We start from the raw sequence: 56974 nt of genomic DNA on the forward strand, positions 1-56974 counted from the left end.
CGGGGCGGCTGGTCGACTACTGGACGATGTTGCGCTCGCCCGATCCGGCGGACCACATCCTCGACTGAGCCGGCGTGGGGCGGCGCGGCTCGCGTGCCGCGCCGCCCCGGCCCTCGTCAGAGGATGCCCACATCCGTCTCTCCGGCGGTCGACTCGCGGACGACCAGATGTGTCTCAGGCTCGTAGCGCATCGGTGAGATCGGCCGGTCCTCCGCCTCGCGCAGGGCCAGCTCGGCCAGGAACCGGCCGGCCTGCACCGCGTCCATCCGCACGCTCGACAGTGACGGCACGAACAGCGCGGCCAGCGGGCTGTCGTCGTGTCCGATCACTGCCAGGTCGCCGGGGACGCGCAGCCCGGCCCGCACCGCGGCACCCACCACAGCCGCCGCGACGTCGTCGTTGTACGCGACGACTCCGGTGACGCCGGCGGCACGCCAGTCGCGCACCGCCTCCGCCGCCGACCCGTCCGCGTGGGCCACGGCTCGCACGTCGACCAGGTCGACGCCGCGGACACCGGCCTGCCGCTCCGCGGCGGAGGCCCGGGCCTGGACCAGGTCCCCGATCCGAGGGTCGGCCGCCGCCGCGAACGCGAGTCGGCGGTGCCCCAGGTCGCACAGATGGTCCACCTGCAACCGGGCCCCTTCGGCGACCCCGGGCGCCTCGTCGAGCGGGACCTGCACGTCCGGGCGCGGCACGATGCGGGTGATCCCGGCGGCCCGCATGGAGGCGACGTCGTCATCGTCGAATCGGGCCCACCCGATGACGACGTCGGGGTTCAGCGCTTCCCAGAGCGGCCGGGCGACGCGCGCGGCCGAGTGCGTCTGGGTCACGAGCGAATACCCGGCCTCGTCCAGTGCCCGGGACGCCTCCTCCAGGTACGTCCGCACGCTGAAGTCGGCGGGCCAGTCGGGCAGCATCAGCAGGACGATCCGGCTGCGGCCGCCGGCGAGCGCCGTGGCGGCCTTGTTGGGCCGGTAGCCCAGCCGGGCGGCCGCCTCCATGACCCGCGCGCGGGTGCCCTCGGAGATGGTCTGGCCCGGCGTGTTGTTCAGGACGAACCCGACCGTCGCGCGGGAGACGCCGACGGTCCTGGCGATGTCCGCCGCCGTGACCCGGCGCGGCGGTGCCGATTCGGGCACGGATCCCCCTTGCTCCTCAGGGCCGCTTGCGCGTGCTAGCTCGGCAGCATAACGTACCCGACATCGGCGACTAGCGCGCGCTAGCTACCACCTCGCGGCACCATCCATCCGGCGTCGAGGCGCAGCCCCGGCCCTCTCCTCGCGCCGCCACGAGGGGGACGCGCGGTCCACGCCGCCCCGCCCCCGAAAGGACTCCCCGGTGCCCGACGTCACCCCCGACTCCCTCAGCCTCGACGAGAAGGCCTCGCTGCTCACCGGGCGGGACTTCAGCACGACCAACCCCGTGGAAACCGCAGGCGTCCCGTCGATCGTGCTGGTCGACGGGCCGCACGGCGTCCGGCCGCCCGACGCCGCCGCAGACCATCTGGGCATCAACGCGAGCCTTCCGGCGACCTGCTTCCCCCCGGCCGTCGCCGTGGGCTCCAGCTGGGACCCCGACGTCGCGGCGCGCGTCGGTGCCGCCGTCGCCCACGAAGCACGGTCGTACGGAATCCACGTGGTGCTCGGACCTGGCGTCAACATCAAGCGCTCTCCCCTGTGCGGCCGCAACTTCGAGTACTACTCGGAGGACCCGCTGCTGTCCGGCGTGCTGGCCACCGCGCACGTGCAGGCGATGCAGAGCGAAAGCGTCGGCGCCTCCGTCAAGCACTTCGCGGCCAACAACCAAGAGCACGAGCGCATGCGCATCAGCGCGGATGTCGACGAGCGGGCCCTGCGGGAGATCTACCTGCCCGCCTTCGAGCGGGTGGTCACCGAAGCACAGCCGGCGACGGTGATGTGCTCCTACAACCGGATCAACGGCGTTCCCGCCTCGGAGAACCACTGGCTGCTGACCGAAGTCCTGCGCGAGGAATGGGGCTTCGACGGCCTGGTCGTCTCCGACTGGGGCGCGGTCGGCGACCGCGTCGCCGCCCTGGCCGCGGGCCTGGACCTCGCGATGCCGGCAGACGACGGCACGGGCACGGTGAAGATCGTCGAGGCCGTCCGCAGCGGAGAACTGGGCGAGGATGTCGTCGACCGCAGCGTGGCCCGGGTGCTCGCGCTGAGCGGCCTGGTCGCCGACGCGACCAACGGCCTCAAGGACAAGGAAGAGGAACACCACGCCCTGGCCCGCGAACTCGCCGCGGAGTGCGTGGTCCTGCTGCGGAACGAAGGCGGCGCGCTGCCCCTCTCGCCCGACGCCCGGATCGCGGTGATCGGCGAGTTCGCCGCCGCGCCGCGGTTCCAGGGCGGCGGCAGCTCGCACATCAACACGACGCGGACCACCGCCGCCGTGGACGCGATCCGCGCGCTCGCTGCCGACGAGGGGAACGCGGTCTCCTATGCCCGCGGATACGCCCTGGACGCGTCGGCGGACGCGCAGGCACTGCTCGCCGAGGCGGCCTCCGCAGCCCGTGCGGCCGACGTCGCGGTGGTCTTCGCGGGCCTCGACGAACGCGACGAGTCGGAGGGATATGACCGCGAGACGCTGGACCTGCCCGCGGCGCAGGTGGAGGTCATCCGCGCCGTAGCCGCCGCTGCCGCCCGTACCGTGGTGGTGCTCTCGAACGGCGGCGTCGTCTCCCTTGAGGGCTGGCACGACGAGGTCGACGCGATCGTCGAGGGCTGGCTGCTCGGGCAGGCCGGGGGCGGCGCGATCGCCGACGTCCTGTTCGGCGCGGCCAACCCGTCGGGGCACCTCGCCGAGACCATCCCGATGCGGCTCCAGGACAATCCGAGCTACCTGAACTTCCCCGGCGAGAACGGCCATGTCCGCTACGGCGAGGGCGTCATGGTCGGTTACCGCCACTACAACAGCGTCGAGTTGCCGGTCCGGTACCCGTTCGGCCACGGCCTGAGCTACACCACGTTCGAGACCCGCGAGGTCACCGCCACGCTCACCGGCGACGACACCGCGACGGCGTCGGTCACTGTGGCCAACACCGGCAGCCGCGCGGGCAAGCACGTCGTCCAGGTGTACGTCGCGACCACCGCCGGACCTGTGCGCAGGCCCACCCGGGAGCTGCGCGCCTTCACCAAGGTCGCCTTGGCGCCGGGCGAGTCCCGCACGGTGGAACTCGCGCTGGACCGGCGGGCGTTCGCCTACTACGACATCGTCCAGGGCGGCTGGACGGTCGCCGGCGGCGACTACCGCATCCAGGTCGGCCGGAACGCGGTGGACATCGCGGCGGAGACGTCGCTGACCCTCGCGGGCGACGCGATCGTCCGACCGCTGTCGCTGGACTCCACAGTGAACGACTGGTTCAGCCACCCTGTCGTCGGCCCCGAGCTCATGGGCCGACTCGCCCAGGGCATGCCCGAGCAGAGCCCCGAGGAGGCTGAGGAAAACGCGCGCATGATGCGCATGGTCGACTCGATGCCCATGCGCCAGTTCGTCGGCTTCATCGCTCACATCGTCACCACGGAGCATCTCGAGGCACTCATCGGCCTGTCTCACGAGGGCTGACGCTCCCAGCCCGATGCCCGACGGTCCCGCGAAGGCGAGGGGCCGCCGGGCATCGGGCTTTTCCGCACCGCCGGGCAGTGCCGCCTCTAGAAAATGTGTATTGCTTACGTTAAATATGTCGTCACCTCGTGGTCGCGACCCACGGCACCGCCGTCGAGGCGTCCCCTCCGGCTGCTTCGACCCCGTCATCAGGAGACACGCGTGGCATCGAGACCGACCGCACACCCGCCGACCCACCGACGCTCCCCCGGCCGCCTCGCGGCCGTGGCGGGCCTGCTCACCCTGGCCCTGGCCGCCAGCGCGTGCGGAGGAGACGGCAGCGGCAAAGCAGGCGGCGGCAACACCGCCCCCGCCAAATCGGGCGGCACGCTGACCATGCTGGCCGTCCAGGACTCCGCGTCGCTCGACCCCTTCCGGGTGTCCAACGTCGCGCTGGCGGACGAGCCGCGTATGGCCGCGCTGTACGACCCGCTGTTCGTCATCGACCCGAAGACCAGGAGCGTCACGCCGCACCTGGGCGAGTCGCTGACCACCGCCGACAACGGCGCCACCTGGACGATGAAGCTGCGTCCCGGAGTCGTGTTCAGCGACGGGACCCCGTTCGACGCCGCGGCGGTCAAGCTCAACTACGACACACACGCCAACCCCGCGACGCGTTCGGTGCACATCGCCGTCGCCATCGGCATGAAGACCGAGGTCGTGGACGGCCTCACCCTCAAGCTGACCCCGCTGGGCGCCCCGAACCCCAACCTGGACCGCGCGATCGCCTCCGAACTGACCTACATCATGGCGCCGTCGGCGATCGCCAAGGGGCCTGACACGTACGGCGCCGAACCGATCGGCGCGGGCCCGTTCGTCCTCAAGGCCTGGACGCGCGCTTCCGAACAGGACTTCGACCGGAACCCCACCTACTGGCAGAAGGACAAGGGCCTGCCCAAGCTGGACCGGCTCGTCATCAAGAACGTGCCCGACATCAAGCAGCAGTTCAACACGGTCAAGGCCGGCCAGGCCGACCTTTTCCTCAGCTCCGACGGACGCGTCCTCGACCAGGCCCGCAAGGACCTGAACCTCGCCGAGTTCAAGACCGACGGCGGGCAGATCGTGCAGTTCAACCTGCGCAAGCCGCCGTTCGACGACCTGCGCGCCCGCAAGGCACTCACCCTGGCGCTGGACCCGGCGGACATCCCGAAGACCCTCAACAACGGGTACGTGCCCGCCAAGAGCGTCTTCACCGCCGCGGGGCCGTTCGCCGACCCGGCGGTCGTCCAGCCGGCGCAGAACAAGGCCGAGGCGCAGCGCCTGCTCGACGAACTCGCCGCCGAGGGCAAGAAGGTCGACTTCGCCTACCTGGTGCCGCAGAACCCGTCGTCCATCGCGGTCGCGGAATTCATGCAGAGCCGCCTCAAGGAGTTCCAGAACATCTCGATGCGTATCGAGCCGCTGGAGATCGGCCAGTACATCGTCAAGTACGCCGTGCAACGCGACTACCAGGCCACCCTGACCCAGATCTGGGCCGTGGACCCGGAGCCGATGCTGTACAGCTACTGGCAGTCGCAGAGCCTGTTCAACCTGAGCGGCTGGAACAACCCGCAGGCCGACGCCGCCCTCGCCGCCGGGCGGGCGAGCACCGACCCGGCGGTCCGCAAGCAGGCCTACGCGGAGCTGCAGAAGGCGATCGTCGCGGACGTCCCGCTGTGGGCGTACGCCGAATCCGACACCGGCGTCGTGTACGGCTCGAAGGTGACGGGCATCGAGCACTACAACGCCGGCGTGTTCTTCATGGACCGGCTCGGCCTCAAGGCGTAGCGCGGGCCCGCGGCTTCCTCGGCGACGGCCGCGCCCCTCCGACGGAGGGGCGCGGCCTCAGCTGTGCCGGGCGGCACCGCTAGCGGCGGAAACCGACCCGGTCGAACAGGAGCACGCCGTCGCCGAGGACCTCGACGCCCGTCACCCGCGGCCCGAACACCACGTCGTTCACCGCCTCTTGGTAGACCCAGAACGGCAGGTCCTTGTTGAGCTGCACCTGGGCCCGCAGATAGGCGTCGTAGCGCTGATCGGTCTGCGTGGTCAGGCGGGCCGCGTTCATCGCCTCGGTGACGACGGGGTTCGTGTAGCCGGTCAGGTTGGCGGGACTGCCCGGACGCAGGAAGTCGAACAGGTTCGGCTCGGGGTCGTTCATCCACAACGCCGACAGCGCCATGTCGAAGTCGCCGGCGATCAGCCGTCGGGTCAGCGTCGCCACGTCGACGCTCTCGGCGCGCATCGTGACGCCCGGGAATCGCTGGACCTGCTGCTGCATGTACAGCGTCTCCTCCTCGAGCGTTCCGGGCGTGCTCCCCGTCGTCATGAACGAAAAGACGAAGGGCCGCGTCCCCCCGGAGGTCAACCGGTCGAACGCCGCGCGCGCCTTCTCCGGGTCGTTCTCGCGCGGCGCGAGCTGGATGTTCGCCAGTGGGGACGTGGAGTCGAAGATCCCGTGGGCCGGCGTGCCGGCGCCCTGGTGGAACCGGTCGTTGATCTCGTTCGCGCTCATGCTGTCCACCACCGCCTGGCGGGCGGCGGGGTCGTTGAACGGGGCCTTGCGGGTGTTGAACACCACCATGAGCCCACCGTTGAGGTTGAGGCTGACCAGTCCGAGACCCGCCTTCTTGGCCGCCTTCTCGACGGCGGGGTCCGTGACCTCACCGAGGTCGGCGTCGCCCGCGTCGATCGCGTCCGGGACGGTCCGCCCGGGGAGCTGGACCTGTGCGTCGATCTCGTCGAGGTAGGGCCGCCCGGGCTGCCAGTACCGGGGGTTCCGCCGCAGGGTCAGGCTCTTGCCGGGGTCGCGTCCCGCGAGGACGAAGGGACCGGCGCCGACCGGGTGGGTGCGCAGCGCGGTCAGGTCGCCGAGTGCTCGCGGCGAGGCGATGTAGTTCAGACCGCTGGCGACGGCACGATCGAAGTTCGCGTTCGGGGAAGGTAGTTCGATGACGAGGTGCAGTGCGTCGGAGACGGTGAGCTTGAGGCCGACCGCACCGGCGGCGTAGGCCGATCCTGTCTTCGGGTCGGCGTGCAGCTCCCAGTTCGCCTTGACGGCCGCGGCGTCGAACGGCGCGCCGTCCGAGAACTCCACGCCCGGCCGCAGGGTCAGTGTCCACACGCGCGCCGTGTTGTCCGGCGTGAGGCTCTCGGCGAGATGCGGGCGCACAGCGCCGGTGGTGGGGTCGGACCAGACCAACGGGTCGTAGATCGCCGAGAGCAGGTTGCCCCAGGCGACGGCGAAGTTCGAAGCGGTGAACGGATCGAGCGCCGGAGGGTCGGCGATCAGCGCGAGACGCAGCGCACCGCCGGACGTCGGTGTGCCGAAGGCGTTCGGGGTGCCGGTGTCTCCGGACCCGCAGGCCGCGACCGAGACCAGCACGGCCGCCGACACCAGGGCCCTGCCGCGCGGGAGCCTCCTGCGGCCCGCGCGGGTGACGCCGTTCAGGTGTCGCGTACCAAAGCGTGAGAACACGTGACTGAGACCATTCGATACGGCGGCGACACGCGCGTGCCGCCGCTCCGGGCGCGGCCGGAACGGCCGAGCTGTGGCTGTCGTGGGCGAGCCGCGGCGCGGATGAAACCTGTTCCACTACGGTTTTCTCGTGCCGAACACCGAACCCGCCGCCAAGGCGCCCGGACCCCGCCGCCGCTATCCCAAGGGCGAGGCCCGGCGCGCGCAGATCCTGCGCACCGCGCTGGAGGTGTTCGCGGTCGAGGGCGACCGCAAAGCGTCGCTACGCCAGATCGCCGACCGTGTGGGTCTGACCGCGACCGGGCTGACGCATTACTTCGGGACGCGCGAAGAACTGTTCCTCGCCGTGATCGACGAGCGGGACCGTGAGTCCACGGAGGCCGCCGAAGGGGTGTCCGACTCTCTGGAGGCGGTCGTCCGCACCGTCGAGCACAACATGGGGGTCCCCGGCCTGGTGCGGCTGTACGTGGCGATGACCGCCGCGGCCGCGGATCCGGGGCATCGGGCCGGCCCGTACTTCGCCCGCCGCTACGCGGGCCTGCACGAGGCGCTGAGCCGCGGCCTCGAGGCGATGCAGGCGGACGGCCGGGCTCGCGCCGACATCGGCGCGGACGAGCTTTCACGGCTGGTCATCGCTGCGATAGACGGCCTCCAGATGCAGTGGCTGGTCGACCCGAGCGTGGACATGCTCCGGGTCGTGGACGGGCTGGTCACGATGATCACGAGCCCCGGCTCAGGCTGACGCCGGCACCACAAGGCGGCACCGATGTGCCACACGCCTGACTGGAACGATTCATTCCGCGGCTCGGACGCGCAGCTTAGATGCAAAAGCAGAAGAGCGCCAGGTTTCTTCGCCAGGCCGCCAATCGAGGGGACCACGCCTTGCCCAAGGCAGGATTTTCGCCTACCGTCACGCCAATCGAAACGTTTCAATCTCGTTTCCTGACACTCGCACGACGACCGCACGCGCCGCATCGCCCGATGCCGAGGAGCACTACATGACGGAATCGCCCACGCCGACGCTCGCCGTCGCCCCCGTGACGTTCGAGCACACGGGCGAGGCCCTGGGCATCGGCCTGCCGCGGCCCCGGCTGTCCTGGGTCTCCGACACAGGCACACCGGACTGGCGGCAGCACGCCTACGAGCTCCAGCTCATCGCCGCCGACGGCACGCCCGGAGAGTCGGTCGTCCAGCGATCGGACGCGTCGGTTCTGGTGCCGTGGCCGTTCGCGGACCTCGTCTCCCGTCAGCGGGTCGGCGTGCGCGTGCGGGTCGCCGGGGCGGACGCGCACCAAGCCTGGTCACCGTGGAGCGACACTGCCTGGGCCGAGGCCGGCCTGCTCGAAGAAGCCGACTGGAGCGCGCGGTTCGTCACGCCGGACTGGACCGAGGACACCTCGCGCGACAACCCGTGCCCGGTCCTGAAGCGCCGCTTCGATGTCGACGGCCCGGTGCGATCCGCTCGCCTCTACGCCACGGCACTCGGCCTTTACGAGGCCGAGCTCAACGGCGTGCGGGTAGGCGACACCGTACTGGCGCCGGGATGGACCCCGTACGGCCAGCGCCTGCGCTACCAGACCTACGACGTCACTGATCTGCTGCGCACTGGCCCGAACGAGCTGACCGTCACCCTCGCCGACGGCTGGTACCGCGGCCGACTCGGCTTCGAGGGCAAGCGCGCGCTGTACGGCGAACGGCTCGCCCTGCTCGCCCAGCTGGAGATCACCCACGAGGACGGCACCGTCGTGGTCGTCGTCACCGGCGAGGACGGCAGCTGGCAGGCCGCGCACGGCCCCGTCCGCCGCGCGAGCCTGTACGACGGCGAGACCTACGACGCGCGGGTCAGCCCGGACTCCTGGCGGGGCGTCCGGGCTGAGGCGTACGACCTGGCCCGGCTGTCCGCCCCGGTGGGCCCGCCGGTCCGCCCCACCGAAGAGCTCGCGCCGGTAGTGGTGACCACCTCCCCGTCCGGCAAGACCATCGTCGACTTCGGCCAGAACCTCGTGGGGTGGCTGGGGGTGACCGTCGACGGCGAGGCCGGCCAGGAGCTCGTGCTGCGCCACGCCGAGGTGCTCCAGGACGGCGAGCTGGCCACCGAACCGTTGCGCACCGCCGAGGCCACCGACCGGTACATCCTGCGCGGCGGAGGCGCGGAGACCTGGGAGCCGCGCTTCACCTTCCACGGCTTCCGTTACGCCGAAATCACCGGCTGGCCGGGCGACTTCGACCCGGCCCACGTGCGTGCCGTCGTGGTCCACTCGGACATGGCCCGCACAGGCCGGTTCACCTGCTCGGACGACCTGGTCAACCGCCTCCACGAAAACGCCGTGTGGAGCATGCGCGGCAACTTCGTCGACGTGCCCACGGACTGCCCGCAGCGCGACGAGCGCCTGGGGTGGACCGGCGACATCCAGGCCTTCGCCCCCACCGCCTGCCAGTTGTACGACAGCGCCGGGTTCCTCGCGTCGTGGCTCGCCGACCTCGCCGTGGAGCAGGGCGCGGACGGCACCGTCCCGTTCATCGTCCCCAAAGCCGCGGCGTCCGGCTCGGACCTGCCCACCGCGGCGTGGGGCGACGCGGCCACGATCGTGCCGTGGACGCTCTACCTCCGGTACGGCGACGCGGGCGTGCTCGACGCCCAGTTCGACAGCATGCGCGCCTGGGTCGACAAGGTCGCGGAGCTGGCCGGGCCGGACCTGCTGTGGAACTCCGGCTTCCAGTTCGGCGACTGGCTCGACCCGACCGCACCCCCGGAGCAGCCGCAGGCCGGCAAGACCCCGCCGGACGTCGTCGCCACCGCGTACTTCGCGCGCTCGGCTCAGATCGTCGCCGACGCCGCGGAAATCCTCGGCAGGGAGAAGGAGGCGGCGCACTACGCCGACCTGGCCGCCCGGGTCCGTGCCGCGTTCCAGGCCGAGTACACGACCGCCAACGGGCGGGTGATCCCCGACGCGCAGACCGCCTACGCGCTCGCCCTGCAGTTCGGTCTGCTCCCCCGCGAGGAACAGCGCGTCCGCGCCGCCGATCGGCTCGCCGCCCTGCTCCGCGAGAACGGCTACCGCATCGGCACCGGGTTCGTGGGCACGCCGCTGATGTGCGACGCGCTGGCGGACCACGGGCACCTGGACGCCGCGTACCGCCTGCTGCTCCAGCAGGAATGCCCGTCCTGGCTCTACACCGTCGTCCAGGGCGGCACGACCATCTGGGAGCGCTGGGACAGCCTGCGTCCCGACGGGACCCTCAACTCCAGCGGCATGACCTCGTTCAACCACTACGCCCTCGGCGCGGTCGTCGACTGGCTCTACCGCACCGTCGCGGGCCTGGACGCGGCCGAACCCGGTTACCGACGCCTCCGGATCGCCCCGCGGCCCGGTGGCGGCCTCACCCACGCGAGCGCCGAACTGCGCACCCCCTATGGACCCGCGTCGGTGGCGTGGCGCCGCGACGGGGACTCTGTGACCGTCGAAGCCGACGTTCCGCCGAACACCACGGCCGACGTCCAACTCCCCGACGGCCAGCCGATGGTCACCGTGGGATCCGGGCAGCACACCTGGACGGTCGCCCTGCCCGAATACGCCGCTCGAGCGCCGCTCACCGTGGACACCCCGATGTCCGAAATGCTCGACCACCCGCAAGCCATGGAGATCCTGCGCGAGACCCTGACCCGCCACTGGCCGGAGGCTGCTGCCCACATGGACACCGAGTCCACCGGCGGCGCCGGGTACGCCGAGGTCAGCCCCCGACAACTCGCCGGGTTCTTCGCCGAAGGCGACGCCTGGCTCGCGGAACTCGAACAGCGGCTGGCCGAGATCTGAGCGAGGCAACCCAACCGGACCCGGTACAGGACCGGGAGCCGGCGCGCTGTGTGCGCCGCGCTCCCGGCCCATATCCCCCACCGGAGCACAGCACGCCACAGGCAAGCCGACTGTCGAAGGAGGACCGCTGGACCCCCGATACCGCCACATCGCGGCGCTGGGCAGTTCGTTCGCGGCAGGCCCGGGCATCGAGCCGACCGCCAACAAGGCGGCAGCGCGTTCCGCAGGGAACTACCCGCGCCTGCTCGCCCGGCGGTTGGGCGCACGGCTGACAGACCTCACAGTGTCCGGAGCCACTACGGCGACGGTCCCCGAGGACGCCGATCTCGTCACCATCACGGTCGGCGGCAACGATCTGAACTACGCAAGCGCCATGTTCGCCGCCGGCTTCGCCGGGCGTCTGTCCACCCGCCGCTGGACGAGGCCGTTGCGCGCGGTGCTGCCCACGGCAACCGTGCCCGAACCCACGGAGGAGGACCTCGACCGAGCTGCGGCGGCCCTCGTCCGCGTCGTCATCGGGGCCCGGGATCGCGCTCCTGGAGCCCGCGTCCTTCTCGTCGACTACCTCACGGTTCTCGGGCCGGACACCCGCCCCGGCCCGAATGTGCCCCTGCCCCAGGAGTCCCTCGCGAAGCTGCGCGCCCTCGGGCACCAGGTCGACCGTCTCTTCGCCCTCGCCGCCGAACGCACGGCAGCGGAGCTGGTTCCGATCAGCTCGCTCAGCCGGGACCACACGCTGGGGTCGTCCGAACCGTGGGTCACAGGCTTCCCTCCCCGGCTCCGCGATCTCCGAAGGATCGCGCCGTTCCACCCGAACGCCCATGGCATGCACGCTGTCGCCGACGCCATCGTGCGGCACCTGGACACGCCCCGCAGCGCACCTGGCCAGCTGTAAGTCCCCCGGAGCCTGCTCGCTCCCGGCTGGCGGAGTCGAGCGCTACGAAGTCACCTATTTCGACAAGCCACGTGCGCGCACCGACGCCTCTGGCGCCCGGTACACCTTCGACTACGACACCGAACTGCGCCTGTCCTCGGTTCGCGCGCCGGACGGCAGCACCTGGACGTACACGTACGACGCGGTCGGGCGCCTGATCGGCGAGTGCGACTTCAACGGCCGTGCTCAGCACTACGTCCTGGACGCCGCGGGACAGCTTGCCTCCCGGTTCGACGCGGCCGGCGGCCGACTCGACTTCGAGCGCGACCCCATAGGCCGCCTCATCCGCGAAACCGACGTGTCGACCGGGCAGTCCACGATGTTCACCTACGACGTCTCGGGGCGGCTCACGGCCGCCTCCAACCCGGACGCCGAGCTGGCCTTCGAACACGATGCACGCGGTCGAGTCACCGCCGAGATCGTCAACGGCCGCCGCGTTGACACGCGTTACGACGCCGCGGGCCGCCGCGTGCGCCGGGAGAACCCGTCCGGCCATATCAGCACCTGGGACTACGACGCCTGCGGCCGGGTACGCGAACTCGTCGGATCCGGACACGCGGTCCGATTCGGATACGACGCGCTGGGACGAGAGACATCCCGGAAGTTCGGCGACGGCGTGGTACTCGCGCAGGAATGGGACACGGCGGGGCGGCTGAGCGCACAGATACTGCGCCGCGACGCACCGATGGACCCGGTCACCGCCGCTTTGAGCCCAGAGGCCGGCGCGCGGGAACTCCACCGCCGCACCTTCACCTACCGGGAGGACGGTATCCCGGTCGTGGTCGACGACTCCGAACTCGGGCGCGCGACTTTCGCCCTCGATCCGGTGGGCCGGGTCACGGGAGTGGACGGCCGGTCATGGCGTGAACGCTACGCGTACGACGCGCTCGGCAACCTCACGCACGCCGAAGCCACCGGTGACGGCGCCGAACTCGACGAGTCGCTCAGTGGCGCACGGCAGTTCCGCGGCACTCTGCCGCGCCGCGCCGGCCGCACCGTCTATGAGCACGACGCCCAAGGGCGCTTGGTGCGTCGGTCCTCCAAGACACTGTCCGGGAAGACCCGGACCTGGACGTTCACCTGGAGCGCGAGCGATCGGCTGACCTCGGCGGTCGACGACCGCGGACGGGTCTGGACCTACCAGTACGACCCGTTGGGACGCCGGATCGCCAAGCAGTGCCACACACCCGACGGCGAGGCGCTGGACCGCATCGACTTCGTGTGGGACGGGGTCCACCTCATCGAGCAGATCACAGCGGACGGCAGGGCGCTGAGCTGGGACCACCGCCCGGGCACCTGGGACGTGGTCGGACAGACACGGACGGCACGCATCGATGCGGACGGTGAACAGGGCCGCATCGACCGCGAGTTCCACGCCATCGTCAGCGACCTCACCGGCGCGCCCACGCGCATGCTGGACTCGGACGGGGCAAGCGTCTGGCGTCGCGGGCCGGGCCTGTGGGGCGGCGGTCAGTCCGGACCTCCGCTCGGCTTCCCCGGACAGTACCGGGATGCCGAGACGGGCCTGTTCGACAATCTGCACCGCCCCTACGACCCGGCGTCGGCGCCTACGTCGCACCCGACCCGTTCGGACTGTGGGCCGCCCCCAATCACCACGCCTACGTCGCCAACCCCATGGTGTGGGTCGACCCTCTCGGGCTGGCCGCGTCAAACTACGCACTCGGCGACAAGGGCAACCCGTACCCCACCCGTCAACAGGCGATGGACGCTGCCTACGACATGGCGGGCGTGCGGCCCGGAGCAACGCCCGACGCGGAATGGCAGGTCGTGGGAGACATCACCAAGAAGAACACGCCCGGCTACTTCTACTCGTCCAAGCCCGAACACTGGGGAACGTTCCAGCAATTCGAAACGCCGAACGGCTCACGGGTCGTCGTCGAGCACACCGACGACCCGGCCGGCCCGCACTTCCACGCGGGTCAGCCCAAAAATGACGCTACCCGGCAGGGGGTCAACTTCGGATGGGACAACTCGCAAGCGGCATTTAATGGCTCATATCCAGACGGTACTACCCACGAGGCACCCTTTGAGAGGTATGGCAAGATCGACAAACCGTGGGGCGGCGACCACCACCTCTTCTATGACTAGGGGCTGATCATGACCGACATGTCGCTTCTGGCGGCGGCCGGCCTCACCGTGATCGGCCCCGCCGAGGACGGCACGCTGCCGACGGCGGAAGTGGCGTGGCGGTTGCTCACCGGAATCTCGGTGGAACCGACCTTGGTGGTACCCGACGACGGGCCCGACCGCGACACCGTGGTCGACGCCGCGTGGCTGCGGCTGGCACGAGAGGCGGAACTGCTCGATGAGCACGGCGAGTTCCTACTCGCGGTGCCGGGTGCCGGGGCCTCCGGCTGGGCACACGTTCGGTGGACCCCGGCCGCGCGGCTGGCCGAAAACCTGACGAGAACGAGCGGGCTGCACAGGTACCCGGAGTTCCTCGCCATGTCCCTCGACAGCCGGGTCGTGTGCGGCGCGACCGACGAGGAGGACGGGATCTGGATCGTCCGCGCGCAGGTGCCTCCCCAGTGGACCCGTCCGCAAGAACCGCATCCGGACGCGATCGCCATGGCCGGCATGACGCTCCGCGAGCGTGTGGAGTTCCTGCGTCGCCGATCCGGGCAGACCGAGTGATCACACCGGGTTCAGAGGTGGAGCCGGTTGCCTCCGGCCGCCTCGGAGACGGCGGTAGTGATACCTGTGGGTGCCGAGAACTTCATCCGCGCAGGTAGGAGCCTCTGCAGCGGCTGCGCTCGGATGATCCGGCCGACCTGGATCACGGGCATCGTCACGGCTGCGGCAACATCATCCGTGCTGCTTCGACTCACCTACCTCGCCGTCACGAACGCGTTCGCCGCGCTGCGGCTGCTGCCGATGAGCGCCCGCGACAAGGACGCCGAAATCCTCGCCCTCCACCATCAGCTCACCGTCCTCGAACGCCGGCTCGGAGAGCGGCGGGTACGGTTCACCCCGGCTGACCGGGCATGGCTCGCCGCGCCGCTGCACCCGGAGCCGCGCGACGCACTCCGCGGGATGCGCCTGACCGTCCACCCCGACACGGTGCTCCGCTGGCACCGTGACCTTGTGCGCCGCCGGCACGCGGCGGCGTCCCGCACCAAGCGGCCCGGACGCCCGCCCACCGTCCTGACCGCAGTGCGCACGCCCCGCACGAACGGGGGGATGGAGCACTGGGTCCGCACCCGCCGCCACGAACTCCTCGACCGCACACTGATCTGGAACCAGCGTCATCTACTCCACGCGCTGCGCGAGTTCGAACGGCACTACAACGGGCACCGACCGCACCGGGCACTCCACCAGGCGGCGCCGCTGCAGCCAGCCCCCGAACCGATCACCGACCCCGACGAACTCCAGCGGTTGCGAGACTTACTTACGTTCCCGGCGCCACTCGACCGAATGCGCCGACACCGAGTCCTCGGAGGGCCACTCAACGAGTATCAGTCAGCTGCATAAGACCGCAGGTCCAGCCCGGTGCCGAGTTTTCGACCAGGACAGGGAGACATGCCGCCCGGTCAGGTAGCGGGCCCTGCGGTCGGCATGCTCAAGCCTGTAGGGCTGTGGTTAGTGGCACCAGTCGGCGCAGGGCACGACGTCGAAGCCTCGGCTGGGAAACACGGTGTCCATGAAGAAGTCGTGCATCGCCGCGTCGCCGTCGGCGCAACCGTCGCGCAGCACGGTCACCTGGTAGCCGCGGTCCGCAGCGTCGTATGCCGTCGCGGTGACCATGGCGCTGGTGGCGACTCCGGCGATCGCGAGCGAGTCGACGCGGCGTGCTCGAAGCACGAAGTCGAGGTCCGTGCCGGCGAAGGCGCTGGCGCGGCGCTTCATGACGACGACGTCCTCGGCGGCGACGGGCAGGGCTATCTCGGTGGCGGGCGATCCGGCGTGGAACGTGTCCCCGGCTTCGTAGAAGGACCTCAGGAGTGCGCTGTCCGGCGGCAGGTCGGCCCCGTTGGGCCGGAAGCCGAATTGGACGAACACGACGAGCGCGCCGGCGGCGCGGGCACGCGGGAGCAGCTCGGTGAGCTGCGGCATGACGCCTTGGGCGAACGGGTAGTTGCTGGTGATGCCTTGCTGGACGTCGCCGATGATCAGTGCCGTGGTCATGCGGGGCCCCTTCGGTTCTTCTGTTGATCATCTCGACTCTAACCTCGCGGCCCGGTGTGCAGGCGGTTCCGCCGCTCCCGCGCGTCGGCGGCCTGCTCCAGGGGGACGACCGCACAGACGCGGGTGGGCAGTTCGTCGGCGGTGTGGATATCCGCAGGTGAACCGGGTGTGTGGGAGTACTACTTCGCCGCCCACCCTCACGAGGCCGTCAACCGACGCCGTGGCACCCCCGGAGACGCGTCCACTCCCTCGAGGAGGAAGAGTCGCGCGGAGGCACATGCGTCGCGGGGTCCCTCATGCTGCCATCCGGATCCCCTCACGGGGGCGTGGACCCGGACAGAGTGCGGGTGGCGATCTTGTTGGACCGCTTCATTGTTGGGCCAGTCGGTGCTCGGTGAGGCTGGCACGCATGACGACTTCCTTGGACGACCTGGCGGACAAGGCACTGCGCGGCGAGACCCCCTCCCGCGAGGAGGCGCTGGCCGTGCTCGCCGGCCCGGACGAACTCCTCGACGTGGTGGCCGCCGGGGCCCGGGTACGGCGGCACTTCTTCGGCCGGCGGGTGAAGCTCAACACGATCATCAACATGAAGAGCGGGCTGTGCCCGGAGGACTGCTCCTACTGTTCGCAGCGCCTCGGCTCGTCGGCCGAGATCCTCAAGTACTCGTGGATCACCCCGGAGGAGGCCGCCGAGACCGCCGGTCAGGCGGTGCGGGCGGGCGCCAAGCGGGTGTGCCTGGTGGCCAGCGGACGCGGCCCGGGCGACCGGGACATCACCCGGATCGAGGACACCATCGCGGCCGTGAAGGCGGACAGCCCGGACGTCGAGGTCTGTGTGTGCCTGGGCCTGCTGGCCGACGGCCAGGCGGAGCGACTGGCGGCGGCGGGGGCGCACGCGTACAGCCACAACCTCAATACCAGCGAGGCCCGCTATTCGGAGATCTGCTCGACGCACACGTTCGCCGACCGCACGGACACCCTCCGCCGGGCCGGCCACGCAGGCCTCTCCCCTTGCTCCGGGGCGATCCTCGGAATGGGGGAGAGCGACGACGACATCGTCGATCTGGCCTTCGCGCTCAAGGAGTTGGATCCGGACTCGGTGCCGGTCAACTTCCTCATCCCGTTCAAGGGCACACCGCTCGCGGACAACTGGGAGCTGACGCCGGAGCGTTGCCTGCGGATCCTGGCGTTGTTCCGCTTCGTGTTCCCCGACGTCGAGGTGCGGCTGGCCGGCGGACGGGAGATCCACCTGCGCGGCCTGCAGTCGCTCGCGCTGCACCTGGCCAACTCGATGTTCCTCGGCGACTACCTGACCAGCGAGGGCCAACCGGGCGCGGACGACCGGCAGATGATCGCCGACGCGGGCTTCGTGATCGAGGGCGCCGACGAGCGGACGCTGCCGGACGCCCGCCACGACCTGGTCGCGATCCGGCGCCGGGGTGCGGGCAGCGACCTGCCGGCCAACGCATGAGGGCCGCCGAGCTGCTCGACCTGAACCGCGAGCACGTGTGGCATCCGTACGCGCCGATGCCCGGGACGTCCCGGCCGCGACTCGTCGAGTCGGCTCCGGTGCACGTCTTCGCCCGGCCGAACCCGTCGACGGTGTCAGGGAGTTGATCGACGGGATGTCGTCGTGGTGGGCGGCGGTGCACGGCTACGCGCACCCGGTGATCGACGCGGCCGTCCGCGACCAGATGGGGCGGATGAGCCACGTCATGTTCGGCGGGCCGACCCACGAGCCGGCGATCCGGCTCGCGAACACGCTGCTGGAGATGGCATCGCCCGCCACTTGATCCCGTTGTCGACCGGGAAGCGCACCGCGCCACTTGGCATCGGTCGTGTCCGACGGGTACACGCGTGCCCGGATCGGCCGCCGTCCGCGTTCCCGTGCATGTTCGCGAGGCAGTCACGCTCACGGTTGGACTCGCCCGCCGCGACCGCGTACCACCGTGGCAACAGGGCCTCCGAAAATGCGGTGTTGGCCTGCGAGCTGCGCCGGAGCAGCGGCCCCTCCAGCACCGCGAACAGGTCCGCTTGCAGTTTGGGCCTGGCCTCGGTCCGCAACGCAGCCAGTTTCACAGTCCCGGCGCCGGCCGTCATCTCGCATGTGCCACGCCAGTGACCTTCACTCGGATCGCCCGTCGGCACGCTGTCGTAGCTGTGAGGGAGGATCCCGGCAGCTATCGAACGCTACGGCGGCGACCACCCGCCGATGACCCACTGTCGAAAGGGAGAAGCGTGTTTCTCGAATCGCCCGCCGTGAACTGGGATGCCGTGCCGGTTGAGGAGGCGCTGGAGCAGTACGACATGGCCGAAGCGAGCAACCGCGACAGCTGGGATGTCGACGAGTATTTCGGTGAGGAACCCGAGCATTTCTACGTCCACCGCGGCGACCTGACGATCGACGGTGCACTGGCACTGGGCAACGCGCCCGGCGAGGACGAGGACACGGTCTACGTCATCGACGGCGACCTGACCGTCAACGGTCCCATCACCTTTTGCAACGCGGACGTCTACACGACGCTCTACGTAACCGGCTCGGTCGTGGCACAGGATCTGGTGTGTCTCTGGGACAGTTTGCTGTTCGTCGACCGGTCTTTGACCGTCCGGAACCTTCTCGCGACGTCGCTGTACGACCCGGCCGCCCTCGTCGTCAAGGGGCCGGTGTCTGCCCATACCTGGCTTGAGATGGGCGGCCGGGGCTGTATCTACTTCGCCGACAAACCCGCGACCGACACCTGTATTCGCGGGCACCTGAACGAGTACGCCGAGGGAGCCAATGCCGATGTCTACCTCGACGGGGAAGCCAAGGTCGCCGGCGTGGCGGAGGCGGTCCTCCCTGAGTTCCTCTACGAGGACAGATTCTGCAAAAACCTGGAGATCCTGGAGGCGGTGCATGAGGGCAGGCCCGTCCTGCGGTAGGCACCCGCCCGGGCGCGCTGTTGTGTTCGGTTCGGGGTTCCCGCGAGCGCGTGGACCCCGAACCGACGAAGCCGACGGCACCGTCGGCTTTGTCCGCCGCCGCCACGCGGCCGCCTCCCGCCCGAAACGACCCGGACGCCCACCGACGGTCCGCTCCGTCCGCGTCCTCGTGACGAGATCCTCGCCGACACCGGCATCCGCACCGTCTTGACCGCCGTGCACACCCCTCGCATGAACGCGGTCATGGAGCGCTGGGTCCGCACCTGCCGCCACGAACTCCTCGACCGAACGTTGCTCCGGGACGAGCAACACCCGCGCCACACCCTCCGCGAGTTCAAGCAGCACCACAACACCCACCGACCCCACGAGGCATTGCGGCAGGCAGCGCCCCTGCGCCCAGCACCCGAACCAATCACCGACCCCGAACGAATCACCCGCCTGGACATACGCCGACACGACCGACTCGGCGGAGTCATCCACGAGTACCGGCACGCCGCTTGACCTGGCCGGATGACATATTCGGCAGGCGCAATCAGCTGCCTACCCGCGGAAGTGAAAGGAGACCGCGGGCCACGGCGAGGCCGTACGCGCTGAGGGTGTACGCGTCGGTGACGACGCCGTCGACCAGCAGGTCCCGGAACTCCGCGGCGGCGAGCAGGCGGAAGCCGGAGATGCCCTCCTCGCGGGCCTCGACCTCGGGGTGGACCGGGAGTGCCGCGGCATCAATCCGCGCGAGGTAGAGCTCGTCGTGGCCGGCACGCATGCCGCTGTCCGCCGACATCGCGCCCAGGTAGACCAGCTCGTCGGCCTCGCAGCCGAGCTCCTCGCGCAGTTCACGGCCGGCCGTGGTCCTGCCGTCCTCGCCGAACGCACCGAAGCCGCGGGGGATTTCCCACCGCCAATCCCGTTCGGCGTGGCGGAAGTGGCGCAGCAGAACGATCCGGCCGTCGGTCAGCACCGGAAGGACGGCTGCCCCGACGGCACCGGGGTCGGACACCAAGCGGATGTAGGTGCCGGTGCGCCCGGAGGGGAACCGCACGGCGTCCCGCACCAGGCGGAAGTACGGATCGTGGTAGACCACGCCGATGTCGCCGCCTTCTTCCGGAAAGCCGAAAGCGACTAGTGCCTCGGAGGTCTCGTGGGACACGCGGGCCTGGTCCTCCGGGTCCGGCAGGATCTCGATCTCCGCGCCGGCCGGGTTGGCGAACATCTCGGGGCGCGCGTCGCGGAGGACCTCATAGGCAGCGAGACGGGCTGCCTTGCGTCGGGCGCGGGCGGCGTCGTCGACATCCGCGATCTCGTCGGTCGGGTCGGATGCGTTCATGGCGTTCCCCTCGCGAGCGGCAGGTGTTCCGTTTCACAGGTACAACGCGAGCGGCAGGCGGTTGATGCGGCTGGTGACGTCGGCTCGGTCGCGCATCACCTGCTGGTAGTGCGCGTGCAGCGTTTCGACGATGTCGAAGGAACCGGCCCCGTCCGGGCCGACGCACTGACGGCTGCCGCTCAAGAGCGCGCGTCCGGTCTGCACCATCGCCGCGTCCGAGACATACCACAGCGGTACAGCGACGGCTCCCGCGCCTGCGGCAATCAGCGAGCGCATGAACCCGCCCACGTCGCCACCCGGCGAGCCGATCCCCTGACCCGCGACGCAGGCTCCGAAGATGGCCAGTTTGTTCCGTGGCAACCGAAATCGCAGGGCCAGGTCGAACTGCGTGAGGACATCGGTCTTGCCGACCCTCAGCAGGGGTTCGTGGACATCGCGGGAGCGCAGGTAGTAGCCGTGCCCGGCGTACACGAAGAACGCCGGTTCCCTGGCGGACAACCGCGCGATGCCGTCCCACCCGAGCTCCCACTGGTCCCGGATCCGCGCGGGATCCGGATCCCGCTCGCCGCCCGCGGGCGTCGCCCGGCCTTGGCGCACCTTGCCGGTCACGGCGACGTTCTCCGCCGACCAACCGTTCGCCAGGATCTCCTGTCCGGTCGCCTTCGCGTCGGTCACCAGCAGCGCGCCCAGGACGTCGTCTTTCTCGACGAGCTGGCGCTTGAGCAGGTGGCGTTGGCGCCCGATGAACATCCCGACGCTCACCGAGTGGGACAACGGGACCCGCGCCGCGAGCGGCTCGTTCCGCCCCGGCTCGAGCGCCACGTGGAGGGGGATCGCGAAAACGTGGTCGGTGGGGATCAGGGTTAGGTGGGACAGATCGGCACCTCGGCCGGCCGCCGCCCATACCGGCTCTACGAGGAGGTTCCAGATCGCCCTGCACGTGTCCTCGCCGGGGGCTCGGCGGCTCTTGTCCGCGAGATCCGCCGAGACACGCTCCACCAGGTCCGTGACTTCCGCGTAGGGCAGCGGCTCGAGCAGCCTCAGTCGGCCGTCCCGACACAGCAGGGTGCCGATACAGGCGCGCTGATCGGACGGGTCGGCGTACCGGAAGTACCGGGCCACGCAGGAACCGGGGTTGTTCAGTGTGTACTGGACAAGCCGGTGGGCGATGTCCTCGTCGTGGTCGATGGCGGGGATCGGGTGATCCACGAAGTACGCCTCGTAGTCGCTCTCCCGCGCTGAGAGCTCCTCTCGGATCTGCTGCTCCCGGTCCTCAGGGATCGACTCCATGGGGCCACGTCGGTCGCCGAAGTCGCTCCTGACTGCCATGCCGGCCTCCGGCTCGGCCTCGATCTCGCTCCCGGCCACGGTCTCCGCCGTTTCGTCGCCGACCGCCGGGAACACGTTCGACTCGGCGGGTGGCGGAAGCGGCGCCATGTGAGACGACCCCAGAAGATCGAGGAGCTCGCGTCCAGACGACTCCTCGACGAGCGAGAGCAGCGCCAGCAGGTTCGTCCGGGAGGTGTCCCCGGAAGCGGCGCGCTCGCCGATGGCCGCCAGGAACGCCGGGCGAACGTGCTGGGCATACATACGTTTGTAGAGCGGCAGGGCGATGGCTGTCCGAGCAGTCCGTGCCAACTCGAGGCGGATGCGGCCCACGTCTGCAGGACGGTCCTCCTCGGGGAGTTCGCGTGCCACCTTTGTGTAGGCGTCGACCGTGTACGCGTAGAAATCGATGTCCATGCAGCTCTGTCGGCCGGATCCGAGGGTGTCCTGGCCGATCTCGTCCAACAACCGCGACAGTTGCCCCAAACCTTCGGTGCCGCGGATGATCGTCGCGAGCCGCTGGCGCGCGATCCGCTTGCCCCGTACCCAGGGCGAATCCACCAGCGCCTCAAAGTGGGCCCGGGCGTTCGGACGATCGCGTTGGGCACGGTTCGTCATGGACTGGGCGATCCGATACTCGTCGCCAAGAGCCTTCGAGATCCGCAGGGACCGCTCGGTCGTCTCCAGCGACTCGGTATCGTGCCCGGCTTGACCCCAGGCTGTCGCCAGGTTGTGCAGGACGTTGGAGTAGCCGCGGAGAAACTCCCGATGGCGCGCGGAAGCCGGGAACGACTCGGCCACGAGGGGCGCGTCGACATCGATGCCGTTGGCGCGCCCGAGAGCGGCGGTTCGGGCACTGAGCGCTTGGTACGGCTCTATGAACAGCGCGGCGTCGTTGCGGTCGGCCGGCCGGGCCATCTGGTTGCGCTCCTCGTACCGTGCCCGCTCGTGGTTGCTCAGCAGGTCGGGCAGCACCCACCACAGGTCGGCAGCCTCGGCAAGCTCCACGGCGGTACCGAAGGACAGCCGAGCCTCGGTGTGGTTTCCGATGCGGTACTTGATGCGGCCCGCGCCGTCGAACCACCGGGACGCCACGTACCAGCGGAACGTCTCCTCGGGCGCCGCGCGGGGGCCGGCGGGCAGGGCCGCGAGCCGTTCGGCGTCCCGGCGCGATGCTTCGACCAGCCTTAGGCCGGTGAGCAGTTGGTAGTCCACGTCCGCCTGGACGATCTCGCACCAGTGGGCCCCGACCCGTAGCGCCAGGTCATGGGCCGTCGCGGAGGGCGCTGCTCGGTACGCTCCGGCCAACCGGAGCAGGCCCACCGCCTGCGCCTGGCGCATGGGCACGTCGAAGTCGGCGTCGAACCGGGTGACGATGTCCTGCGCGTCCACCATGGCGATGAACGTTTCGACCGCCTGGCCGGCGTCGCCTGCGCCGGGGAAGGTGTTCCGTCGTCCGTTCCCGTCCATGGCGTTCTCCTGTCCATGGTGCTTTCGGCAGTTGGAGAGATGTCGGGGTTCTTCGGTCACGGACCGCCGCCCGTGGTTGTAAGGCCTCGAGGCCGTGGGCGCAGCCGACGGTCGATGAGGCATCCGAGCAGCGCCCCGGCCGCTGTGCAGGGCGCGGTCAGCGCGGCGGGAACCGCCGCACCGGGGTCGTGCGGGCCCGCGGCTGCCGCCGTGAGCCAGGCGACGGCGGCACCGAGGACCCCCGCCGCGCACGAGTCGAGCCACGGGTAGGCGGCGGACGCCGCGGTGCCCGCGGCGGAGCGCAGGATCCACAGCGGCAGGACCAGGGCAATCGCGGCGAGGAACAGGATGAGCGGCGCTTGGAGCGGACCCGGGACCGGAACGCGGTAACCGAACGCCTGTATGGCCGTGAGGGCGGTGACCAAAGCGCCGAGCACCGAGGTCTGGACGATCCTCAAACGGTTGCGGTGGTCGGCCAACGCGCGCCCGGCGATCGCGGCCGCCATGGTCCGCGCCCCCTCTACGCGTTCGCGGGTCGCCTCCATGTGGATCCCGTCCGTCTCGAGCCGGTCGAGTAACAGCGCCACCCCTTCCAGCTCGGCCGCAGGCCAGGCGACACCCGGGCCGTGGCGATGCAGGGTCGGCTCGTACAGGCGCATGTCGGCCGCGCACGTCACGACGGTTCGGCTCAGCTCGCGCCGACGCGTGGTCATCCACATGAGCCCGTGCTCGCCGAACTGCATGCGGTCGAGGATCATCGCCGCGTTGCGCGCACGCTCCAGCGGGACCGGGCCTGCGGCTGTGTCGATCTCGTGGAGGAGTTCGGCCGCCTCCCGTTCGCAGCGCTCGGCCCAGGACCGGTAGGTCGGCACGGAGCGTGCGTACAGACGCCGTTCGTAGCGCAGCTTTGCGACCTGCAGGAGGTAGCGGGCGAGTGGACGGAGTCCGTGCTGGTCGGGGAGTGTCCACAGCCACGCGTTCAGCGTGCGCGTCTCCTGGACCGGCGCCAGGATGTACAGGTCGGTGACGGACACGACGTCGCCGTCCTGGGGCGGCGTCCAAACGCGGAAGTCCTCGGCGCTGACGTCGCAACCGGTCGACCACTCGCCGTCGGCTGGGCTGGACGCATGCTGCCGCACCGCGTCGGACTGGTCGGCCCAGCCCGCCGATTCGGGGCCGAACAGGGCTTGGTAAAGCCGGAATTCGTGCAAAGTCTCGCCGCGTTCCGGGGCCGGGCCTTCGGCGGTCAGCGCCTGCTCCCATTCATCACGGAGCCGCGGCCACTGAGCCAGGCCGGTGCCGTCGTCCGGCGGAGCCAGCAATATCACCACGCCGACGAAATCGTGCTCCACAAACACGAACCCGGACCCGAAACCACGTGACGCGGGCGCCGTCGCGGCCGACAGGATCATGAAACCGGTATCGTGTTCAGGGACTTCGGGGAACACCCCGCAAGGCCCGGGCAGCCCCCGAATCGTCTCGGTCATCCCCCAGCGCTGGGCCCCTGCCCACACCGCGGCCAGGTAGCGGGTATCCGAGGCGTCGGCACCAGTCGGTTTGGGGGCAAAACAGGCCAGCAGCAGCGCTGGTTTGACAAACGCCGGCATGTGCTAAGCCCGGTGCCGACTGGCAGGTCGAGGCCGGAGCATCCGCTCAACCCCGGCCTGGCGCGCCGTCGCCGGTACCGCCCGGCTGTGCAGGGCGGTCTTGCGGCGTCAGCTGCCGAATGAGCCGATCCGCCCGCTCTCGGAGCTCGTTAGGCAAACGCGTCAACTGCGGCCCGAGCTGCGCCCAGTCGCCGTCATCGCGCAGTGCCTGATCCGCGAGCCGCTGCAGTTCGGATACCGCAATATCGACCGCTACGGGGTCCCGGTCGATGACCGCGCCCTCAAGCGACTTCAGCGCGGCATCCGCGGCCGCCCAGTCGCCCTCGGCCAGTTCGAGATCGAACAGCTCCTCGACGCTACGTGAAACCCGCCCTGTGTCGATGATGTCCACACGAACCCCCTCCGTGTCCGCGCCGGGCCGCCCCACCCCCTGGGACACCGACGCGCCGACGTCACTCCGCAACCAAATCGTAGCCCTGCGCAATACCCCGCGCGGGTGAATTCCCCTTCCGGCCCACCGCCAGGGGTCGACGGCCCTCCCCATCCGGCGGGACACTCCTTGCAATGGCCGTTCTCTTGGGGAGAGTTCGGCGCCGGCGGGGGGACGTGCCGTGCACGGAGCAACCATTGCCGCGGTCGTCTTCGCTCTTATCGTGGGCGGATACCTCGCCGAAGCCCTTCGCAGTGCCATGGACTTCGCACTCGGCTGCGTCGAAATGATCGTCATCGCGATGTTCGTGCTCGGCGGCGTACTACTCCTCCTCCAGTACGTCGGTGTGCCCGTCTTTCACTGAACGCTGCGGCTCAGGAGGGGAGGTCCCAGAGGCTCGCTGAGCCGATGGAGCAGGCAGCGAGCTTCCACACCACCCGGCCCGGGAGTGCACGGCATGTGCGGCTACTCGGCCGCCCGAGCGGCGCTGCGGCGCGAGTTCGGCATCACTTCCGCTCCCGGCCTCGCGCCCGCCGCGCTGCCGCGCGGCGGGTAGCCGGACTGCGTCGCGGACGCTGTGTGCGTATGAGCTTAGGGAGGATGAAGAGTGCTGCACCGGTCCCGGCAGACGGCCTCGACGCCGGTGCCGTACGTCCCGCCCTCGCGGAACGCGAACTCGTCGATGCCCCGCACGTCACTGGTAGGCGGATCGGGGAGCGAACGGACTTCACGATGGATCTGACTCTGAGAACACGTTCTACACTGGCGGGCCGCACACGCTTCACAACGCGCGTCAACTCGGGGGTTTTCATGGCACGTTTGCGTTCCGCGGCGGTCTCCGCCGCCGTCACCGTCCTTCTACTCAGTGGGTGCAGCGAGTCGGACGCCTCGGATCCCCAGAAGGGGACCCAGTTGCCAAGCCTGCCTGGTGGGGTCGACGACCCAATCCCCTTGCCTGCCAAGAACGGCGCCACCTTGGAGAACTACAACAAGGTCACCACGGGCATGACGGAGGATCAGATGCTGGCGATCATGGGCCGGGACAACTGCGCTGTGATCTCGTCCGGCGACTTCGGCCCCGGATACCAGGGCGCGGGATGGCTGTGCAGCGGCGGGAACGGGCACGCGCAGTTCATCATCGACAACCAGAAGGTGGCGAGCAAGATGCAGATCGGTCTGCGATAGGCCAGCCAGCTTTGGCGACTTGCCCACAGCGGCGAGTTCGCGCCACTGGTCGACTCGATGCTCCGCGCCGAGATCCTGATGAAGGCGTTGGTGATCCACGCGCGGTTGGTCGCCGAGTACGGCGAGGACACCGAGCCAGAACGACCGGAAGGACCCCGTGACCGCACGCTCGCCCCGCAGCGCGCTCATAGCCCTGCTCATCATCGTTCTCGCCGTGGTCTCGCTCGTCGTCTGGAAGCACAACCGCGACGACAAGGCCGCCCACACGCCGCCGCCCACGAGGACGTGGAGCCCGCCGCCGGACTTTCCCGACGAGCGCCCCGACTTCGCCGCGAAGCTCCTCGCGCACCTGAAGGCCGGCGCCTACGGCGCGAGCATCGAGAGCGCCAGCGTCACCGAGGTGAGCGATTCCGGCACCTACCAGGCCACGGTTCGGTTGAACCTGGACTTCGACGTCGACCCCAACCGGGCGCACTCCACGGGCAACGCCGTCGGGATCGCGGCGGACGCTTTCGTGAGCGCAGACGAGTCGGTGAAGGTCCGGTTCATCGTCGTCGAGGACGTCGCGGGCATGACCCTCGCGTTCGGGCGGGGCGTGGCCTCACCGGAGGCGACGTCGGAGACCTAGTAGTGCTTCGTTAGGTGGGTTGGCAGGTCCACGTGTGCGCGGTTTGCTGGGTGTATGACGCCGGGGGAACTGTTGTTGTTGCGGGGGCGGTTGGAGTCGTTTGCGGCGGAGGTGTTCGCGCCGCTGCGGCGTGCGGACCAACGGGTGAAGGGGCGCGACCTGTCACGCGAACTGCTGTTGGACGGGCGGCGCAAGTCGATGCAGCCGATGGCCGGGCGGCCGGAGGTGGGGTGAACCCGAGCTCGGCGGCGGTGTCGCGCAGGTAGGCGATCGCGCGCCGCACCCGGCTCTCTTACTCAGTTCGGTGGCCTTGAGCAACTGGTGCATGTGCAGGTCCGCGGGCCGCGCCTCGATCCACGCGACGCGGACCGGCTGGCCGCTCACATTGGGCGGAAGTGCCCGCGCAGGCCCTCGTGAAACTGCCGTGAGTTGTCGAACTGGGCGGTGTTGACCGCGTCCCGGGCACCGGGGTCGGCCATCGTCTGGCGGGCGACCGCCGGGCGGCGTAGCAGCTCGGCCACGACCTCGGCGGCCGTGTCCGGGTCCTCGAACTGGACCTTGTTGACGACCTGCTTGGCCGCCGTGTCGCTCATTGCTGCGGCCGCGACCGCCCGACGCCGCAGCAGGTCCGCAGTAGCGTGCGCGGCGACAGAGTCGTCGCGGGCCAGGGTCGCGGATCCTCTCGACCTTTTCCTGCGTGGTCGACGGGTTGACCACCCGCTGCCCGACCACGCGCTGACGCCTCCGGCCCGACTCATGCAGCACGGGCGGGGCAGCATGATCATCCGTGTTTGCTCGTCTGCCCTACCTCGCTGTCACGAACGCGTTCGCCGCGCTGCGGCTGCTCCCGATGAGCGACCGCGCCAAGGACGCCGAGATCCTGGCATTGCACAACGAACATCGGCCGCACCGGGCCCTCCAGCAGGCGGCGCCACTACGCGAGGTCCCCGGAACGATCACCGATCCCGACCGGATCGCGCACCTCGACACGCGCCGACACGACCGACTCGGGGGCGCACTCCACGAGTACCGACATGCCGCGTGACGTGCATGGACGTATTTGTCGGCACCTACAGGGTCATCATCCAACCCGGGCCGACCGGCCTGGATATGCCCCTGCCGTCGCCGGCCCTCGAGGAGGGCGCCTTGCAGATCGGGGCGACCGTCCAGGGTCCGCTACACATCACGAACGATGCAGTTCGCCCTTGCCCTGGTCGCACCGACCCGGGAGGCGTTCATCAAACTGCGCCGCGACCTGCGGCGCGCCCTGGACCCCCAGCGCGGAACCGTCATCGTCGCCATCGCCGAACCGGACGGCAACAGCTGTTGATACCAGGCGTATTACAACGGCGGGTTCGAAGAGGACGAGGGGACGGACAGCGCGGGCCGCACCTGGTCCAAGATCGGCGTGCAGCTCCTCGCAACAGATCCCTTCTGGTACGGGCAGGAACAGCGCCTTCGGTTCGGGATGGTTGCCGGCCCACCCTTCCTCACCTATACCAGCGGCGCGACCATGTTCCTGCTGTTCCCGGTGCGTATCAGCCCCTCCCTGCTGCTGGGCGGCCAAGCCATCGACGTGACACCGAGGCCGCCACCTGGCCCATGTGGCGGTTCACAGGTCCGTTCGGCGCCGCACCGCGCCTGTTGAACCGCACCACCGGTCAGACGCTGACCGTCCATGCGACGGTGCGGGTCGGTGACGTCCTGGAGATCGACACTCGGCCTGGCCGCAAACGCGTCGAGCTGCTGCCCGGCGGAACCGGCCCCGGTGTGAACACCTGGCCCGCGGTCGGTTCCGCCGCCATGTGGCCGCTGGTTGGCGGACCCGACCTCATCGAGGTCTCCGCCGCCGTCGCCTCCCCGTCTTCCTCCATCGAACTCATCTATACGCCACGCTATTTGGGGCACTGAGTGGGCGCGATAGCTAGCCGGGGATGAGGCGTCCCCTCAGGGTGTAGACGCCGTTACTGCCGATGCCGAATTTGCCGGACGTCACGTACCAGAACGAAGGCACGCCGTTCCGGTTACGCAGGAGCCTGCACTCCACGGTGTAGGTGTAGTTCACCTCGCCTCCGATGTCGCATTTCCACTGGTACCAGCCGTCGTCGGGCGCCCAATACATTTCTTCCCGCCGGCTTCCGGGGACGGTCTGATACGTGTCCTCATTCCAGAGGAGAACCTGGGCGACGTAGGAGCCCCCCGTCAGCCAGATCGAACGGTTCTCGGTTTCGGCGTAGGCGGAGACCGAGGGCCTCGCGGTCAGGTAGAGAGTCCGCGAGATCTCCGCCCAACCCGCCGCCTGAGCGGGGCCGATCGACAACACGACGAGCGTCGCCGCAGCCATGAGCGCGATCCCGACCCTCTGCATGCTCCGCTTGATACGTCCTGCGCGCTTTATCAAACACCTGCCCCTTCGTGCGTCCTGCGAGCTTTGTCAACACCGGTCCCACAAGTCCTCGGCGCCGCCTGAGGTTTGGCTGAGCGACGCCAACAGGCCCGGCCGGTCAGGTCATTCCAACCGGATAACATGACTACACCGGTTGGATCGAGTGGCGCAAGCCTACGAGAGGCGGTCATGCGTGAAAGGGCCGTTCAGGCCCGCGCCTTCAGCCCGTGACCTGGTCGGCGGGCTGCTGGCATCCGTGAGTTCGGAGGCGATGCTGGGCCAACTAGACGATGCCGCAACGATGTTCGTTCCGTGACCGACGCCAACGCAGACTGCGCCCGGATAGGCAACAGTTTCTGAAGGAGCTGCCGTAGTTGCGCCGTTTCCGGATTCTGGCCTGCGGCCCCGACCGCCAGCCCCTCGCCGACATCGACTCCTACCGCAACGCATCCGTCATCCTGCGCGCCTCCCGGGTGTCCTCGTGGACGGTGACGATCCGCGCCGACGACCCCACTCCGATGCGGCATGCCCAGCTGTCGGCCGCGACCCGTTGTCGATCGTCCTGGACGTGTGGCCAACCCGGGACCGTTCCAAGCATGTGCGGTTCTCCCGTGACGTCGGCAACCTCAAGAGCGCCCAGTACTCGTTTTCGGCGCCGAACGCGACGCAGATCATTACCGCGTCGAAAGCTGTAAACGGGCAGCCCGCCGATACGGGCCGCTGGTACCACGTCCAGGACTCTCCCGAGGCAGGCCCCGAGTGGGGCCAGCGGGTGGAGCGGTACACCGAACGCGACGACATCGACCGCCTCACGGTGTTCGACGGCAGCGATGCGAACTGGCGGCAGCTCGCCACGGCCCCGCGCGAGGAGTTCGAGGAGAACCGCGGCGGCGGCTACCTGTCGCTGACGCCGATCGACACCCAACAGATCCAATTGGGCCGGGACTACTGGCCCGGCGACCTGGCTTCGATCCATGCTGCGGGCATCATTCACCGTGACATCAAGCCGGGGAACGTCATCCTTTCGCCGGACCCCGAGCAATACCAAGGCGGCACCTCAGGCACAGCATCGGATGTCTTCGCCTGGGGTGCCCTGCTCGCCTAGGCCGGAACCGGACGGCACCTCGCAGGTACCCGGACGACGCGGTCCGGCGCGGCGGGTTCGCCGACGAGGACGCCGCGCGGGCGGCGCTGCGGATGCCGTTGGACGGCGAGGCGTGCGGGTTCGACGCGGACCCGAACCAGCCCCTCGGCGAGTACCTGACGGTCTGGCTGGCGGAGAAGGAACTCAACCTCAAGCCGACGACGTTCGTCCGCTACCGCGACTACGTCACCAACGATCTCGTGCCGGGGCTGGGCAGCATCCGGCTTGATGGTCTGGGGCACCGTCAGATCTCCGCGTTCGGCCGCCGGCAGCTCGCCGCCGGCCGCGGGAAGACCACGCTGTACCGGTGCCTCGCGACGCTGTCGAGCGCGCTCGGTCATGCGGTGCGGCAGTACCGGCTCTCCTGCAACGCGGCGCGCCCGTCCGTCCTGCCGCAGCCGCGCAGCCCCGAGCGGGTCGTGTGGACCGCCGAGGAAGCCGCGAGGTTCCTCAAGCACTGCCACGCCACCGATCCCCTGATGGCGGACCTGTGTGAGCTGCTCATCGGAACCGGCATGCGCAAAGGCGAGGTGCTCGGCCTGCACTGGGACGACGTCCATCTCGACGAGGGCGTCCTCTACGTCCGCTACACACTCTCGGCGGTCAACAACACACGCTGGTGATCATCTCGCCCAAGACCCGCAGCAGCAGGACCTGGGTCGCGATCTCACCGCGGGTGGCCACCGCGCTCAAACACCGGGCCGCAGCCGCGCAAGGCAACGACGTCTCTCGCCGCCACACTGACCATCGCGCCTGGCGCCCCGCTCGTGGTGGTTTCCAAGACACTGCGACACCCGACACTGTCGACGATCGCGAACATCTACGCGCACCTGACGAGACCAGCGGCACGCGGCGCTGTCACCACCATCCAACGCGTCCTCGCCCAAGCGGAGCAGCATCTCGGCGGCCGACCGGCACACAAGGTCATCCCGACTGAGCCCCGAAGCTGGTTCCAGCAAGTCGCCGAACTGGTGCATTCCGAGCGCGAGACCACCATGCGATCACCACACGAAGGCACACGGACCTCGACGGCTGATCTGGCTTTGCACGTAGGCAACTTCGGTAGTGCGCACCGACGGCCACCGCCGGAAGGCGACCACACTGCGACCACCAGCCCACAGAACACCGGAAAGGCCACCCTCTCCTGACGGAGAGAACGGCCTCTGACCTGCGTCAACGCTGGTCGGGACGACAGGATTTGAACCTGCGACCTCTTGCCCCCCAGCGCGCCAGCGCCCGCAGCACCGTTCCGTGGCCGCGCAACCAGGCGTGCTTGCTGCCGTGCATCGCAACGGGCCTACCTCTGCGACGAGTTCTGAGGCCATGGTCACCGATCTACGTGAGACGCCGCAGGGCCTCGGGGAATCGTGGCACGAAACGCGCAGCCCGGGTGCTCGGGTGCGGGCGCGTCCGCAGGGGAGTCAACCCGCGAAGTCGTGGGTCATCCACACCGTTCCGTTCTTGTCCACTATTACGGCGATCCCGATGCGGTTGAAGTCCGCGTCGAGAAAGCCCGACTGGGCCGGGTTCGGCGTCGTGTCGGCTTCGTCGCGGACCATGCCGAGGGCCAGGCTCGCGGTCGTCTGGGAGCCGGTGGCCGGGCCGTCGGAGAAGTTGCACTCGCCGATGCGCGCCCACTTCACGCCGGCGGCGGTCTCCCGGGCGGCGAGGTTCGGTTCGTTGCCGCACTGCGATTGCTTGCCGCAGCCGGCGGCCACCAGGCGGACGTGGGCCAGCGCCGTGCCGTCCAGGGCGGCGACGCGCGTCAGCGGTGCCAAGCCCCGGCCGGCCCGAATGCGGTTGATGGAAGCGAGCACCTGGTCACCGACGTCAGACGGGCCGGGGACTGTGCGGGAGGCGGTAGGCGTGAGCGTGGGACGACCGCCCGTGGCCGCGACGGCGACCGGAACGGCGGCCGGGACGGTAGTCGGGGTCGCCACCGGGACGGTGGGCGGATCCGCGATCGGAACGGTGAGCGGTTCCGTCGTCGGGCCGCCGGTCGTCACGCCATCGGCGGGCGGGCCGTCGGGCGCACCGACCCGGGCGGGTGGCCTCGCCGCCGTTCCGTTGTCGACGACGGCGATCGTCGCGCCGCCGACCGCGGCCACTGCGGCGATCACGGCTGCCGCCTTGAGCAGGCCGGTGTGCTTTGCGGTAGCCGTGGCGGCCACGCCGTTCTTCGCCGCCACGCCCGTCGTGTACCCGGCCGCATGGCCCACCGCGCTCCCGCCGGAACCGTGGAGCAGTGCCGCCACAGCGGCGCCGAGCCCGACCGGAATCGGGACCAACGACAGGTAGGCCAGCAGCCGTTCGGCCGGGATCGCGTCCTCGGCGACGACTTCGCACCGGTCGCAGTCGCGTATGTGCCGGGCGAAGCGCTTCCGCCACAGCGGATCCGGCCGTCCGTGCCAGCGGAGGGCCACGTCGGCGAGTTCGGGGCAGCGCGGCCCCGCTTCCAGCGCACGGACGATGGCCCGCGACAGTTCCAGCTGCGCCTTCATCCGGGCGACGCGGACGGTCACCACGTGCGCATCGGTTTCCAGCGCATCGGCCAGTTCGGTCCGGGTCAGCTGCCCGGCCGCGACCAGCCACCAGAGCGACAGCAGGTGCCGGTCGTCGTCGCCGAGCCAGGCCGTGGCCCTGGCCACCTCGCGGCGCTGTCCGGACAGGCCCAGTTCCAGGATCGCCAGATCGGCGAAGTCGGCCCCGGGGTCGGCGATGTCGAGGGCTGACTCCAGGGGGGCCGGGTTCACGTGGCGCTGCCGGCCGTGGTGCCGCACCTGGTTCATGGCCACCGCCACCAGCCAGCTGCGGAACGAGCCCAGGTCGCGCAGGCCCGGCAGGCCGCGGACGACGCCGAGCATCGTCTCCTGCACCACGTCGTCGACGTCGCTGCCGCCGCGCAGCGCCCGGCCCACGATGTTGTAGACCAGCGGGAGATAGTCGCCGACGAGCCGGTCGAGCGCCTCCCGGTCGCCATCGCGGGCCGCCGCTATCAGACCTTGGTCAGTGAGCTGTTCCACCACACCTGCCCCCGAGCGCACCGCCGCCGAGCCCGGCTTCGGGCCGTAGGTCTCCTGTACAGGCCGAACGCGTCCGCGCCGTCTCCATCAAGCCCCCCACCACTGCTGCATGTCCCATGAATGATCAAGGATTGGCTTCGCGATCAAGTCTGCACTCTTTGTCCGAGGGAGAGTCCGCACGTCCGGCGGCTAGGAGATGCTCAGGGATACGGGATGTCCGCTCACCGGCGGCAGGCACACCGACTTGCTGCACGCGGCGTAGCCGACGAGCAGCGTTGCCTCGCCGTGCTCGGCGACGGTGACGGGTAGGTCGACCGTCACCGGGCCGTCCGGGTACACGGGCAGCGTCAGGCCGGTTCCCTCCAGGGCCAGGGTGGTCGGCGCCGATTCCGCCGTCAGGGGCCCCGCCGCGGTCAACGCACCGCGAGTCGTCACGGAGACCGGCCGGCCGACGCCCTGGATGCCGCCGGCCGGCAGGTCGACGCTGTACAGGTGGAACCCGGCCCGGTCCGGTGTCAGCGTGGCGACGAGAGTGGCGTGCGTCGCGGCGCGGTCTTTGAGGCCGATAGTGACGGTCACGCCCTGGTCGGAGAACTGGGCCAGGTGCAATGTCTCGGCCTTTCCAGCGCCGGATGCGCCTGAGCCGGGAGTGGTCGCAGCCGAGGCGGCGGACGTGCCGGCTGCGGCAGATGTCGCCGCGCCGGCCGCCGTGGTCGGTTGCGGTGTCGCTGCCGGGGCGCAGCTGGTGACGATGACGGCGAGTGCGCCGGCGGCCGCCGCTGAAAACGCTCTGCGCATCAGGTCGCTCCTAGATGGGGGTTCCGTTCGCCTAGGAGTTGCAGGGCCGCTGCCGGGGTCACAGTTTTTTGCCGACCCGAAAACTGTGACGTCGGCAGCCGTGGCTCATCTCCCCTTCCCAGAGACACCCGGTCTCCACGTCAGGACAGGAGTCACATCTTGCCGAAAGCGCTAGCGGCCCTCGCGATCAGCACGCTTGTTGCCGCGCTCTCCGGCTGCGCCCCGTCCGGCGCGCCGCAGTCGGCCTCGGCGCCGGTATCGGCGCCGGCCGCGTCGGCCGGTGCGCCGGGCACCGGCACCGCTCCCCCGACCGTCACCGCCGTGACACCTTCGCCCTCGGACCTGTCGTCCACGACGAGCACGCCGTCCTCCACCCCGCCGAGCAAGGGTTCGGCCGCGACGAGCAAGCCCCCGACCACAGCCGGCAGTTCCCGTACGTCCGCCGCGTCTTCGGCGCCCGCGCGTCCGAGCACCGGCCGTCCGCAGCCGCCGGGCGCTCCCCTGCCCTCGATCGGCTACGACCCCAAGGCAGACTCCAAGGCCCAGATCGCCGCCGCCCGCGCCGCGGCCAAGGCCGACAACCGCAAGGTGCTCCTCGAATTCGGCGCCGACTGGTGCGGCAACTGCGTCGCCTTGGACAAGACCCTCCACGACCCCTCGGTCCAGGCCGAGTTGGTATCCGCGTACCACCTCGTCCAGATCGACGCCGACACCCACGGCGATCTGCTGTCGCAGTACGCGCCCAGCAACTCGGGCGGCTACGGCCTGCCCGTCATCGTCATCCTCAATCCTGACGGCAGTACGCGCGTCGACACGGACAAGACCGGCAACCCGGGCCTGGGTGTGTCCTCCTTCCTGGCATTCCTGAAGAAGTGGGCCGCATGATCGGCATGCCGAAACTCAGGTGGTCGGTGTCCGCGTCCCTGGCGGCCGCGGCCTTGCTGTCGAGCGGATGTTCCCCAGACGGCAGCGCAACCTCCGCTCAGGCAACCGTCGTTCCCCCTGACCGGCGCACAGCTTTCCCGCACTTGTCCGGACCGACGCTCGACGGCTCCACGCTCGACTTGACGTCCCTTTCGGGCCGCATCGTCGTCGTGAACGTCTGGGGGTCGTGGTGTGCGCCGTGCCGGCGCGAGGCCCCAGACCTCCAGCGCGCCTACGACGCGTATCAAAGCAAGGGCGTGTCGTTCGTCGGCATCGACACGCGGGACGACGCCGCTCAGGCGAACTCCTTCATCACCTCAAGCCGGATCGCGTACCCCAACCTCGTCGACGACGGCTCGGGGAGCCTCCTGGCCAAGCTCGTCGGCATCGTGCCACTGCAGGCGGTCCCCTCGACAGTGATCGTGGACCGCATGGGCGACGTCGCGTGGAAGGCCTCCAGGCCCGTCGACTACCGAACCCTCGCGGGCGGCCTGGACTCGGTCCTCGCCGAGAACCCCGGGAAGTGACCGAGACAACGAAGGACCAAGTGTTCGATGATCCATGTCGCCGGCGCCGCCGGCACGGTCGAAACGGGCTCACTGCTGCTCGCCGTCCCGATCGCCGTGGCCGCAGGTCTGGTCTCCTTCCTTTCACCGTGCGTACTCCCGCTGGTCCCCGGCTACTTGTCCTATGTGGCGGGGCTGACCGGCATCGATCTGGGGGCGACGCGGCTTGAAGATGCGGCACGCGCCAAACGCGGCCGCATGGTGCTCGGCGCGTGCCTGTTCGTCTGCGGTTTCAGCCTCGTCTTCATCCTCATGGGAGTCGTCGCCGGCGGCACCGGCGTCTTCCTCCTCACGCACCGCGACGTGCTGCAGCGCGTCCTCGGGGTGCTGACCATCGTCATGGGGCTCTTCTTCGCCGGCCTCCTGCCCGCCGCACTCAGCCGGGGGCTCAATCGCGAACTGCGCTTCCACCGGGCGCCGAGAATCGGCCTGGCAGGCGCCCCGGTCCTCGGCGTGATGTTCGGTTTCGGCTGGACACCGTGCATGGGACCGACCCTGGGCGCGATCGAAGGACTCGGCCTCGCCGAGGGCTCCGTGGACCGGGCCGTCGTCCTCGCCGCGGCCTACTGCGTGGGGCTGGGAGTGCCGTTCATCCTCACCGCTGTCGTCTTCCGCAAGGCCATGGGCGCCATCGGCTGGTTCAAGCGGCACTACCGGACGGTGACGCGCATCGGCGGCGGCATGCTGGTCCTCATCGGAATCCTGCTTGCCCTGGGCGTGTGGAACGACCTGGTGGCCCTCGTCCAGGGACAGATGTCCGGCGGCGTGAGCCCGCTATAGCCTCCCGGGCACTGGATGGCTTAGGCGATCGCCCACCGCATCGGGCAGTCCGTGCCGGTCTGCAGCGGCGGGCCACCGCCGCTGCAGACCAGAAGATGGCCCGCAACCACGCAGGCCGCATTCCATCGCCGCAACGGCTCCGCGTACCTGATCCGGGACCAGTCACGCCGCCCTCCTCGCGTTGGGAGACGGGTTCACCCGTCACGTCGGCAGCCGTCGCACGTGCATCGGGGCGAAGGACCCGATGCACGTGCAACGGGCGGCTCGGTCAGGGGGCGAGCACGACCGTCTTGCCGGGCAGCCGTCCGGCGCCGGCATCTGCGTGCACGGCGGCCAGCTCGGTCACCGAGCGGCGGGCGGCGACATGGGTGCGGACCTTGCCGGCGTCGACCTTGCCGACCAGCTCGGCCAGCTGCGCGCCGTCGCTGCGGACGAACAGGTTTGCGCTGCGCACGCCGCGGGCGGAGTCCTCGGGGATCGGGCCGGCCGTGCTCGCGGCGACTCCGCCGTCGGCGACGTACGAAGTCAGCTGCGCGAGCTCGTCGGGGGAAACCCGCACGTGGTTGACCACGACCTGGAACGGACCGCCCACGGCGACCGGACCCGCGGCAAGGTCGAGCGGTCCGAGAACCCGGTGGGCGCCGTAGCCGCGCAGGCGCTCGGCATGCTGCGGCGAGTCCACCGCGGTCACCTCGACTCCCGCGTCGACGGCGAGCTGCACTACCAGGCTGCCCACCCCGCCCCCCGCTCCGTTGACCAGCACGGACTGGCCGGACTTCAGCTCGGCGAGCTCGAACGCCGTCTGCCAGGCCGCCAGGCCGGTCAGCGGCAGCGCTGCGGCGTCGACCAGACAGCGCTCACCCGGATCGCCGCCACCGTAAGTCAGGAGCTCGACTGCTGAGCGCCGCCCTCCAGCGGTGCTTCCGGGACTGCGGTCAGATGTCGGCCCGGTGCCTGTTCTCCGCCATCGGCTTCTACCCGGTGAAACCGGCCTCCGGGGAGTACGTGTGGGCAGCCGCTGGCGGACACCTCGACTTCACCATGGACGAGACGCCGCAGGCCTGGGGAGCCTTGACGACATTTCCCCCCACCGTGCCCAACGCCGCCGCGCCGGGACTTGGCGGGGAAGAACTCCAGCTCCGTGACGGCGAGTTCGTTGTCGCCTCCGGCTTCGGTCAGGCCCGCGAGCAGGGCGGCGGGATAGGCGGCGTCCGTGTCCTCGAGCGGCGCCGGCGCAGCGACCGCGCGGATTCCCCGGACGACGCCAAACCCGTTGCGCGAGAAGGCGCATCGACGCCGTCCCCGCGCCGCCGGGTCGAAAAGCCGTGCGGTTTTCCGTTAGCCCCGTCCGTTCCATGCATCTCCAAGGTGTCGGCACTCACAACCCGAACCTTTGCCGGCGAAGGAGAGAGACACGCATGGGACGTAGGAAAGCGATACCGGATCGCCCCCGCCGTCGCCGTGGTCGGTTGCTCGTCGCAGCCACCGTGACGGCCGCCCTCGTGATGGGTGCGGTCGCCGTCGACGCCGCCTTGGACGGCGACCCGCCAACCCCCGGCTCCGTCGACGCCGCGAGCACGCAGGGGGCAGACCCCGGAGAGATAGGCAGCCCGGCGTCGGCTCCGCTGCACAAGGATGAACCTGAACCTCTGACGTCGGTACCGAAGAACGACGTGGGCAAGGGCATGGTGTACACGGGCCTGGTGCCGTCGGCCAAGGGCGACAAGTGCGTTGGTGTGTACACGGTCTCCGAGGCGGGGCTGTGTACGCACGGCCCGGACGAGCCGCCGAAGGGCGTCGACATCCACCAGGACACCAAGCCCGTCGCCGCGCCTGCCGCCGCGCCCGCCGCGCCCGCAGTGGGCGCGGACTCGCCGCCGTCCGCGGCCGACCTGCTGAAGGACGCTCCGCCGGTCATCGACGTGCAGTCCGGCGCCGTGCTCGCCGCCGACGCCCCGGCCGCGGGGACGCCCGCCTCTGAGGCGACCGCCGCCGCGGGCGCAGCGGTGGTCTGCGACGGTGACGGGAGCACCGGCAACCGGGTCCAGGTGCTGTACGTGCACGCCCCCGGCAACGACCGTTTCGGCCAGTACCTGCCCTCGATCAAGAAGTGGGCCGCCGACGCCGACGTCATCTATAACGCCAGCGCCCAGGAGACCGGCGGCACCCGCCACATCCGCTACGTCACCGAGTCCGACTGCTCGGCGGTGGTCCTGAACGTGGAACTGCCCGCGTCTGAGCTGCAGCAGTTCGGCGCCACCACCGGTGCGCTGGCCAAGCAGGGGTTCAACCGCAAGGACCGCAAGTACATGATCTTCGCGGACGCCCAGGTCTACTGCGGCATCGGCACCTTCGCCGGCGACGAGCGGCCGGGCAAGGACAACATGAGCAACTTCGGCCCCTCGTACGGCCGGACCGACAACGGTTGCTGGAGTGGCTCGACCGCCGCACACGAACTCGGCCACAACCTCGGCGCCGTCAACAACAGCGCGCCGAACAGCAGCAAGGCCGGGCACTGCGTCGACGAGTGGGACGTCATGTGCTACTCGGACTCGCCGTACTACCCGAAGATGCAGATCAAATGCCCCGACCGCGGCGGCGACCAGCGGCTGGACTGCAACCACGACGACTACTACAACACCAACCCGCCCGCCGGCAGCTACCTCACCACCCACTGGAACGTGGCCAACAACCAGTTCCTGATAGCCGGCGGCGGCACCGGCCCCAACCCCACGCCCACGCCCACGACGAGCCCCACCAAGACCCCGACCGGGGACCCGACGCCCACGCCGAGCCCCACCAAGACATCGACCGGGAGCCCGACTTCCACACCGCGCCCGACCAAGACCTCGACCGGGAGCCCGACGTCCACACCGAGCCCGACCCCGACCGGCGGACCGGCATCGCCCAAGGTGGCGATCGGCCAACTCACCGCGTCCTCCGTCGTGCTGAGCTGGGCCCAGGTCACCGACGCGGCCAGCTACGACGTGGTGCTGAACGGCCGGACGTTGGGCACCGTCCACTCCACCGTGGTCAGACTGGTCAACCTGCGGCCCGACACCGCTTACAAGGTCGCCGTCGCCGTACGTGACCAGGCCGGCCACGTGGCCAAGCCCGGCCCCGAGGCGTCCTTCCGCACTCCGAAGGCCGCAGACCCGGTCGGACCGACCAAGCCCGGCACCAAGTACGTGATGGTCAACACCCTGACCGGCCAGGCCGCCGACATGTGGGGCGCCTCGACCGCCGACGGCGCTGTGCTGATCGGCTACCAGCGCCACGGCTACGCCAACCAGCAGTGGCTGTTCGAGGACCAAGGCAACGGTAACCTGCGGATCCGCTCGGTGCGGTCCGACAAGTGCCTGCAGATCGGCGGCTCGGCCGTGGCCGGCCAGTACGTGATGCAGCAGCCGTGCAGCAACGCGGACACCCAGCAGTGGAAGATCACCGCGAGCGGCGGCGGCTACACGCTCACCGCGAAGAACTCCTCCCTCGTCCTCGGCACCGGCAATCGCTGGTACTACGGCGGTCGGCTGCTCGAACTCCAGCAGCCGAACGGCCAGACCTACCAGAACTGGGCCATCCAGCCGGTCTCCTGAGGCCGTCCCGAGCAGGCGGTGGGGCGGGAACCACCCCCGTCCGCCCCACCGCCGTCCAAGGAGTCAGCACAGATGCGCATCCGTACTTTCGCCGCGGCCGCAGCGCTCGCCGCCGCCGTCCTCCTGGGCGGCGCCGGCCAGGCCGGCGCGCACGGCGACACCATCGTCTTCACGATCACCGAGCTGGGCGACGGGCATACCCGGGTGGCCGCCACCTGGGCGAACGACCACGACCCGGTCACCGAAAAGGTGGCCGGCACGCTCAGCGCGACGGCCGACGACGGCCGGACCGTCGGCCCGTGGAAGCTGGAGCCGGTGGCCGGCACTCCCGGCACGTTCACCACCCGCCTGGCCCTGCCACCCGGCCACTGGGCCGTCGTCGTGGAGTCCGGTTTCCCCGCACTCGGCCGCGGCCAGGCGGACCTCACCGTCACGGCGGTGCCGGGCACGGAGCCCAGCCCAAGCACCGTGATCGACCCGGTCGCCCCGTCCACGGCACCGTCCACCCCGGGACCCGCCTCCCCCGCCCCACCGGCACAAACCCCGATCGCCGCCCCGCCCTCCTCGTCGTCGAGCGATTCGGGACCCAGCCGGCTCATCATCGGCACGGTGCTCGTCGCCATCGTGCTGGTCGCCGCCGAACTGCTGCGCCGCCGCCGCGCAGCCCGCTGACCCGGGCCGCCCCGCCGTCCACCCGTCCGGTACGCCGCGTCCACGAGTTTCCCGATGCCCGCACCCGCCCAGAGCCGGCTCGAGGATGCGGTGGCGGAGGAGGGGGACTCGGGCTCGTCCGTGCATCCGCGTCATGATGCGCTTGACCCGCGTGTTGCCGCTTTCGGTGCGTCCCGTGGTGGTGGGGCGGCGTGAGAGCTGCATCGGCGTCCGCACGGTCGAGTTCGAGGCCGTTCGCTAGAGCTTGCAGCGAGGAATCGCGGTCATGCAAGGGCATGGTGATGGGTCCCGGCGTCGTCCGTGGTGGCCGAATCGGCTGTCCAGAAGGTGCCGTCGGGGTAGCGGTAGGCGTCGATGCTTGCCTGGTGCATGGTGGCCGAGAAGCCCGGCGTGGTCGGTGCCAGGTAGTGGCCGTGGCCGACCCTCGCGGGGTCGAGGAAGTGCTCGTGCAGGTGGTCGGTGAATTCGATCGTGCGGTCATCGGTGGTGCCCGATAGGGCGACGTAGTCGAACATCGAAAGGTGCTGGACCAGTTCGCTCAGTCCGACGCCGCCCGCGTGCGGGCAGACGGGGATGCCGAACTTGGCGGCGAGCAGGAGGATGGCCAGGTTCTCGTTGACGCCGCCGACCCGGGTGGAGTCCAACTGCAGGACGTCGATGGCGTCTGCCTGGAGCAGTTGCTTGAAGACGATGCGGTTCTGCACGTGTTCGCCGGTGGCCACCTTGACCGGGTGGACGCTGCGGCGGACGGCGGCGTGGCCGAGGATGTCGTCCGGGCTGGTGGGCTCTTCGATCCAGTACGGGTTGAACTCCGCCAGCGCGCGTGTCCATTCGATGGCCTCGGGGACGTCCCAGCGCTGATTGGCGTCGATCGCCATGCGTATGTCCCAGCCGACGGCTTCGCGGGCGGCGCGGCACCGGCGGATGTCGTCCTGGAGGTCGGCGCCGACCTTCAGCTTGATCTGGGTGAAGCCGTCCGCGACCGCCTGCTTGGCGAGGCGGGTGAGCTTTTCGTCGGAATAGCCGAGCCAGCCGGGCGAGGTGGTGTACGCGGGATAGCCGCGGTGGAGCAGTTCGGCTGCGCGGTCGTCGGCGCCGTGCTTGCCGTGGCGCAGTAGGGCCAGGGCATCGTCGTAAGTAAGCGCGTCGCTGATGTGGCGGAAGTCGACCTGGGAAGCCAGCCATGCGGGGTCGGCGTCGGCGAGGAGCCGCCACAGCGGCTTGCCCTCCCGCTTGGCCGCGAGATCCCAGACCGCGTTGACGACAGCGCCGATGGCCATGTGCATGACGCCCTTCTCCGGGCCCAGCCAGCGCAGTTGGCTGTCGCCGGTCAGATCGCGGTACAGCGAGCCCGGGTCGGCGCACAGTTCGGCGACCGGTCGTCCGACGACGTACGGGCGAAGCGCGTCGATGGCTGCGACCTGGACGTCGTTACCGCGGCCGATGGTGAACGTGAAGCCGTGGCCCTCGGGTTCGCCGTCCGACGCGCGCAGCACGAGGTACGCGGCGGAGTAGTCGGGGTCCGGGTTCATGGCATCGGACCCGTCCAGGCCCCGCGAGGTGGGGAACCGGATGTCGTACGTGTCGAGGGCGGTGATGTGCGCCGTGCTCTGGGGCAACGTGCTGCCTTTCCTGGGGTGTTGGTGGAAATCACGGCCGACGTGTGGCACTCGGGTCGTCAGAACCCTTCCTGCACGTACCGGTCGAGCTGGCGTTCCAGGCTCAGCTCGAGGTGTTCGCGCATGGCTTCGGCGGCGCGTTCCGGGCTGCGGCGCAGCACGGCCCGCAGGATGCGGCCGTGCTCGACGACCGTTGCCGGACTGCCGCCCGTGACAGGGCTGAGCCTGAACAGGTGGAGGTGAACATGCAGGCGTTCGACCGCGGCCGCGAGCAGCGGCCTGCCTGAGGCCGCCGCAAGCACGTCGTGGAAGTGCTGATCCAGCATCGCGAAGCGGCCGTAGACGGCGTAGCTGTCGCCCGTGTCCGACTGGCCCTGCATCTCCTCGACCAACGTTTCGAGCCGGTCGAGTTCGGCGTTGCCGGCGTGCTCGGCGGCCAGGGCTGCGGCCGCGGGCTCGAGCAGCAGTCGCATTTCGAAGAGTTGCTCCATGTCGTGCCGGGCCAGCAGGACGGTGGCCCGGTATCCGGAGAGCGAGCGTTTGACCACCAGCCCTTCCGACTCGAGCCGGGCCATGGCTTCGCGAACGGGCGTGGGCGACACGCCCAGTGACCGGGAGACCGCCTCTATGCCCACCCTGGCGCCCGGTTGGATCACGTGGTCCATGAGCATCGCCTTGACCGCCTCGTAAACGCTGTCTGTCAGCGCCTCCCGCCGCGGCGCAGGAGGTGCCGGCCTCCGTGCGGACTCCGTCGCGTCTGCCGACATCTCCTCGGCCTCCTTTCGAACATGCATCGAGGCGCCCCCGCGCTATCGAGCAAGTCCCATAGGATTCTCACCCTTCGCCTTGCTCGTCAAGCGCTACAACCCAGGTCTTGACGTAGATAGCCACCCTGCTCCAGCATCACGGCATCGAAATCCTATTTGATTCGAGTGAGGCGTAGTCATGAACCGTCGCAGAACCGCACTGTCGACCGCCGCCGCCTTGGTGCTGCTCGCCACCGCTTCGACCGCCTGCACCGTCAAGAGCTCGGACGAGCCCGGGGCCACGAGCGCGGCCCCTTCGGGGAAGGCCGGTGGCGGGACGGCCGAACTGGCCGACGGTTCCAAGGTCAAGGTCGCGCTGGTTCCGGGTGGAGCCCACCCGTACTTCCAGCCCTGGAAGCAGGCCGGTGACCAGGCCAAGCAGACCCTGCGGCTCGGCGACGCCACCTTCGACGAGACCGCCGAGTGGGACCAGCAGAAGCAGAACAACCTGCTCTCGACGCTCGCCGCCCGCGGCTACAACGCCTTCGGCATCTTCGGTGTGTCGCCGACCGACATCAACACCACCTTCGCGGACCTCAAGGCCCAGGGATTCGCGGTCGCCTCGCTGGGCTCCTGCCCCGCCGGGGACATCGACAAGGCGGACTTCTGCCTGTCCACGGACGTCGAACTCGCCGCCTACAAGGCGGCGAAGACCGCCATCGACGCCATGGGCGGCAAGGGCGCCCTGGTCCACCTGACGGGCAACAACGTCGACGCCAACACCCAGCTCCGCAAGAAGGGCGTGGAGAAGGCCGTGAAGGAGACCGGCGGCCAGGTCACACTTCTGCAGACCATCACCGACATCGACAAGGATCTCCAGACCGCCCAGAAGGCCGTGTCCGACCTGCTGGCCGCCAAGGGCGACCAGATCGCGGGCATCGTCTCCACCGCCTACAACCCGGCGGTCGCCGCGGCCGAAGCCGTGCACCAGTCCGGTTCGAAGGCCAAGGTCGTCGCCATCGACGACGACGCCAAGATCCTCTCCTCGGTCAAGGACGGCTCCGTCGTCGCCACCGTCGTCCAGAACCCCGTGGGCCAGGCGGAGATCGGCTCGTGGGTGCTGGCGCTGCTGCAGAGCAAGCAGTGCACCATGAAGCAGCCCGGCAAGGCCGTCGACTCCGGTTCCTTCGTCGTCACGAAGGACAACGTCGCCACCTACAACGACACGCGCAAGGAGACGACCGCGCAGCTCAAGAAGCAGTTCGCCGGCGAGCTCCTCTCCTGCGGCTGACCGCCCGGCCAGGACACAGAAAGTCAGCGACGCGCATGAGCATCATCACGCACGCGACGGCCCTGCTGGCCGACATCGAGGTGGAGACCGAACGCACGGACGCCGTGCAGGCGTTCGTGAAGCAGGAGACCATCCTCGTCACAATCTCGACAGCCGACGGCCTGACGGGAACCGGCTACGCCTACACGATCGGCACCGGCGGAACCTCGGTCCTGGCCCTCCTCCGGGAGCACCTCCTTCCGCTCCTCGCCGGCCAGGACGCCCGCAACGTCGAGGCACTCTGGCAGCGGCTCTTCGCTCACACCCGCGCCACCACCACCGGAGCCCTCACCTCGCTCGCCCTCGCCGCCGTCGACACAGCCCTGTGGGACCTGCGCTGCAAACGCGCCGGCGAACCCCTGTGGCGGCTTGCCGGCGGCCACCGCCGGGAAGTCCCTGTCTACGACACCGAGGGCGGCTGGCTCCATCTGAGCACCGAGGACCTGGTCAAGTCCGCGCTGGCCGCGCAGGAAGCGCAGTTCTCCGGCGTCAAGATCAAGGTCGGCAAGCCGCACGCCGCCGAGGACGCCGAGCGCCTGCGCGCCGTCCGCGAGGCGGTCGGCCCCGGGCTGCACATCATGACGGACGCCAACCAGTCGCAATCGCTGTCCTCCGCCGTCCAGCTTGCCGCCGCCCTGGAGCCCTACGACCCGTACTGGCTCGAAGAGCCCATGCCCGCGGACGACTTGAGCGGCCACGCCACGCTCGCCCGGTCCACCCGGATCCCGATCGCGGTCGGCGAATCCATGTACTCGCCCATGCAGTTCCGCAACTACCTGCAATCCGGCGGTGCTTCCGTGATCCAGGTCGACGTGGCCCGGGTCGGCGGCATCACCCCGTGGCTGAAGGTCGCGCACCTCGCGGAGACCTTCAACGTCATGGTCTGCCCGCACTTCCTGATGGAACTGCACGTCAGCCTGGTCGCCGCGGTCGCCAACGGCGCATATGTCGAGTACATACCGCAGCTGCGCGCCGTCACCCGCACCGAGATGGTCGTACGCGACGGTCTCGCCGTCGCGCCGGACGAGCCCGGCATCGGCATCGACTGGGACTTGGACGCCATCGACGACCGGAGGGTCTCGTGAAGACGGCCGTCAAACCCCCCGGCAGCGACACCGCCCGCCCCACCGACGGCGCCCGGCCGGCCCACCGTCTGCCCTTCTGGGTCAACCAGCAACTCGGCCTGCTGGTGCTCATCGTCGTGCTCGCCGCCGTGTTCGGGACGCTGCGGCCGGCCTTCTTCAACGAGCGGCTGGTGCTCTTCCCGCTGCTGCGCGACGTCTCCACGCTGACCGTGGTGGCACTGGCCCAGATGGTCGTCCTGTCGATCGGGCACATGAACCTCGCGGTCGGGCGCATGGCCGCCTTCGGCGCGTTCTTCGCCGGGTTCGGCTACGACCGGCTCGGACTCCCGCTGGTGCTGGGCCTGGTGCTGTGTCTCGTCGCAGGGGCAGCCGTCGGCGCGCTGACCGGCTGGATCATCGCCCGCACCGGCGTGAACTCGTTCGTCGTGACACTGGCCATGGACTTCGCCCTGCTGGGCCTGGTTCCGCTGCTGTACTCGGCGTGCACCGAGAACGCCGCGTTCACCACGCGGCCCGCCGGGCTCGCCGAACTGCGCTCCAGCTCGCTCGCAGACATCTGCCTCGGCCCGGTCTGCGGCTCACCCGCCGTCCCGCAGGTCGCCCAGTTCACCGTGCTCGCCCTCGCCGGCCTCGCGTTCCTCTACTACCGCACCCGAACGGGCCGCGAGCTGCTGCTCACGGGCGCCAACCCGGCCGCCGCCGAACTGTCCGGCATCCCCACCGGGCGCAGGGTCGTCCTCGCGCACGCGCTGTCCGGGACGCTCGCCGCCCTCGCCGGGTTCATGGCCGCGGTCGGCACCGGCACGTTCCGCGCCTCCATCGGCGACGACTTCATGCTCCCCTCGTTCCTCGGCGCCGTCCTCGGCGGCACCCTGCTCACCGGCGGCGCCGTGTCCGTCGTCGGAGCGCTGCTCGGTACGACGCTGGTCGGCGTCATCCGCAAGGGGCTCGACCTGCTCGGTGTCGGCCTGGAAAGCCTCAACATCTACCTCGGCTGCGTACTCCTGCTGGCCTTGTCCGCGGACCGGGTGCGCACGGTCGTGTCCTACCGCAAGGTGGTGCGCTCCACATGACGACGCTCCGCAACCAGGGCGCCGCGGCCCTTCCGGCTCTTCGGCGCTTTTCCCGGTCCACCACGATGACCCTGCTGTGTGTGGTCGTCGCCGGCTACGTCGGCCTCGGCATCGCCTCGTCCGGCTCCTTCCTCGAGGGGCCGTCCGTCCGCACCTTCCTGCAGTACCTCGCCACGCCCGTCCTCATCGGGCTGGCGCAGATGGTGGCGCTGTGCGTCGGCCAGCTCAACCTCGCGGTCGGCGCGCTCGGCGGCTTCAGCGCCTGCCTGATGGGCGTGCTGATGGCCGACCATGGCGTGCCGGCCGGCCCGGCGATCGTGATCGGCGTTGCGGCCGCGACGCTGATCGGCCTGCTGACCGGGATCTTCATCGTCGCCACCCAGATCAACGGCTTCATCGTCACGCTCGGCACGATGACGATCCTGCTCGGCGCGCAGTACCGGCTCTCCGGCACCCGCACCATCGACGGTTACTCGGACACGCTGCGCGACCTGGGCCGTTCGGCGCCGCTGAACATCCCCCTGGTGTTCCTCACCGCATTGGCCACGGCCGCGCTGCTCGCGGCGTTCATGTACCGGACCGTCGCGGGGCGGCGCCTGCTGGCGGCCGGCGGCAATCCCGTCGCTGCCCGGCTCTCGGGCATCTCCACCGACCGGCAGATCGTCCTCGCGCACACCGTGTCGGGCCTGCTCGTCGGCATCGCCGCAGCCGTCGCCACCGCGTCGTTGCCCGGCGTGAACCGCAGTGTCGGCGGCGACTGGCTGCTACCGAGTTTTGCCGCGCCCATCATCGGCGGCGTCGCGCTCACCGGCGGCTCGGTGGCGGTGCTGGGCACCGTGCTCGCCGCGTTCGTCATGCGGCTGATCGACAGTGCTCGCGCCCAGTTCTCCCTCGACCCCAGCTGGGTGAACTTCCTCATCGGCGTGGTCGTCCTCGGCACGGTCGTCGGCGGCCGCATCCACCAGACCCGGATCGAGCGGAAGATCACGGCTCCCGGCGGCACTTCGTCGGCGCAGCCGAGGGGGGCCGCGCGTCCGGCCGCCGCCCTGCCGAGCACGAAAGGCGCCCGATGAGCGACGTTCTGCTTGAATGCGACAGCATCGTCAAGGTCTTCCCCGGGGTACGCGCCCTCGACGGCGTCGGCCTGACCATGACGGCGGGTTCCGTCCACGCCCTGCTGGGCGAGAACGGGGCGGGGAAGTCCACCCTGATCAAGGTGATCACGGGCGTCCACACGCCCGACGACGGCCGTTTGCTGCGACGCGGCGAGGAGATCCACCTGCGCTCCCCGCTGGACGCCACCCGCGCCGGCATCGGCGTGGTCCACCAGGAGCGCAACCTGATCCCGGGCTTCTCCGTGGCCGAGAACATCACGCTGCAAAACCCGCCCTCCCGCCGCGGACTGGTCGACCGGGACGCGATGACCGCGCCCGCCGAGCGCTGCCTGGCCGAGCTCGGCCTGGACCTCGACCCGCACCGACCGGTACGTGAACTATCGGTGGCACAGCAGCAGTTGGTCGAGATCGCCAAAGCGCTGTACACCGAGAGCCAGGTGCTCCTGCTCGACGAGCCCACCGCGTCGCTGTCCCCGCAGGAGGCCGAACACCTCTTCGACGTCGTGCGCCGACTCAAGGAGCGCGGCACGTGCGTGGTGTTCGTCAGCCACAAGCTCGAGGAGGTCTTCGCGATCTGCGACACCGTCACCGTCCTTCGGGACGGCCGGTCGGTACTGGAGTCGGCACCGCTCTCCGACTACGTGCAAGACGACGTGGTCACCTTGATGGTCGGCCGCCAGCACTCGGTAACGGACATGACCCCGCGGACGGTGGACCCCACGGCGCGGCCCGCCCTCTCCCTGTCCGGCCTGAACACGGCGGCCGGTCACCGTGACGTCAGCCTCGACATCCGTCCCGGCGAAATCGTCGGCTTGTACGGCCTGGTCGGCGCAGGGCGCAGTGAACTGGTCAAGGCCGTCCTCGGCCTCGACCGCGTCACCGGCGGCGAGATCCGTGTGGACGGCGAACCGGCCCGGATCCGGTCCCCGCGGGAGGCCCTGCACACCTACGGCATCGGGTACCTGACGGAGAACCGGAAGGAGGAAGGCGTCTTCCTGGAGCAGCCCATCGTCCGGAACATCACCGTGACCGTATGGAAGAAGCTCGCCCGGTTCCTCGGAGATATCTCCTCTCGCGCCGAGAAGGACGTCGCGCAGGACCTGGTCGACCGCCTCGGCATCCGCGTCTCCGGCCTGGCGCAGAACGCGGGCGAACTGTCGGGCGGCAACCAGCAGAAGGTCAGCCTGGCCAAGTGGCTCGCGGCAGAGACCCGACTGCTGGTCGTCGACGAGCCGACCGTCGGCGTGGACGTGCGCACCAAGCACGCCTTCCACGAACTGATCTGGGAACTGGCCCGCGGAGGACTGCCCATTCTGCTCATCAGCAGCGATCTGACGGAGATGATCACCCTGGCCGACCGGGTTCTCGTCATGGCCGACCACCGCATCCGCGGCGAGGTCCCCAACGACCACGACTACGACAACATGAGCGGCCAGATCATCCGGATCATCCACGACCGGGCGCACCCGGCCGCGGCGGCATCGAACGGCACCCCATGAGGCGTGTCGTCCAGGTGATCCGCGTGCTCCCCGAAAAGGCGGACGCTTACCGCGAGTTGCACCGCAACGTGCCCCTGCCGGTCCTCGACCGCCTCCGCGACTGCCACATCGCCAACTACTCGATCCACCTGCTCGGCGACCGTCTCTTCGCCTACTTCGAATACCACGGCGACGACCTGGCCGCGGACCTCGCCGCGATGGCCGACGACCCGGCGACCCGCGAGTGGTGGCAACGCACCGCCCCGTGCCAACGGCCCGTCGAGGAGGCCGCGCCGGGCACGTGGTGGGCCGACATGGAACAGGTCTTCCTCATGGAGTAGGCCCGCCCCGCCATCGCCCCGAACCACCGCGCGGCACGACCGGTGCCGCGACCGCAAGGAGAACCACGTGAAACTGCTGCGTCTCGGCGCCCCGGGTTCCGAACGCCCGGCCGTCCTGGCCGGCGACGGACGTACCTACGACCTCGCCGGACTGACCCGCGACATCGACGGGGCCTTCCTGGCCGCGGACGGCGTCGACCGGGTCCGCACCGCCCTGCGCGAAGGCCTGCTGCCCGAACTCGATCCCGCGGGACAGCGCGTGGGAGCACCGGTCGCCCGCCCGGGCAAGGTGGTCTGCGTCGGCCTCAACTACCGTGACCACGCCGCTGAAACAGGGGCTCCGGTGCCTGAGCGCCCGGTGGTGTTCATGAAGGACCCCGGCACCGTTGTGGGCCCCTATGACACCGTGCTCGTGCCGCGCGGCTCGGTGAAGACCGACTGGGAGGTCGAACTCGCGGTCGTCATCGGCCGCCGGGCCCGCTACCTGGACGATCCGCGGGACGCCGCCGGAGTGGTCGCGGGCTACGCGGTCAGCAACGACGTGTCCGAGCGCGCCTTCCAGCTGGAACTGTCCCCCCAGTGGGACCTCGGCAAGTCGTGCGAGACGTTCAATCCGCTCGGCCCCTGGCTGGTCACCGCCGACGAGGTGCCGGACGCGCAGGCACTCGGCCTGCGGCTGAGCGTCAACGGCGTGCCCCGGCAGAACGGCACGACCACGGACATGGTCTTCTCGGTCGCGCACATCGTCTGGTACCTGAGCCAGTACATGGTGCTGGAGCCCGGAGACGTCATCAACACCGGCACCCCGGCCGGGGTCGCGCTCGGCCTGCCCGGCACCCCCTACCTACGAGCCGGCGACACGGTGGAGCTGGAGATCGACGGACTCGGCCGTCAACGCCAGACCTTCGAGAACGCGTGAACGGGAAGGGACACCCAATGATGAGCGAACTCGACGGTCTCAAGGCCCTGGTGACCGGAGGGGCCTCCGGCATCGGCCGAGCCACCGCGGAACTGCTCGCGGCCCGCGGCGCCCTCGTCGCCGTACTCGACCTGGACCCCTCGTCCGTCGACAAGCCCCTGCGTGGGTACGCCGCCGACGTGTCGGACGACACCTCCGTGCGGTCCGCGGTCACCGCCGCGGCGGACGACCTCGGCGGCATCGACATCCTGGTCAACAACGCCGGCATCGGAGCCGCGGGCACCGTCGCGGACAACGACGACGCCGAATGGCACCGGGTCCTCGATGTGAACGTCCTGGGCATCGTCCGCACCACCCGCGCGGCCCTGCCGCTGCTGCGCGCCTCCGCGCACGCGGCCGTCGTCAACACCTGCTCGATCGCCGCGACCGCGGGACTTCCGCAGCGTGCGCTGTACAGCGCCAGCAAGGGCGCGGTCCAGGCGCTCACTCTGGCGATGGCGGCAGACCACGTACGTGAGGGGATACGCGTCAACTGCGTGAACCCCGGTACGGCCGACACCCCGTGGGTGGGCCGCCTCCTCGACCGGGCCGACGATCCGGCTGCCGAGCGGGCGGCGCTCAACGCCCGCCAGCCCATGGGCCGTCTGGTCACCGCGGACGAGGTGGCCGCCGCCATCGTCTACCTGGCGAGCCCGGCCGCCGCGTCCGTCACGGGCACGGCCCTCGCGGTGGACGGCGGCATGCAGGGTCTGCGGCTGCGTCCGGCGGGGCAGTGATGGCGCGTCTGCCGATCCGGACCCTCGGCCGCAGCGGTGTCCCCGTCACCGCCCTCGGTTTCGGCGCCGCCGCGATCGGCGGGCTTTTCGAGGACGTCGGCGAGGACGAGGCGGCGGCGACCGTGGAGGCCGCCTGGAACGCGGGCATCCGCTACTTCGACACCGCCCCGCACTACGGTGTGGGCCTGTCGGAACGACGGCTCGGCGCGGTTCTGCGGTCGAAGCCCCGGGATCAGTACACCGTGTCCACGAAGGTGGGCCGCGTGCTCGTGCCGCATGCAGGAGGCGGCGACGACCGGGCGAACGGCTTCGCCGTGCCCGCCACCCACACACGCAGATGGGACTTCAGCGCCGACGGGGTCCGCCGCTCGCTTGAGGACAGCCTCACCCGCCTCGGACTCGACCGCGTGGACCTGGTCCTGCTCCACGACCCCGACGACCACGAAGAACAGGCGTTCCGGGAGGCCTACCCGGCGCTCGAGGAGCTCCGCTCGCAGGGTGTCGTCCGGGCGATCGGCGCGGGGATGAACCAGAGCCGCATGCTGGCCCGGTTCGTGACCGACACCGACGTCGACGCGGTGCTGTGCGCCGGGCGCTACACGCTTCTCGACCAGGAGGCCCTGGGCACGCTGCTGCCCTCCGCGGCCGCGTCCGGCAAGAGCGTGCTCGTCGGCGGGATCTTCAACTCCGGGCTGCTGGCCGACCCCAGGCCCGGCGCGACGTACGACTACGCCGCCGCGCCCGAGGCTCTCGTGGGCCGCGCCCTGCGGATGCGCGCGGTCACCGAGGAGTTCGGCGTGCCGCTGCGCTCCGCCGCGCTCCGCTTTCCCTTCGGCCATTGCGCGATCACGTCGGTCCTGGTGGGTGCACGGTCGGCGGACCAGGTCAGGGACGCGACCTCGTTCTATGGCCGGCCGGTTCCCGACGCGATGTGGGAGGCTCTGCGCGAGCGGGGGCTGCTGCCCGGTGCGGTGCCGGTGCCGGACGACGAACCGGGAGGGAGCCTGTCGTGACGATCGTCGACGCCCACCACCACCTGTGGGACCTGACCGTACGCGACCAGGCGTGGACCGACGGCCCTGGACTCGCTCCGCTCCGCCGCTCCTTCGCCGTCCCGGACCTGGAGGCCGCCGTCGGCCCGGCCGGAGTGTCCGCCACCGTGCTGGTGGAGACGATCAACGTGGCCGAGGAGACCCCCGAGCTGCTGGCCCTGGCCGTCGCGAGCGACCTGATCGGCGCGGTGGTCGGGTGGACGGACTTGACGGCGCCGGACCTCACCGAGGCACTCGGATCGCTGCGGTCCCTCCCCGGTGGCGGTTACCTGCGCGGCATCCGCCACCAGGTCCAGGGCGAGCCCGACCCCGACTGGCTGACCCGGCCGGGCGTGCTGCGCGGCCTGCGCGCGGTCGCCGCGGCGGGGCTCGTGTACGACCTGGTCGTGCTGCCGCACCAGCTGCCCGCGGCGGCGCGGGCGGCCGCGGCCATACCCGAGCTCACCTTCGTCCTGGACCATCTCGGCAAGCCGCCGATCGCGTCCGCGCGGCACGAGCCGTGGGCGCAGCGGCTGAAGGCGTTCGCCGCGCTGCCGAACACCGTGTGCAAGCTCTCCGGGATGGTGACCGAGGCCGACTGGGCCTCCTGGACGGTCGACGACCTGCGGCCCTACGCCGACACCGTGATCGACGCGTTCGGCCCCGGACGGCTGATGTTCGGCTCGGACTGGCCGGTCTGCACGCTGGCCGCCGGCTATACCGGGGTCGTGCGCTCCGCCGGAGAACTCATCGCGGCGCTTTCCCCGGCCGAGCAGGCCGACATCTGGTCCGGCACCGCACGGCGTGTCTACCGGTTGGCCGACCCTCAGGCCGGCTGACTGCTGTCCGTCGGGCGGCGCCCTGATCCCTGGTCCGCACCGTCCGGGCGGGTCACTGCTCGCCGAACGCGCTGAGCTGGCGCTCCATGCTGCGGGTGAGGTGGTCGGTCATCGCCTCCGCGGCTCGGTCGGACCGGCGGCGCAGGATCGCCCGTACCACGCGCTCGTGTTCGTCGACCGTGGGATCGGCCGCGTCCTGGACCCCGCTGAGGCGGAAGATGTGCAGGTGGGAGTGGAGTCGCTCCACCGCATCCGCGAGGAGCGGCCGGTGGGCGGCTTCCGCGACGGCGTCGTGGAAGCGCTGGTCCAGCGCGGCGAAGTCGCGGTAGGCCAGGTACGGCCCGCTCGGGTCGGGCTGGGCCTGCATGGCCTCCAACGTCGCCTCGATGGCGTCGAGTTCGCCCTCGTCGGCGTTGTCGGCGGCGAGCGCGGCGGCGCGCGGCTCCAAGAGGAGCCGCATCTCGAACAGCTCCGCCACACCCTGACGGGTCAGCAGCTCGGTCGCCCGGTAGCCGGACAGAGAACGCTTGACGACGAGTCCGTCGGCTTCGAGGCGGGCGAGTGCCTCGCGCACCGGGGTCGGTGAGACGTCGAGGGCGCGGGCCAACGCCTCGATGTTGATGCGTGCGCCCGGGGCGATCTCGTGGTCCATGACCTTGGCCTTGATGTCTTCGTAGACACTGTCGGCCAGGCCCTTGCGGAGCGGCGGAGCGGGCTGATCACCCGTTCCCGCCTCGACGCCGGGGATGCGGGGGTCCCGGTCCGGCATCCGTTCTCCCTGTGCTGAGTGCCGTGGTCGCCAGCAGTTTAGCGACGTCCGACCCCGGACTGCGTGGCACAGCGATGTGCACGTCGGGCCGCCCGCGTCGGCGCGGTCTCCGGGACATCGACCGGGATGCCGACTGCCGGGCTTCCCCAACGGCGGTGGGTCGGTACCCTACGAACGGTTCACGTATGGCCGTTACCTGCCTTCGCAGCCGCTACGCCACGTCACCTGGAGCACAGTGAAGCGCGAACCGATCACGCCGGCATTGCCGGATGTCCAGATCCGCGACCCGTTCCTCCTCGTCACCGAAGGCCCGCCCGGCTACGTGCTGTTCGGCAGCACCGACCCGAACATCTGGGAAGGTCCGGGGACCGGATTCGACTGCTGGACCAGCACCGACCTCGCCGAGTGGCACGGGCCGGTACCGGCCTTCCGGCCGCCGGCCGACTTCTGGTCGACCGGGCAGTTCTGGGCGCCGGAGGTCCACGCCTACGCGGGCCGGTGGTACATGTTCGCCACGTTCGGCGGCGAAGGCACCGTCCGCGGCACAGCGATCCTCGTCGCGGACGCCCCGGCCGGCCCGTACGTCCCCTGGAGCGACGGGCCCGTCACCCCTGACGGCTGGGAATGCCTTGACGGAACCCTGCACGTGGACGCGGACGGCGCGCCGTGGATGGTCTTCTGCCGCGAGTGGTTGCAGGTCTGCGACGGCGAGATCCACGCCCAGCGCCTGAACGCCGACCTCCGCTCCGCGGCGGATGCCCCGCCCTCCCTCTTGTTCCGCGCATCCCAAGCCCCCTGGGCACGGGCGCTCAACGCTCCGAGCGGAGACGAGGAGCCGCAACCCGCCCCGGACGAGCAACTCGCGTACGTCACCGACGGCCCGTTCCTCCACCGCACCGGAGCCGGCACCCTGCTGATGCTCTGGTCGAGCTTCGGCACCGCCGGCTACGCGATGGGCGTGGCGCGCTCCGAATCCGGCCACATCCTCGGCCCGTGGGTCCAGCAGGAATCACCCCTGTGGTCGACCGACGGCGGCCACGGCATGATCGCCCGCCTCCGCGACGGCAGCCTTGCGCTGCTGCTGCACCAGCCCAATGAGACCCCGCACGAACGGGCCGTCCTCCACCGCCTCAGCGAAACACCGGACGGCGGGATCGAGCTCGACCCACCGCTGCCGGACACGAACGCCGTCCCATGAAACGCACCACGCCGGCCCGCGAAGGCACGCACCGTCCCCACCGCAGGCTGCCAGCCATCACCGGCTTGAGGCGGGGCCGTGCCGCCTGAACTGCCGGCCTTCGCCCTGCGGCGGGGTTAAGCCCTTCAAGCGGCGGTACCCGAATGCCCTGAAAGAGGTGCCGTCTCCGCCTCCCGCGCGACCGCCGAGGCGGGCGGGACGCGAGGATTGCGGCGATGCGCCGGACCAGCGTCTCGCCCACCCTCGGACGGTTCTTGTTATCCCCGGGTTGTGCTGCGGTCTCCCAAGGGGTCGGTCGAGTGGAACCGAACCTTCCGGAAGGAGACAACGCACGTGCGACGCAACCTCCACGCGGGTTCTTCTGTGGTGGGCTCCGGGACGGCCGATCGGGACCGACGTACCCGGAGACGCGTGCCAGAGGCTGTTGTCGTCGCGGGGTGCGCCCTGTACGCGTTCCTCGCCCCTGTGGCCCATGCGGCGACCGCGCCGATTCCGGGGTCGCCGCTCGACGCATACGACAGGAACATCCCGTACGACACAGGCGTCCACAGGATCGCCAGGCTGGCCGCCCTCATCGCATACGTGCTGATGATCGCCACTGTCGTCTTCGGAGTCATGCTGCGGCTGCGGTTCATGCAGCGCCTGGTCAACCGGTCGACGTTCTACGGCGCGCACATGACGCTGGCGCTGACAGCCGTGATCTTCGGTGGGATACACGGCCTGACCTTCCTCTATCAGCCGGTCTGGCGCATCGGGTGGCCGCAGTTGACGGTCCCGTTCCTCGGCGGCGTGCAGCGGGTACCGGTCGGGCTGGGCATCCTGGGAACTGAACTGGCGGTCGCCGTCGCCTGCTCGGTTTGGCTGCAACGCCGCCTGGGCTACCACCGCTGGCTTCGAACTCACCAACTGGCCTACGCCGCGTTCGCGTTGATCTGGCTGCACATATTCCTCGTGCACCCGGAGCCCCGCCATCTCAACCCGGTCGCGGTCGGCGTCGCGGTCGGCGCCGGCTCAGTACTCCTGGTCTGGCTGATCCGAATCCTGCCTTCGCAGTCACGACTGCGTCAGAAGGCCTTCACGAGCGGTACCGGGGGCGACCGATGACGGTGCCGCACCAAGGGCCTTTGCCGGCGCCTGTTCTGTCCGTGCCGTCACCTCGACTCGGCGGCAACGCACCGACGTTCCTCCCGCCGGCGGTGCCGGCGGAGTCTTTCGATCTTCCGCGCCCCGCCCTCATTCCGGAGGCGGCCCCTGTACGGATCGGCGTCGACAACAACCGCTGCCACATCTACGGCATCTGCCAACAGGAGGCGCCCGAGGTCTTCCGGATCTCCACGGGCGGTTCGCTGCACTACACACGGAGAGTGCCGGCGACGTTCGCGGCCAAGGCGCGCCAGGCGGCGCGATGTTGCCCGATGCAGGCCATCACGATCAGCACCGAGCGCGGCCCACGGCCTCCGGCTGCGCACACGATGCGTCGCGGTGCGGTGGCCAGGACCGACCGCAAGCGCATCGTCATCGCAGGCGGCGGCCTGGCCGGCCTCAGTGCGGGAATCAGACTGAGGGAACGGGGATTCGACGGTGAACTCGTCGTCGTCGGCGAGGAATCCCTGCACCCCTACAGCCGACCCCCGCTGTCCAAGCAGTACTTGTCGGGCGCGTTGCGCGCGGAGCAGCTCACGTTCACCGCGGACAAGGACCTGGACGCCCACTGGCTGCTTGACACCCGAATGATCTCCCTCGACCTTCGCAGATCGAGGGTGGAACTGCGCGGCGGAGAGCTGCTGGCCTTCGACGGACTCGTCGTCGCGACCGGAGTGGACGCCAAACGCTTTCCCGAAACCCCTGTGGTCAGCGAACGAATACGCACTGTCCGGACCCTGCGTGACGCGGCGTCG

Annotated in this window: 56 protein-coding genes and 3 pseudogenes (1 of these 59 cut by a window edge); 41 read left to right on the plus strand and 18 right to left on the minus strand. The window is 70.1% G+C overall.

Going from position 1 to position 56974, the window contains the following annotated elements:
• Positions 1-116 precede the first annotated feature (116 nt).
• Positions 117-1139 (minus strand): LacI family DNA-binding transcriptional regulator, encoded by a 1023-nt coding sequence (locus tag QI554_RS25060; protein WP_281472564.1) that lies wholly within the window; start codon positions 1137-1139, stop codon positions 117-119.
• Positions 1140-1338: 199 nt separating this feature from the next.
• Here QI554_RS25060 and QI554_RS25065 point away from each other — a divergent pair, with 199 nt between their 5' ends.
• Both QI554_RS25065 and QI554_RS25070 read left to right on the plus strand, forming a co-directional pair.
• Complete coding sequence (locus QI554_RS25065) at positions 1339-3585, plus strand: glycoside hydrolase family 3 C-terminal domain-containing protein (RefSeq protein ID WP_281472565.1); 2247 nt, start codon at positions 1339-1341, stop codon at positions 3583-3585.
• A gap of 201 nt (positions 3586-3786) precedes the next feature.
• On the plus strand, positions 3787-5391 hold the full coding sequence (locus QI554_RS25070; RefSeq protein ID WP_281472567.1) for an ABC transporter substrate-binding protein: 1605 nt from the start codon (positions 3787-3789) through the stop codon (positions 5389-5391).
• A gap of 79 nt (positions 5392-5470) precedes the next feature.
• On the opposite strand, the gene QI554_RS25075 is transcribed toward QI554_RS25070, so the two are convergent.
• Entirely contained in the window at positions 5471-7081 is a 1611-nt protein-coding gene (locus QI554_RS25075; protein WP_281472568.1) for an ABC transporter substrate-binding protein, read from the minus strand.
• 130 nt (positions 7082-7211) lie between these two features.
• Here QI554_RS25075 and QI554_RS25080 point away from each other — a divergent pair, with 130 nt between their 5' ends.
• The 3 genes from QI554_RS25080 to QI554_RS25090 all read left to right on the plus strand — a co-directional run bounded on the left by QI554_RS25080 (position 7212) and on the right by QI554_RS25090 (position 11791).
• Positions 7212-7823: a TetR/AcrR family transcriptional regulator gene (locus tag QI554_RS25080; RefSeq protein ID WP_281472570.1), complete on the plus strand. Its 612-nt coding sequence runs from the start codon at positions 7212-7214 to the stop codon at positions 7821-7823.
• 256 nt (positions 7824-8079) lie between these two features.
• Entirely contained in the window at positions 8080-10896 is a 2817-nt protein-coding gene (locus tag QI554_RS25085; RefSeq protein WP_281472571.1) for an alpha-L-rhamnosidase, read from the plus strand.
• Positions 10897-11083: 187 nt separating this feature from the next.
• Positions 11084-11791, plus strand: a complete 708-nt coding sequence (locus QI554_RS25090) for an SGNH/GDSL hydrolase family protein (RefSeq protein ID WP_281472738.1) — start codon at positions 11084-11086, stop codon at positions 11789-11791.
• Positions 11792-12686: 895 nt separating this feature from the next.
• On the opposite strand, the gene QI554_RS43590 is transcribed toward QI554_RS25090, so the two are convergent.
• Positions 12687-12848, minus strand: a complete 162-nt coding sequence (locus tag QI554_RS43590; protein WP_425528045.1) for a hypothetical protein — start codon at positions 12846-12848, stop codon at positions 12687-12689.
• Positions 12849-13570: 722 nt separating this feature from the next.
• Between QI554_RS43590 and QI554_RS43595 the strand changes: the two genes are divergently transcribed.
• The 3 genes from QI554_RS43595 to QI554_RS25105 all read left to right on the plus strand — a co-directional run bounded on the left by QI554_RS43595 (position 13571) and on the right by QI554_RS25105 (position 15322).
• Positions 13571-13939 carry an HNH/endonuclease VII fold putative polymorphic toxin gene (locus tag QI554_RS43595; protein WP_425528049.1) on the plus strand — a complete coding sequence of 123 codons (369 nt, stop codon included), beginning with the start codon at positions 13571-13573 and terminating at the stop codon, positions 13937-13939.
• A 9-nt stretch (positions 13940-13948) separates the two neighbouring features.
• The gene (locus QI554_RS25100; protein WP_281472575.1) at positions 13949-14485 is read left to right on the plus strand and encodes a hypothetical protein; all 537 of its coding nucleotides are present in this window, start codon (positions 13949-13951) and stop codon (positions 14483-14485) included.
• 177 nt (positions 14486-14662) lie between these two features.
• Positions 14663-15322, plus strand: coding sequence for an integrase core domain-containing protein (locus QI554_RS25105; protein WP_281472740.1), 660 nt, complete (start codon positions 14663-14665; stop codon positions 15320-15322).
• Positions 15323-15430: 108 nt separating this feature from the next.
• Here QI554_RS25105 and QI554_RS25110 read toward each other — a convergent pair whose 3' ends face one another.
• Positions 15431-15976 carry a cysteine hydrolase family protein gene (locus tag QI554_RS25110; RefSeq protein WP_281472576.1) on the minus strand — a complete coding sequence of 182 codons (546 nt, stop codon included), beginning with the start codon at positions 15974-15976 and terminating at the stop codon, positions 15431-15433.
• Between the two features lie 409 nt (positions 15977-16385).
• Here QI554_RS25110 and bioB point away from each other — a divergent pair, with 409 nt between their 5' ends.
• The 4 genes and pseudogenes from bioB (at position 16386) to QI554_RS25130 (ending at position 19399) form a co-directional block, all read left to right on the plus strand.
• Positions 16386-17447: a biotin synthase BioB gene (gene bioB, locus QI554_RS25115; protein WP_281472578.1), complete on the plus strand. Its 1062-nt coding sequence runs from the start codon at positions 16386-16388 to the stop codon at positions 17445-17447.
• A pseudogene (locus tag QI554_RS25120) lies at positions 17444-17754 on the plus strand (aminotransferase class III-fold pyridoxal phosphate-dependent enzyme); the annotation flags it as partial. The gene bioB and the pseudogene QI554_RS25120, both read left to right, overlap by 4 nt.
• Positions 17755-18214: 460 nt before the next feature.
• The gene (locus QI554_RS25125; protein ID WP_281472580.1) at positions 18215-18898 is read left to right on the plus strand and encodes a hypothetical protein; all 684 of its coding nucleotides are present in this window, start codon (positions 18215-18217) and stop codon (positions 18896-18898) included.
• Positions 18899-19093: 195 nt separating this feature from the next.
• Positions 19094-19399, plus strand: a complete 306-nt coding sequence (locus QI554_RS25130; RefSeq protein WP_281472741.1) for an integrase core domain-containing protein — start codon at positions 19094-19096, stop codon at positions 19397-19399.
• 31 nt (positions 19400-19430) lie between these two features.
• Here the strand turns inward: QI554_RS25130 and QI554_RS25135 are convergent, their stop codons facing one another.
• The 4 genes from QI554_RS25135 to QI554_RS25150 are packed head-to-tail and all read right to left on the minus strand — an operon-like array spanning position 19431 to position 25016.
• A complete protein-coding gene (locus tag QI554_RS25135; protein ID WP_281472582.1) occupies positions 19431-20222 on the minus strand; it encodes an NUDIX hydrolase in 792 nt (263 codons plus the stop codon).
• Positions 20223-20255: 33 nt separating this feature from the next.
• Positions 20256-23018: a CHAT domain-containing protein gene (locus QI554_RS25140; protein ID WP_281472584.1), complete on the minus strand. Its 2763-nt coding sequence runs from the start codon at positions 23016-23018 to the stop codon at positions 20256-20258.
• Positions 23019-23074: 56 nt separating this feature from the next.
• The gene (locus tag QI554_RS25145; protein ID WP_281472586.1) at positions 23075-24625 is read right to left on the minus strand and encodes a CATRA conflict system CASPASE/TPR repeat-associated protein; all 1551 of its coding nucleotides are present in this window, start codon (positions 24623-24625) and stop codon (positions 23075-23077) included.
• Between the two features lie 46 nt (positions 24626-24671).
• Positions 24672-25016 carry a CATRA system-associated protein gene (locus QI554_RS25150; RefSeq protein ID WP_281472588.1) on the minus strand — a complete coding sequence of 115 codons (345 nt, stop codon included), beginning with the start codon at positions 25014-25016 and terminating at the stop codon, positions 24672-24674.
• 262 nt (positions 25017-25278) lie between these two features.
• On the opposite strand from QI554_RS25150, the gene QI554_RS25155 reads away from it, so the two are divergent.
• The 4 genes and pseudogenes from QI554_RS25155 to QI554_RS25170 form a co-directional block, all read left to right on the plus strand.
• The gene (locus QI554_RS25155) at positions 25279-25419 is read left to right on the plus strand and encodes a hypothetical protein (protein ID WP_281472590.1); all 141 of its coding nucleotides are present in this window, start codon (positions 25279-25281) and stop codon (positions 25417-25419) included.
• A gap of 587 nt (positions 25420-26006) precedes the next feature.
• Positions 26007-26240, plus strand: coding sequence for a hypothetical protein (locus QI554_RS25160; RefSeq protein WP_281472591.1), 234 nt, complete (start codon positions 26007-26009; stop codon positions 26238-26240).
• 157 nt (positions 26241-26397) lie between these two features.
• A complete protein-coding gene (locus QI554_RS25165) occupies positions 26398-26868 on the plus strand; it encodes a hypothetical protein (RefSeq protein WP_281472592.1) in 471 nt (156 codons plus the stop codon).
• Between the two features lie 54 nt (positions 26869-26922).
• Positions 26923-27087 (plus strand): annotated as a pseudogene (locus QI554_RS25170) (IS701 family transposase); the annotation flags it as partial.
• Positions 27088-27248: 161 nt separating this feature from the next.
• On the opposite strand, the gene QI554_RS25175 reads toward QI554_RS25170, so the two are convergent.
• A complete protein-coding gene (locus QI554_RS25175) occupies positions 27249-27653 on the minus strand; it encodes a DUF6192 family protein (RefSeq protein WP_343230817.1) in 405 nt (134 codons plus the stop codon).
• A gap of 2 nt (positions 27654-27655) precedes the next feature.
• Between QI554_RS25175 and QI554_RS25180 the strand changes: the two genes are divergently transcribed.
• The 3 genes from QI554_RS25180 to QI554_RS25190 all read left to right on the plus strand — a co-directional run bounded on the left by QI554_RS25180 (position 27656) and on the right by QI554_RS25190 (position 28779).
• Entirely contained in the window at positions 27656-27913 is a 258-nt protein-coding gene (locus QI554_RS25180) for a hypothetical protein (protein WP_281472594.1), read from the plus strand.
• Between the two features lie 147 nt (positions 27914-28060).
• Positions 28061-28198 carry a hypothetical protein gene (locus tag QI554_RS25185; RefSeq protein ID WP_281472595.1) on the plus strand — a complete coding sequence of 46 codons (138 nt, stop codon included), beginning with the start codon at positions 28061-28063 and terminating at the stop codon, positions 28196-28198.
• A 314-nt stretch (positions 28199-28512) separates the two neighbouring features.
• The gene (locus tag QI554_RS25190; RefSeq protein ID WP_281472596.1) at positions 28513-28779 is read left to right on the plus strand and encodes a phage tail family protein; all 267 of its coding nucleotides are present in this window, start codon (positions 28513-28515) and stop codon (positions 28777-28779) included.
• Positions 28780-28792: 13 nt separating this feature from the next.
• Here the strand turns inward: QI554_RS25190 and QI554_RS25195 are convergent, their stop codons facing one another.
• Positions 28793-29236: a hypothetical protein gene (locus QI554_RS25195; RefSeq protein WP_281472598.1), complete on the minus strand. Its 444-nt coding sequence runs from the start codon at positions 29234-29236 to the stop codon at positions 28793-28795.
• Between the two features lie 499 nt (positions 29237-29735).
• Here QI554_RS25195 and QI554_RS25200 point away from each other — a divergent pair, with 499 nt between their 5' ends.
• Positions 29736-30359, plus strand: a complete 624-nt coding sequence (locus QI554_RS25200; RefSeq protein WP_281472600.1) for a Gp37-like protein — start codon at positions 29736-29738, stop codon at positions 30357-30359.
• A 92-nt stretch (positions 30360-30451) separates the two neighbouring features.
• Positions 30452-31021, plus strand: a complete 570-nt coding sequence (locus QI554_RS25205) for a tyrosine-type recombinase/integrase (RefSeq protein WP_281472601.1) — start codon at positions 30452-30454, stop codon at positions 31019-31021.
• A 798-nt stretch (positions 31022-31819) separates the two neighbouring features.
• Here the strand turns inward: QI554_RS25205 and QI554_RS25210 are convergent.
• The 3 genes from QI554_RS25210 to QI554_RS25220 form a co-directional block, all read right to left on the minus strand.
• Positions 31820-33421 carry a sigma-70 family RNA polymerase sigma factor gene (locus QI554_RS25210; RefSeq protein WP_281472603.1) on the minus strand — a complete coding sequence of 534 codons (1602 nt, stop codon included), beginning with the start codon at positions 33419-33421 and terminating at the stop codon, positions 31820-31822.
• 189 nt (positions 33422-33610) lie between these two features.
• Positions 33611-34000: a protein-disulfide reductase DsbD family protein gene (locus QI554_RS25215; protein WP_281472604.1), complete on the minus strand. Its 390-nt coding sequence runs from the start codon at positions 33998-34000 to the stop codon at positions 33611-33613.
• A 371-nt stretch (positions 34001-34371) separates the two neighbouring features.
• Positions 34372-34536 carry a hypothetical protein gene (locus QI554_RS25220; RefSeq protein WP_281472605.1) on the minus strand — a complete coding sequence of 55 codons (165 nt, stop codon included), beginning with the start codon at positions 34534-34536 and terminating at the stop codon, positions 34372-34374.
• A gap of 4 nt (positions 34537-34540) precedes the next feature.
• Here QI554_RS25220 and QI554_RS25225 point away from each other — a divergent pair, with 4 nt between their 5' ends.
• From QI554_RS25225 to QI554_RS25235, 3 genes are all read left to right on the plus strand, one after another.
• A complete protein-coding gene (locus tag QI554_RS25225) occupies positions 34541-35104 on the plus strand; it encodes a thioredoxin family protein (protein ID WP_281472607.1) in 564 nt (187 codons plus the stop codon).
• Positions 35105-35247: 143 nt separating this feature from the next.
• Positions 35248-35670: a TlpA family protein disulfide reductase gene (locus QI554_RS25230; protein ID WP_281472609.1), complete on the plus strand. Its 423-nt coding sequence runs from the start codon at positions 35248-35250 to the stop codon at positions 35668-35670.
• A gap of 27 nt (positions 35671-35697) precedes the next feature.
• Positions 35698-36489 carry a cytochrome c biogenesis CcdA family protein gene (locus tag QI554_RS25235; RefSeq protein WP_281472610.1) on the plus strand — a complete coding sequence of 264 codons (792 nt, stop codon included), beginning with the start codon at positions 35698-35700 and terminating at the stop codon, positions 36487-36489.
• A gap of 268 nt (positions 36490-36757) precedes the next feature.
• Here QI554_RS25235 and QI554_RS25240 read toward each other — a convergent pair whose 3' ends face one another.
• The gene (locus tag QI554_RS25240) at positions 36758-37081 is read right to left on the minus strand and encodes a zinc-binding dehydrogenase (protein ID WP_281472745.1); all 324 of its coding nucleotides are present in this window, start codon (positions 37079-37081) and stop codon (positions 36758-36760) included.
• Here QI554_RS25240 and QI554_RS25245 point away from each other — a divergent pair.
• From QI554_RS25245 to QI554_RS25260, 4 genes are all read left to right on the plus strand, one after another.
• Positions 37049-37390 (plus strand): hypothetical protein, encoded by a 342-nt coding sequence (locus QI554_RS25245; protein WP_281472755.1) that lies wholly within the window; start codon positions 37049-37051, stop codon positions 37388-37390. The genes QI554_RS25240 and QI554_RS25245 overlap by 33 nt on opposite strands.
• A gap of 38 nt (positions 37391-37428) precedes the next feature.
• Positions 37429-37980 carry a hypothetical protein gene (locus QI554_RS25250; RefSeq protein WP_281472612.1) on the plus strand — a complete coding sequence of 184 codons (552 nt, stop codon included), beginning with the start codon at positions 37429-37431 and terminating at the stop codon, positions 37978-37980.
• Positions 37959-40085, plus strand: coding sequence for an RICIN domain-containing protein (locus tag QI554_RS25255; RefSeq protein WP_281472615.1), 2127 nt, complete (start codon positions 37959-37961; stop codon positions 40083-40085). The genes QI554_RS25250 and QI554_RS25255 overlap by 22 nt, the downstream gene beginning before the upstream one ends.
• 72 nt (positions 40086-40157) lie before the next feature.
• Positions 40158-40757, plus strand: coding sequence for a hypothetical protein (locus QI554_RS25260; protein WP_281472757.1), 600 nt, complete (start codon positions 40158-40160; stop codon positions 40755-40757).
• Positions 40758-40838: 81 nt separating this feature from the next.
• Here the strand turns inward: QI554_RS25260 and QI554_RS25265 are convergent.
• From QI554_RS25265 to QI554_RS25275, 3 genes and pseudogenes are all read right to left on the minus strand, one after another.
• Positions 40839-41007, minus strand: a pseudogene (locus QI554_RS25265) (ISL3 family transposase); the annotation flags it as partial.
• 13 nt (positions 41008-41020) lie between these two features.
• The gene (locus tag QI554_RS25270; protein WP_281472616.1) at positions 41021-42376 is read right to left on the minus strand and encodes an L-fuconate dehydratase; all 1356 of its coding nucleotides are present in this window, start codon (positions 42374-42376) and stop codon (positions 41021-41023) included.
• A gap of 59 nt (positions 42377-42435) precedes the next feature.
• A complete protein-coding gene (locus QI554_RS25275; protein WP_281472617.1) occupies positions 42436-43143 on the minus strand; it encodes a GntR family transcriptional regulator in 708 nt (235 codons plus the stop codon).
• A gap of 178 nt (positions 43144-43321) precedes the next feature.
• Here QI554_RS25275 and QI554_RS25280 point away from each other — a divergent pair, with 178 nt between their 5' ends.
• From QI554_RS25280 to QI554_RS25325, 10 genes are all read left to right on the plus strand, one after another.
• Positions 43322-44413 carry a sugar ABC transporter substrate-binding protein gene (locus tag QI554_RS25280; RefSeq protein ID WP_281472618.1) on the plus strand — a complete coding sequence of 364 codons (1092 nt, stop codon included), beginning with the start codon at positions 43322-43324 and terminating at the stop codon, positions 44411-44413.
• 35 nt (positions 44414-44448) lie between these two features.
• Positions 44449-45537: a mandelate racemase/muconate lactonizing enzyme family protein gene (locus QI554_RS25285; RefSeq protein WP_281472619.1), complete on the plus strand. Its 1089-nt coding sequence runs from the start codon at positions 44449-44451 to the stop codon at positions 45535-45537.
• A complete protein-coding gene (locus QI554_RS25290; RefSeq protein ID WP_425528046.1) occupies positions 45534-46610 on the plus strand; it encodes an ABC transporter permease in 1077 nt (358 codons plus the stop codon). The genes QI554_RS25285 and QI554_RS25290 overlap by 4 nt, the downstream gene beginning before the upstream one ends.
• Positions 46607-47683, plus strand: a complete 1077-nt coding sequence (locus QI554_RS25295; RefSeq protein ID WP_281472620.1) for an ABC transporter permease — start codon at positions 46607-46609, stop codon at positions 47681-47683. The genes QI554_RS25290 and QI554_RS25295 overlap by 4 nt, the downstream gene beginning before the upstream one ends.
• Positions 47680-49224, plus strand: a complete 1545-nt coding sequence (locus QI554_RS25300) for a sugar ABC transporter ATP-binding protein (RefSeq protein WP_281472622.1) — start codon at positions 47680-47682, stop codon at positions 49222-49224. The genes QI554_RS25295 and QI554_RS25300 overlap by 4 nt, the downstream gene beginning before the upstream one ends.
• Complete coding sequence (locus tag QI554_RS25305) at positions 49221-49544, plus strand: L-rhamnose mutarotase (RefSeq protein WP_281472623.1); 324 nt, start codon at positions 49221-49223, stop codon at positions 49542-49544. The genes QI554_RS25300 and QI554_RS25305 overlap by 4 nt, the downstream gene beginning before the upstream one ends.
• 67 nt (positions 49545-49611) lie before the next feature.
• Entirely contained in the window at positions 49612-50463 is an 852-nt protein-coding gene (locus QI554_RS25310; RefSeq protein ID WP_281472624.1) for a fumarylacetoacetate hydrolase family protein, read from the plus strand.
• A 20-nt stretch (positions 50464-50483) separates the two neighbouring features.
• Positions 50484-51239, plus strand: coding sequence for an SDR family NAD(P)-dependent oxidoreductase (locus tag QI554_RS25315; protein WP_281472625.1), 756 nt, complete (start codon positions 50484-50486; stop codon positions 51237-51239).
• Positions 51239-52252, plus strand: coding sequence for an aldo/keto reductase (locus QI554_RS25320; protein ID WP_281472627.1), 1014 nt, complete (start codon positions 51239-51241; stop codon positions 52250-52252). The genes QI554_RS25315 and QI554_RS25320 overlap by 1 nt, the downstream gene beginning before the upstream one ends.
• Positions 52249-53109: an amidohydrolase family protein gene (locus QI554_RS25325; RefSeq protein WP_281472629.1), complete on the plus strand. Its 861-nt coding sequence runs from the start codon at positions 52249-52251 to the stop codon at positions 53107-53109. Before QI554_RS25320 ends, QI554_RS25325 begins: the two co-directional genes overlap by 4 nt.
• A 52-nt stretch (positions 53110-53161) precedes the next feature.
• On the opposite strand, the gene QI554_RS25330 is transcribed toward QI554_RS25325, so the two are convergent.
• Positions 53162-53878 carry a GntR family transcriptional regulator gene (locus QI554_RS25330; RefSeq protein WP_281472631.1) on the minus strand — a complete coding sequence of 239 codons (717 nt, stop codon included), beginning with the start codon at positions 53876-53878 and terminating at the stop codon, positions 53162-53164.
• 235 nt (positions 53879-54113) lie between these two features.
• Between QI554_RS25330 and QI554_RS25335 the strand changes: the two genes are divergently transcribed.
• From QI554_RS25335 to QI554_RS25345, 3 genes are all read left to right on the plus strand, one after another.
• Entirely contained in the window at positions 54114-55076 is a 963-nt protein-coding gene (locus QI554_RS25335) for a glycoside hydrolase family 43 protein (protein WP_281472632.1), read from the plus strand.
• 333 nt (positions 55077-55409) lie between these two features.
• On the plus strand, positions 55410-56180 hold the full coding sequence (locus tag QI554_RS25340; protein ID WP_281472633.1) for a ferric reductase-like transmembrane domain-containing protein: 771 nt from the start codon (positions 55410-55412) through the stop codon (positions 56178-56180).
• 41 nt (positions 56181-56221) lie between these two features.
• A protein-coding gene (locus tag QI554_RS25345; RefSeq protein ID WP_281472635.1) for an FAD-dependent oxidoreductase crosses the window boundary here: on the plus strand, positions 56222-56974 show its start. It continues 840 nt past the right edge of the window; only the first 753 of its 1593 coding nucleotides appear in the window; it begins with the start codon at positions 56222-56224; the stop codon falls past the right edge of the window.

This window comes from Yinghuangia seranimata (genome assembly GCF_029953285.1).
Lineage (GTDB): Bacteria > Actinomycetota > Actinomycetes > Streptomycetales > Streptomycetaceae > Yinghuangia > Yinghuangia seranimata.

What these genes read in the sequence shown, in the direction of transcription:
- QI554_RS25085 (WP_281472571.1), top strand. Translation starts at nt 8,080, where the DNA reads ATGACGGAATCGCCCACGCCGACGCTCGCCGTCGCCCCCGTGACGTTC.
- QI554_RS43595 (WP_425528049.1), top strand. Translation starts at nt 13,571, where the DNA reads ATGGCGGGCGTGCGGCCCGGAGCAACGCCCGACGCGGAATGGCAGGTC.
- QI554_RS25100 (WP_281472575.1), top strand. Translation starts at nt 13,949, where the DNA reads ATGACCGACATGTCGCTTCTGGCGGCGGCCGGCCTCACCGTGATCGGC.
- QI554_RS25110 (WP_281472576.1), bottom strand. Translation starts at nt 15,976, where the DNA reads ATGACCACGGCACTGATCATCGGCGACGTCCAGCAAGGCATCACCAGC.
- bioB (WP_281472578.1), top strand. Translation starts at nt 16,386, where the DNA reads ATGACGACTTCCTTGGACGACCTGGCGGACAAGGCACTGCGCGGCGAG.
- QI554_RS25135 (WP_281472582.1), bottom strand. Translation starts at nt 20,222, where the DNA reads ATGAACGCATCCGACCCGACCGACGAGATCGCGGATGTCGACGACGCC.
- QI554_RS25140 (WP_281472584.1), bottom strand. Translation starts at nt 23,018, where the DNA reads ATGGACGGGAACGGACGACGGAACACCTTCCCCGGCGCAGGCGACGCC.
- QI554_RS25145 (WP_281472586.1), bottom strand. Translation starts at nt 24,625, where the DNA reads ATGCCGGCGTTTGTCAAACCAGCGCTGCTGCTGGCCTGTTTTGCCCCC.
- QI554_RS25175 (WP_343230817.1), bottom strand. Translation starts at nt 27,653, where the DNA reads ATGATCATGCTGCCCCGCCCGTGCTGCATGAGTCGGGCCGGAGGCGTC.
- QI554_RS25185 (WP_281472595.1), top strand. Translation starts at nt 28,061, where the DNA reads ATGCAGTTCGCCCTTGCCCTGGTCGCACCGACCCGGGAGGCGTTCATC.
- QI554_RS25195 (WP_281472598.1), bottom strand. Translation starts at nt 29,236, where the DNA reads ATGCAGAGGGTCGGGATCGCGCTCATGGCTGCGGCGACGCTCGTCGTG.
- QI554_RS25205 (WP_281472601.1), top strand. Translation starts at nt 30,452, where the DNA reads ATGCCGTTGGACGGCGAGGCGTGCGGGTTCGACGCGGACCCGAACCAG.
- QI554_RS25235 (WP_281472610.1), top strand. Translation starts at nt 35,698, where the DNA reads ATGATCCATGTCGCCGGCGCCGCCGGCACGGTCGAAACGGGCTCACTG.
- QI554_RS25250 (WP_281472612.1), top strand. Translation starts at nt 37,429, where the DNA reads ATGTCGGCCCGGTGCCTGTTCTCCGCCATCGGCTTCTACCCGGTGAAA.
- QI554_RS25260 (WP_281472757.1), top strand. Translation starts at nt 40,158, where the DNA reads ATGCGCATCCGTACTTTCGCCGCGGCCGCAGCGCTCGCCGCCGCCGTC.
- QI554_RS25275 (WP_281472617.1), bottom strand. Translation starts at nt 43,143, where the DNA reads ATGTCGGCAGACGCGACGGAGTCCGCACGGAGGCCGGCACCTCCTGCG.
- QI554_RS25280 (WP_281472618.1), top strand. Translation starts at nt 43,322, where the DNA reads ATGAACCGTCGCAGAACCGCACTGTCGACCGCCGCCGCCTTGGTGCTG.
- QI554_RS25285 (WP_281472619.1), top strand. Translation starts at nt 44,449, where the DNA reads ATGAGCATCATCACGCACGCGACGGCCCTGCTGGCCGACATCGAGGTG.
- QI554_RS25295 (WP_281472620.1), top strand. Translation starts at nt 46,607, where the DNA reads ATGACGACGCTCCGCAACCAGGGCGCCGCGGCCCTTCCGGCTCTTCGG.
- QI554_RS25300 (WP_281472622.1), top strand. Translation starts at nt 47,680, where the DNA reads ATGAGCGACGTTCTGCTTGAATGCGACAGCATCGTCAAGGTCTTCCCC.
- QI554_RS25305 (WP_281472623.1), top strand. Translation starts at nt 49,221, where the DNA reads ATGAGGCGTGTCGTCCAGGTGATCCGCGTGCTCCCCGAAAAGGCGGAC.
- QI554_RS25315 (WP_281472625.1), top strand. Translation starts at nt 50,484, where the DNA reads ATGAGCGAACTCGACGGTCTCAAGGCCCTGGTGACCGGAGGGGCCTCC.
- QI554_RS25320 (WP_281472627.1), top strand. Translation starts at nt 51,239, where the DNA reads ATGGCGCGTCTGCCGATCCGGACCCTCGGCCGCAGCGGTGTCCCCGTC.
- QI554_RS25330 (WP_281472631.1), bottom strand. Translation starts at nt 53,878, where the DNA reads ATGCCGGACCGGGACCCCCGCATCCCCGGCGTCGAGGCGGGAACGGGT.